Origin of the sequence: Streptomyces sp. I05A-00742 (genome assembly GCF_013055795.1) — a bacterium.
Taxonomy (GTDB): Bacteria; Actinomycetota; Actinomycetes; order Streptomycetales; family Streptomycetaceae; genus Streptomyces.
Window position 1 is genome coordinate 1 of the sequence record NZ_JABETO010000002.1, and the last position, 56540, is coordinate 56540.

Annotated in this window: 53 protein-coding genes and 2 pseudogenes (1 of these 55 running past the window's edge); 35 read left to right on the top strand and 20 right to left on the bottom strand. The window is 73.3% G+C overall.

Annotated features, from left to right (window positions below; all coding sequences use genetic code 11):
• Nucleotides 1-557, top strand: a pseudogene (locus HN013_RS02025) (hypothetical protein); the annotation flags it as partial.
• Between the two features lie 60 nt (nt 558-617).
• Here the strand turns inward: HN013_RS02025 and HN013_RS02030 are convergent.
• Nucleotides 618-794 carry a hypothetical protein gene (locus tag HN013_RS02030; RefSeq protein ID WP_171162279.1) on the bottom strand — a complete coding sequence of 59 codons (177 nt, stop codon included), beginning with the start codon at nt 792-794 and terminating at the stop codon, nt 618-620.
• 196 nt (nt 795-990) lie between these two features.
• On the opposite strand from HN013_RS02030, the gene HN013_RS02035 reads away from it, so the two are divergent.
• From HN013_RS02035 to HN013_RS02045, 3 genes are read left to right on the top strand one after another with little or no spacing between them, the layout of a single operon-like run.
• Nucleotides 991-1476, top strand: a complete 486-nt coding sequence (locus HN013_RS02035; RefSeq protein ID WP_171162281.1) for a DUF5753 domain-containing protein — start codon at nt 991-993, stop codon at nt 1474-1476.
• Nucleotides 1473-1682 carry a DUF397 domain-containing protein gene (locus HN013_RS02040; RefSeq protein WP_171162283.1) on the top strand — a complete coding sequence of 70 codons (210 nt, stop codon included), beginning with the start codon at nt 1473-1475 and terminating at the stop codon, nt 1680-1682. The genes HN013_RS02035 and HN013_RS02040 overlap by 4 nt, the downstream gene beginning before the upstream one ends.
• Nucleotides 1683-1727: 45 nt before the next feature.
• Nucleotides 1728-1937 carry a DUF397 domain-containing protein gene (locus HN013_RS02045; RefSeq protein ID WP_171162284.1) on the top strand — a complete coding sequence of 70 codons (210 nt, stop codon included), beginning with the start codon at nt 1728-1730 and terminating at the stop codon, nt 1935-1937.
• 12 nt (nt 1938-1949) lie between these two features.
• Here the strand turns inward: HN013_RS02045 and HN013_RS02050 are convergent, their stop codons facing one another.
• On the bottom strand, nt 1950-2900 hold the full coding sequence (locus HN013_RS02050) for a helix-turn-helix domain-containing protein (protein WP_171162286.1): 951 nt from the start codon (nt 2898-2900) through the stop codon (nt 1950-1952).
• A gap of 70 nt (nt 2901-2970) precedes the next feature.
• Here HN013_RS02050 and HN013_RS02055 point away from each other — a divergent pair, with 70 nt between their 5' ends.
• The 3 genes from HN013_RS02055 to HN013_RS02065 all read left to right on the top strand — a co-directional run bounded on the left by HN013_RS02055 (nt 2971) and on the right by HN013_RS02065 (nt 5784).
• A complete protein-coding gene (locus HN013_RS02055; RefSeq protein ID WP_249374668.1) occupies nt 2971-3303 on the top strand; it encodes a cupin domain-containing protein in 333 nt (110 codons plus the stop codon).
• 91 nt (nt 3304-3394) lie between these two features.
• A complete protein-coding gene (locus HN013_RS02060) occupies nt 3395-4399 on the top strand; it encodes a metallophosphoesterase family protein (RefSeq protein WP_171162290.1) in 1005 nt (334 codons plus the stop codon).
• Between the two features lie 179 nt (nt 4400-4578).
• Complete coding sequence (locus HN013_RS02065) at nt 4579-5784, top strand: glycosyltransferase (protein ID WP_312018484.1); 1206 nt, start codon at nt 4579-4581, stop codon at nt 5782-5784.
• A 15-nt stretch (nt 5785-5799) separates the two neighbouring features.
• On the opposite strand, the pseudogene HN013_RS02070 reads toward HN013_RS02065, so the two are convergent.
• Nucleotides 5800-6754: pseudogene (locus HN013_RS02070) on the bottom strand (NADP-dependent oxidoreductase).
• 312 nt (nt 6755-7066) lie between these two features.
• On the opposite strand from HN013_RS02070, the gene HN013_RS34065 reads away from it, so the two are divergent.
• Entirely contained in the window at nt 7067-7315 is a 249-nt protein-coding gene (locus tag HN013_RS34065) for a helix-turn-helix domain-containing protein (RefSeq protein WP_398978012.1), read from the top strand.
• Between the two features lie 33 nt (nt 7316-7348).
• Here HN013_RS34065 and HN013_RS02080 read toward each other — a convergent pair whose 3' ends face one another.
• Entirely contained in the window at nt 7349-8329 is a 981-nt protein-coding gene (locus HN013_RS02080; protein WP_398978209.1) for an RNA polymerase sigma-70 factor, read from the bottom strand.
• A 198-nt stretch (nt 8330-8527) separates the two neighbouring features.
• Here HN013_RS02080 and HN013_RS02085 point away from each other — a divergent pair, with 198 nt between their 5' ends.
• The gene (locus HN013_RS02085; protein ID WP_171162295.1) at nt 8528-9013 is read left to right on the top strand and encodes a carboxymuconolactone decarboxylase family protein; all 486 of its coding nucleotides are present in this window, start codon (nt 8528-8530) and stop codon (nt 9011-9013) included.
• Nucleotides 9014-9088: 75 nt separating this feature from the next.
• On the opposite strand, the gene HN013_RS02090 is transcribed toward HN013_RS02085, so the two are convergent.
• Nucleotides 9089-9808 carry an SDR family NAD(P)-dependent oxidoreductase gene (locus HN013_RS02090; protein ID WP_171162297.1) on the bottom strand — a complete coding sequence of 240 codons (720 nt, stop codon included), beginning with the start codon at nt 9806-9808 and terminating at the stop codon, nt 9089-9091.
• A 69-nt stretch (nt 9809-9877) separates the two neighbouring features.
• Between HN013_RS02090 and HN013_RS02095 the strand changes: the two genes are divergently transcribed.
• The 3 genes from HN013_RS02095 (at nt 9878) to HN013_RS02105 (ending at nt 13131) form a co-directional block, all read left to right on the top strand.
• Complete coding sequence (locus tag HN013_RS02095; RefSeq protein WP_171162299.1) at nt 9878-10423, top strand: MarR family winged helix-turn-helix transcriptional regulator; 546 nt, start codon at nt 9878-9880, stop codon at nt 10421-10423.
• A 172-nt stretch (nt 10424-10595) separates the two neighbouring features.
• Nucleotides 10596-12062, top strand: a complete 1467-nt coding sequence (gene rox / locus HN013_RS02100; RefSeq protein ID WP_171162301.1) for a rifampin monooxygenase — start codon at nt 10596-10598, stop codon at nt 12060-12062.
• A gap of 166 nt (nt 12063-12228) precedes the next feature.
• Nucleotides 12229-13131: a VCBS repeat-containing protein gene (locus HN013_RS02105; protein WP_312018469.1), complete on the top strand. Its 903-nt coding sequence runs from the start codon at nt 12229-12231 to the stop codon at nt 13129-13131.
• 141 nt (nt 13132-13272) lie between these two features.
• Here HN013_RS02105 and HN013_RS02110 read toward each other — a convergent pair whose 3' ends face one another.
• The gene (locus HN013_RS02110) at nt 13273-15276 is read right to left on the bottom strand and encodes a translation factor GTPase family protein (RefSeq protein WP_171162304.1); all 2004 of its coding nucleotides are present in this window, start codon (nt 15274-15276) and stop codon (nt 13273-13275) included.
• A gap of 466 nt (nt 15277-15742) precedes the next feature.
• Between HN013_RS02110 and HN013_RS02115 the strand changes: the two genes are divergently transcribed.
• Nucleotides 15743-16546 (top strand): hypothetical protein, encoded by an 804-nt coding sequence (locus HN013_RS02115; protein ID WP_171162306.1) that lies wholly within the window; start codon nt 15743-15745, stop codon nt 16544-16546.
• Nucleotides 16547-16618: 72 nt separating this feature from the next.
• Here the strand turns inward: HN013_RS02115 and HN013_RS02120 are convergent, their stop codons facing one another.
• Nucleotides 16619-17419, bottom strand: a complete 801-nt coding sequence (locus tag HN013_RS02120) for a GntR family transcriptional regulator (protein ID WP_171162308.1) — start codon at nt 17417-17419, stop codon at nt 16619-16621.
• Nucleotides 17420-17614: 195 nt separating this feature from the next.
• On the opposite strand from HN013_RS02120, the gene HN013_RS02125 reads away from it, so the two are divergent.
• Both HN013_RS02125 and HN013_RS02130 read left to right on the top strand, forming a co-directional pair.
• Entirely contained in the window at nt 17615-18400 is a 786-nt protein-coding gene (locus tag HN013_RS02125; RefSeq protein WP_249374669.1) for an iron-sulfur protein, read from the top strand.
• Nucleotides 18401-18599: 199 nt separating this feature from the next.
• A complete protein-coding gene (locus HN013_RS02130) occupies nt 18600-19661 on the top strand; it encodes a DUF2637 domain-containing protein (protein WP_171162310.1) in 1062 nt (353 codons plus the stop codon).
• Nucleotides 19662-19778: 117 nt separating this feature from the next.
• On the opposite strand, the gene HN013_RS02135 is transcribed toward HN013_RS02130, so the two are convergent.
• Together HN013_RS02135 and HN013_RS02140 are read right to left on the bottom strand one after the other, a co-directional pair.
• Nucleotides 19779-20252, bottom strand: a complete 474-nt coding sequence (locus HN013_RS02135) for an ATP-binding protein (protein ID WP_312018470.1) — start codon at nt 20250-20252, stop codon at nt 19779-19781.
• 359 nt (nt 20253-20611) lie between these two features.
• Nucleotides 20612-21634: a protein phosphatase 2C domain-containing protein gene (locus HN013_RS02140; protein WP_312018471.1), complete on the bottom strand. Its 1023-nt coding sequence runs from the start codon at nt 21632-21634 to the stop codon at nt 20612-20614.
• 1848 nt (nt 21635-23482) lie between these two features.
• Here HN013_RS02140 and HN013_RS02145 point away from each other — a divergent pair.
• Nucleotides 23483-24247, top strand: coding sequence for a helix-turn-helix transcriptional regulator (locus tag HN013_RS02145; protein WP_171162314.1), 765 nt, complete (start codon nt 23483-23485; stop codon nt 24245-24247).
• Nucleotides 24248-24317: 70 nt separating this feature from the next.
• On the opposite strand, the gene HN013_RS02150 is transcribed toward HN013_RS02145, so the two are convergent.
• From HN013_RS02150 to HN013_RS02165, 4 genes are all read right to left on the bottom strand, one after another.
• A complete protein-coding gene (locus HN013_RS02150; RefSeq protein ID WP_398978024.1) occupies nt 24318-24836 on the bottom strand; it encodes a methylated-DNA--[protein]-cysteine S-methyltransferase in 519 nt (172 codons plus the stop codon).
• A 12-nt stretch (nt 24837-24848) separates the two neighbouring features.
• Nucleotides 24849-26384, bottom strand: a complete 1536-nt coding sequence (locus HN013_RS02155) for an AlkA N-terminal domain-containing protein (RefSeq protein ID WP_171162316.1) — start codon at nt 26382-26384, stop codon at nt 24849-24851.
• Nucleotides 26385-26620: 236 nt separating this feature from the next.
• A complete protein-coding gene (rsgA, locus tag HN013_RS02160; RefSeq protein WP_171162318.1) occupies nt 26621-27724 on the bottom strand; it encodes a ribosome small subunit-dependent GTPase A in 1104 nt (367 codons plus the stop codon).
• Nucleotides 27725-27932: 208 nt separating this feature from the next.
• On the bottom strand, nt 27933-29054 hold the full coding sequence (locus HN013_RS02165) for a YihY/virulence factor BrkB family protein (protein ID WP_171162320.1): 1122 nt from the start codon (nt 29052-29054) through the stop codon (nt 27933-27935).
• A gap of 188 nt (nt 29055-29242) precedes the next feature.
• Here HN013_RS02165 and HN013_RS02170 point away from each other — a divergent pair, with 188 nt between their 5' ends.
• From HN013_RS02170 to HN013_RS02225, 13 genes are all read left to right on the top strand, one after another.
• Complete coding sequence (locus tag HN013_RS02170) at nt 29243-29839, top strand: GNAT family N-acetyltransferase (RefSeq protein WP_171162322.1); 597 nt, start codon at nt 29243-29245, stop codon at nt 29837-29839.
• Nucleotides 29840-29944: 105 nt separating this feature from the next.
• Nucleotides 29945-30028: a putative leader peptide gene (locus HN013_RS34070; protein WP_351506350.1), complete on the top strand. Its 84-nt coding sequence runs from the start codon at nt 29945-29947 to the stop codon at nt 30026-30028.
• Nucleotides 30029-30253: 225 nt separating this feature from the next.
• Nucleotides 30254-31960, top strand: a complete 1707-nt coding sequence (locus HN013_RS02175) for a nitrite/sulfite reductase (protein WP_171162324.1) — start codon at nt 30254-30256, stop codon at nt 31958-31960.
• On the top strand, nt 31957-32133 hold the full coding sequence (locus tag HN013_RS02180; RefSeq protein ID WP_171162326.1) for a hypothetical protein: 177 nt from the start codon (nt 31957-31959) through the stop codon (nt 32131-32133). Before HN013_RS02175 ends, HN013_RS02180 begins: the two co-directional genes overlap by 4 nt.
• Nucleotides 32117-32803, top strand: coding sequence for a phosphoadenylyl-sulfate reductase (locus HN013_RS02185; protein WP_171162328.1), 687 nt, complete (start codon nt 32117-32119; stop codon nt 32801-32803). Before HN013_RS02180 ends, HN013_RS02185 begins: the two co-directional genes overlap by 17 nt.
• A 26-nt stretch (nt 32804-32829) precedes the next feature.
• Nucleotides 32830-33363, top strand: a complete 534-nt coding sequence (gene cysC / locus HN013_RS02190) for an adenylyl-sulfate kinase (RefSeq protein ID WP_171162330.1) — start codon at nt 32830-32832, stop codon at nt 33361-33363.
• Nucleotides 33360-34283, top strand: coding sequence for a sulfate adenylyltransferase subunit CysD (cysD, locus tag HN013_RS02195; protein ID WP_171162332.1), 924 nt, complete (start codon nt 33360-33362; stop codon nt 34281-34283). Before cysC ends, cysD begins: the two co-directional genes overlap by 4 nt.
• Before the next feature lie 2 nt (nt 34284-34285).
• Nucleotides 34286-35623, top strand: a complete 1338-nt coding sequence (locus HN013_RS02200; protein WP_171162334.1) for a sulfate adenylyltransferase subunit 1 — start codon at nt 34286-34288, stop codon at nt 35621-35623.
• Between the two features lie 2 nt (nt 35624-35625).
• Nucleotides 35626-35811 carry a hypothetical protein gene (locus tag HN013_RS02205; RefSeq protein WP_171162335.1) on the top strand — a complete coding sequence of 62 codons (186 nt, stop codon included), beginning with the start codon at nt 35626-35628 and terminating at the stop codon, nt 35809-35811.
• A gap of 109 nt (nt 35812-35920) precedes the next feature.
• Nucleotides 35921-37018 carry an aliphatic sulfonate ABC transporter substrate-binding protein gene (locus HN013_RS02210; protein ID WP_171162337.1) on the top strand — a complete coding sequence of 366 codons (1098 nt, stop codon included), beginning with the start codon at nt 35921-35923 and terminating at the stop codon, nt 37016-37018.
• Nucleotides 37019-37063: 45 nt separating this feature from the next.
• On the top strand, nt 37064-37867 hold the full coding sequence (locus HN013_RS02215) for an ABC transporter ATP-binding protein (RefSeq protein ID WP_171162339.1): 804 nt from the start codon (nt 37064-37066) through the stop codon (nt 37865-37867).
• Nucleotides 37854-38729: an ABC transporter permease gene (locus HN013_RS02220; protein ID WP_171162341.1), complete on the top strand. Its 876-nt coding sequence runs from the start codon at nt 37854-37856 to the stop codon at nt 38727-38729. The genes HN013_RS02215 and HN013_RS02220 overlap by 14 nt, the downstream gene beginning before the upstream one ends.
• 10 nt (nt 38730-38739) lie before the next feature.
• Nucleotides 38740-39480 (top strand): sirohydrochlorin chelatase, encoded by a 741-nt coding sequence (locus HN013_RS02225; protein WP_171162343.1) that lies wholly within the window; start codon nt 38740-38742, stop codon nt 39478-39480.
• Between the two features lie 72 nt (nt 39481-39552).
• Here the strand turns inward: HN013_RS02225 and HN013_RS02230 are convergent, their stop codons facing one another.
• Nucleotides 39553-40200, bottom strand: a complete 648-nt coding sequence (locus tag HN013_RS02230; RefSeq protein WP_171162344.1) for a LysE family translocator — start codon at nt 40198-40200, stop codon at nt 39553-39555.
• A gap of 443 nt (nt 40201-40643) precedes the next feature.
• Between HN013_RS02230 and HN013_RS02235 the strand changes: the two genes are divergently transcribed.
• Complete coding sequence (locus HN013_RS02235) at nt 40644-41465, top strand: phosphotransferase enzyme family protein (RefSeq protein WP_249374687.1); 822 nt, start codon at nt 40644-40646, stop codon at nt 41463-41465.
• Nucleotides 41466-41620: 155 nt separating this feature from the next.
• Here the strand turns inward: HN013_RS02235 and HN013_RS02240 are convergent, their stop codons facing one another.
• Together HN013_RS02240 and HN013_RS02245 are read right to left on the bottom strand one after the other, a co-directional pair.
• Nucleotides 41621-42310, bottom strand: coding sequence for a 3'-5' exonuclease (locus tag HN013_RS02240; protein ID WP_171162346.1), 690 nt, complete (start codon nt 42308-42310; stop codon nt 41621-41623).
• A 105-nt stretch (nt 42311-42415) separates the two neighbouring features.
• On the bottom strand, nt 42416-43654 hold the full coding sequence (locus HN013_RS02245) for an SAV2148 family HEPN domain-containing protein (RefSeq protein WP_171162348.1): 1239 nt from the start codon (nt 43652-43654) through the stop codon (nt 42416-42418).
• A 371-nt stretch (nt 43655-44025) separates the two neighbouring features.
• Between HN013_RS02245 and glgX the strand changes: the two genes are divergently transcribed.
• The gene (glgX, locus tag HN013_RS02250) at nt 44026-46152 is read left to right on the top strand and encodes a glycogen debranching protein GlgX (RefSeq protein WP_171162350.1); all 2127 of its coding nucleotides are present in this window, start codon (nt 44026-44028) and stop codon (nt 46150-46152) included.
• Between the two features lie 40 nt (nt 46153-46192).
• Nucleotides 46193-48568, top strand: a complete 2376-nt coding sequence (gene treY / locus HN013_RS02255; RefSeq protein ID WP_171162352.1) for a malto-oligosyltrehalose synthase — start codon at nt 46193-46195, stop codon at nt 48566-48568.
• A 78-nt stretch (nt 48569-48646) separates the two neighbouring features.
• On the opposite strand, the gene HN013_RS02260 is transcribed toward treY, so the two are convergent.
• Nucleotides 48647-49537: a LysR family transcriptional regulator gene (locus HN013_RS02260; RefSeq protein WP_312018472.1), complete on the bottom strand. Its 891-nt coding sequence runs from the start codon at nt 49535-49537 to the stop codon at nt 48647-48649.
• A gap of 105 nt (nt 49538-49642) precedes the next feature.
• Here HN013_RS02260 and lpdA point away from each other — a divergent pair, with 105 nt between their 5' ends.
• Nucleotides 49643-51055, top strand: coding sequence for a dihydrolipoyl dehydrogenase (gene lpdA / locus HN013_RS02265; protein WP_171162354.1), 1413 nt, complete (start codon nt 49643-49645; stop codon nt 51053-51055).
• A gap of 424 nt (nt 51056-51479) precedes the next feature.
• A complete protein-coding gene (gene treZ / locus HN013_RS02270; protein ID WP_171162356.1) occupies nt 51480-53222 on the top strand; it encodes a malto-oligosyltrehalose trehalohydrolase in 1743 nt (580 codons plus the stop codon).
• Between the two features lie 4 nt (nt 53223-53226).
• On the opposite strand, the gene HN013_RS02275 is transcribed toward treZ, so the two are convergent.
• Nucleotides 53227-54141, bottom strand: coding sequence for a LysR family transcriptional regulator (locus HN013_RS02275; protein WP_171162358.1), 915 nt, complete (start codon nt 54139-54141; stop codon nt 53227-53229).
• Nucleotides 54142-54270: 129 nt separating this feature from the next.
• Between HN013_RS02275 and HN013_RS02280 the strand changes: the two genes are divergently transcribed.
• Nucleotides 54271-55326: a YncE family protein gene (locus tag HN013_RS02280; RefSeq protein ID WP_171162360.1), complete on the top strand. Its 1056-nt coding sequence runs from the start codon at nt 54271-54273 to the stop codon at nt 55324-55326.
• 253 nt (nt 55327-55579) lie between these two features.
• On the opposite strand, the gene msrB is transcribed toward HN013_RS02280, so the two are convergent.
• On the bottom strand, nt 55580-55987 hold the full coding sequence (gene msrB, locus HN013_RS02285) for a peptide-methionine (R)-S-oxide reductase MsrB (RefSeq protein WP_171162361.1): 408 nt from the start codon (nt 55985-55987) through the stop codon (nt 55580-55582).
• Nucleotides 55988-56009: 22 nt separating this feature from the next.
• A protein-coding gene (gene murC / locus HN013_RS02290) for a UDP-N-acetylmuramate--L-alanine ligase (RefSeq protein ID WP_171162363.1) crosses the window boundary here: on the bottom strand, nt 56010-56540 show its 3' portion. 867 nt of this gene lie beyond the right edge of the window; only the last 531 of its 1398 coding nucleotides appear in the window; its start codon lies beyond the right edge, outside the window — the gene reads right to left on this strand; its stop codon occupies nt 56010-56012.

Consider the following 56540-nt stretch of genomic DNA (forward strand, 5'->3'; position numbering starts at 1 on the left):
ATAGGGAACCAACGGGGCTCCTGTGCCGGTTGGTTGAGACTTCGAACACCTCACTCAACGGCACGGGAGCCTCGTGCGTTGCGGGCGCCGCAACCCTCACCCGATCAGTGGCCACGCTGAAAAAGCTCAGTGATTCGTCGTGGTCAGGAGCCAGGGCGAGCACTCTGCTCACCCTGGCTCGGCTGCAACGCCGAACCGACGACTACGCCGGCGCGCTGCAAACACTTCAGGAGGCCCAGCGCAGTCTGCCCCCTGACAAGCAGGACTTCGGCCAAGGAATATGGCGGCACTACGTCAAGGAGTGCTTCCTCCTCGTCCCGATCGCACCCGACGGCTCAACAGCGCACCGACTGCTCGCCGCGAGCGAGCAGGACATGCACGGAATTCCTCGGCTCTGGATGGACGGAATCCCCGACGCCGCAATCGCCGCTGCCGAACATCTCGGCGACCAGCCGGCACTCCACCGCTACCTCACTCAGCAGCAGACCGCGGCCCACGAACGCGACCAGGAAGTCGAGCAGTCCCGTCAGTCCACGTCAGGCCCTGCACTCTCGTGAACCCCGGTATCGACCGCCTGCACCTGCCCGACGCCGCGGGAGAACCTGGCCACCGGCCTCTCATGACGTGTGCCGCAGTTCCCGGTGCCGTATCAGCGCGTCCCGGAACAGCGCTCGCGCCCTCTCGTCCATCACCCGCCCCGCCTCGGTCATGGCGTCGTGCAACCGGAGGCAGACCGGACACCGGTCGTCCTGGCACGTCACACACCGCCCGGCCGCCACCATTGCTTCCGTCATTGCGTTCGAACCTCCACGTGTCCCACCCCTCACGGACGGGCATCAACCGTGCGGTCCAGACTTGCCGACCGGGCACCCCTGGCGACAGGGTTGGCGGCATCACAACTGGGCTGTGATGAGGGGACGTTGATCCATGGCGAAGCCGCCCAAGTGTTCGATGTGTTCGAGCTCCACCAGCTCGTACCTCGTCACGGGCATGCTGCAAACCGAGCAGTACGCCCACGCACTCTTCCGCGCGGCCCATCCACGTGACGAACTTGCCGCGACAGCCGAGAAGGTAGCCGCGCGACTGCGCCGAATCGACGTCCTGGAGCGCACCCCTCCTCCCCTCCTGTGGGTGATCCTGGACGAGTCATGCCTCCGGCGCACGGTCGGCGGCTCCACCACCATGCGTGAGCAAATGGCTCACCTGATCGCCGCGGCCGAGTCTCCCCATGTCACCCTGCAGGTCCTTCCGTTCAGCACGGGGGCACCCCCGACAGGCGAGAGCTTCACCCTGTTGAGGTTCGACGAAACACCTGATGCCCTCTACACCGAAGCCCAAGGGATGGGGCGCGTCGTGGATTCGCCCTCGAAGGTGGCGAGAGCGTGCGAGCTTTACGATCGTTTGCGCGCCGACGCCCTTTCTCCGGAAGAGTCGTTGACCGAACTGCGCAAGGCGATGGAGGAATACTCGCAATGAGCAACACCCTGAACTTCACCGAAACAGAGTGGGTCAAGTCGAGCTACAGCAGCGGTGAAGGCGGCATGTGCCTTGAATGGGCACCACAGATCGCTAATTCCGGGGTTGTCCCTATACGCGACACCAAATTGCCCGGGAGCCCGGAGCTGACGTTCCCCGCGGGCGTCTGGCGCTCGTTCGTCACCGGGCTCAAGCACGCGGGCTGAGATCCCGGAGACCACACTGCGCAAGGCGATCGAGGAGTTGCCCGGATGAGTAGCCAACCCGGTCTCACCCGCACGCAATGGGTCAAGTCCAGTTTCAGCAGCGGTCAAGGAGGCCAGTGCCTTGAGTGGGCCCCCTCCATAGCGGCAACCGGCATCGTGCCCATACGCGACAGCAAGCACCCCCAAGGGCCGGCGCTGACCTTCCCCTCCGACGCCTGGCACTCGTTCGTCACCGGGCTCAAGCACGCGGGCTGAACCAGCAGGCTGTCATCGCGGCGCGGCCCGGAATGCCCGGCGGTAGGCGCCCGGTGTGGTGCCCAGGGTGTTGAGGAAGCGTCTGCGGAGGTTGGTGGCCGAGGAGAGGCCGACGCGGCGGGCGACGGTGTCCAGGGGGAGGTCGGAGGACTCCAGTAGGTCCCGGGCGGTGGCGATGCGCTGGGCGAGCAGCCACTGGCCGGGGCTGGTGCCGAGCTGGTCGACGAAGCGTCGGGCGAGGGTGCGCGTCGAGACGCCCGCGTGGGCGGCCATGCTCTCGGTGGTCACGGGTTCGCCGAGTCTCCTGGTGACCCACTCCAGCAGCGGCGCGAGCGTGCAGTCGACCTGTGCGGGGTGGGGCGGTGCCGCGTACTGCAACTGTCCGCCCTCGCGGTGGGGCGGCATGACCATGGTCCGGGCGACATGTGCGGCGTACCGGGCGCCCTGGTCGTTGCGGACGAGGTGGATGCACAGGTCGATGCCGGCCCCGGCGCCGGCGCTCGTGGCCACGTCGCCGTGGTCCACGTACAGCACGTCCGGGTCGACCCGGACGTGCGGGAAGTGTGCGGCGAGCTCGTCCACCAGCGACCAGTGGGTGGTCGCCTCCCGCCCGTCGAGCAGACCGGCGTGCGCCAGTGCGAAGGCGCCGGAGCAGATGCTGATCACCCGCGCCCCGCGGGAGTGCGCGCGGCGCAGTGCCCGGAGGACCGCGGGTGAGGGTGGCTCCTCGGCGGGCAGCCAGCCCGGGACGACCACGGTGTCCGCACGGTCGAGTGCGTCCAGCCCGTCGGTCACGAGCATGTCGTACCCGGCGCGGGTCGGGACCGGGCCCGGGTGCTCCGTGCACACGCCGAAGGCGTACCGCGTCGGAAGTTCCGGCCGCTCGATCCCGAACACCTCGGCCGCGCAGGCGAGCTCGAAGGTCGATTGCCGCGGGCGGACGAGTGCCGTTACTCGATGCATGGCAGAAAAGTACCTCATGATGTCTTTCCTGACACTCGGCGGGGCGGCGGCCGGCAGCCAGGCTGGTCCCATGACGACAGAACAGAGCATTGCTGCGTATGTGTGGTCCAGCGTCCAGGACGCCCCCGTCCACGAACTCTTTCCCGGCATCCGGCTGCGCCCGCTGTGGAAGGGGGACAACGGCGCGGCGGCCTATGTGCTGGAGATGGACGCGAACTCGCGCTGGGAGGGAATCGACGTCCACGACCCGGGCCCCGAGGAGGTTTTCGTGGTCTCCGGCACCTTCAACGACGGCGACCGGGACTACCCGGCCGGCTCCTTCATCCACGCCCCCGCGGGCTCCTCGCACGTTCCGCAGACGACCACGGGTTGCACGCTGTTCCTCTTCTACCCGGAGGGTTAGACCACCCGGCACCCGGGGGGAATCGCGTCGATGACGGGGGTGCGCAGAAGAATGATCCGCCAACTGCCCCGCAGTTACGAGGATCGGCCGCATGCGGCGCACCGTCGTCATCGGCGACATCCATGGTTGCTTCGACGAACTCCTCGAACTGCTGGAAAAAGTCGACCTCGGTCCGGACGACCTGCTGGTCAGCGTCGGCGATCTGGTCGATCGCGGCCCGGCGCCCGGCGAAGTGGTCCGTCTCTTCCGTGAGCGCCCGAACTCGGTGGTGGTCATGGGCAACCACGAACGGAAGCATGTGCGCGGGATCTTCTCCTACGCGCAGGAGATCACCCGCTTGCAGCTCGGCAGCCGCTACGACGAAACGGTCGACTGGATGCGGACGCTGCCGTACTCCTTCGAGAACGAGCACGTCCGCGTGGTCCACGCCGCGATGCTCCCCGGAATCCCGCCGGCCGGCCAGAAAGAGGAAATCCTCTGTGGCTCGACCGGCGGCGAACGAGAGCTCGGCGCGCTGTTTCCGGAGGGCCACTGGCACGACCACTACACCGATACCAAGCCAGTCGTGTTCGGCCACCATGTCACCGGCCGGGAGCCGTTGATCCGCGACGGCAGAATCTTCGGTCTCGACACCGGCGCCTGCCACGGCGGGAATCTGACCGCTCTGTGCGTCCCGGAATTCACCGTCCACTCGGTCCGGGCGCACGCGGACCACTGGTCGATCGCCAAGCGCACATGGCAATTGCCCGTCCTGAAAACCAGGCCCTGGCCCGACTCCACGTGGCCGGAACTGCCCCGGACGGTCGAGCGGTTCTCCTCGGCACCGGATTCAGCCACGCACAGCTGGCTCCGGGCGCTCGAAGCATGGGCCGCGGATCTGCTGTCCTCGCTCCCCGACCTGGTCACGGCGGCGCATCGCGTCGCCGCCGGTCTCGGCACGGACGAGCTGCGGGAGCATCCCGCCGCGAAGTTCCTCTTCCAGGCCCGCGACGGCCGGCTCGATCGGGCCGGCCTGACCAGGCAGTGCTCGACGCCCCGCAGAACCCTCGATCTGGCGGCGGCGCTGGGGCTCGTACTGCCCGAACTGCCCGGCTGAGACGGCTTCCTCACGGAACGGCGGCGAAAGAAAGGTGAAAGAAAAAGGAAAGGAGGTCACCCGCTCCTTTCCACTCTCAACGTATAGCGCACCGGGGGGCTTGCGGCAAGACCCCGTTCATGCCGCAGAATCACCGGCCGAAGCCGGAATGCGAGCAAATGGGGAGTCGCGAAGTGCGCGTGTTGTTGTCGACGTATGGGTCGCGCGGGGATGTCGAACCGCTGGCGGGGCTCGCGGTGCGGTTGCGGGAACTCGGCGCGGAGGTGCGGGTGTGTGCGCCGCCGGACGAGGAGTTCGCGGAGCTGCTGGCCGGTGTCGGCGTGCGGATGGTGCCGGTCGGGGTGTCGGCGCGCGAGCTGACGGTGGCGGCGCCGCCGCCGTCGTCCCTGCCCGAGCGGGCGGCCCAGTTGATCGCCGCCCAGCTCGATGTGGTCATGGGGGCGGCCGAGGGATGCGACGTGCTGGTGGCGACCGGCATGTTGCCGGCCGCGGCCGGTGCGCTGTCGGTGGCCGAGAAGCTGGGCGTCCACGCCGTGTCCGTGACGTTCCAGCAGCTCACCCTGCCGTCGCCGCACCACCCGCCGCTGGCGTATCCGGGCCGACCGTTCCCGCCGGACGTGACCGACAACCGGGTGCTGTGGGACCTGGATGCCCGGAGCATCAACGCGCTGTTCGGCGAGGCGCTCAACACCAACCGGGCAGCCGTCGGCCTGCCCCCGGTGGACGACGTCCGCCACTACGTCATCGGCGACCGGCCGTGGCTGGCGACGGACCCGGTCCTGGACCCGTGGCGGGAGCCGGCGGACCTCGACGTCGTCCAGACCGGCGCGTGGACCCTGCCGGACGAACGCCCGCTCCCGGCCGACCTGGTGGCGTTCCTGGACGCCGGCACACCACCGGTGTACGTGGGCTTCGGCAGCATGCCCATGCACACGGCGACGGACGTCGCCCAGGTGGCCGTCGAGGCGGTCCGGGCACAGGGCCGCCGCGTGCTCGTCAGGCGCGGCTGGGCCGATCTGGCCCTGGTCGACGACCGGGACGACTGCTTCGCCGTCGGCGAGGTCAACCACCAGGCGCTGTTCGGCCGGGTGGCCGCCGTCGTGCACCACGGCGGCGCGGGCACCACGGCCACCGCCGCCCGGGCCGGTGTGCCCCAAGTGGTGGTGCCCCAGGCGACGGACCAGCCGTACTGGGCCGGCCGGGTGGCCGACCTGGGCATCGGCGCGGCACACGACGGCCCGGCTCCGACGTCCGAGTCCCTGTCGGCCGCGCTCAGGACGGCCCTGGCCCCCGAGACGCGCGCACGGGCGACCGCCGTGGCCGGCACGATCCGCACGGACGGAGCGACGGTGGCCGCGAGGCTGCTGCTCGACGCGATCAGCTGAGGAGGGAGGCAGGCGTCAGGGGCGCCCGGGGGCGGAGTCGACAGTCAGGACGATCTTCCCCGTGGTGCGGCCCTTCTCTCCCAACGCATGCGCCTGAGCGGCCTGTTCGAGAGGGAAGACCGTGTCGACGATCACCCGCAGGCGGCCGTCCTCAATCAGGGCGCTGATCTCGCGGAGCCCCTGCCGGTCGGGTTCGACGAGCATGAACACCGCTCGCACCCCGAGTTCCTCGGCCCGGCGGACGGGGAAGGTGTCGTCGAACGGCAGGATCGAGACGAGCGTGCCGCCCCGGCGCAGGGTGCGCAGGGAGCGTGCCCAGGTGGGGCCGCCGATGCCGTCGAGGACGGCATCGACGTCGCGGACGGTGTCGCCGACGTCCTGGGTGCGGTAGTCGACGACCTCGTCGGCCCCGAGCGTGCGCAACAGGTCGTGCTTGGCGGCGCCGGCGGTGGCGATGACGTACGCGCCGCGGGCTTGGCGATCTGCACGGCCAGGTGACCGACGCCTCCGGCCGCGGCGTGGATCAGGACGCGGTCCCCGGGCCGGACGTGGGCGGTGTCGACCAGGGGCCTGCCACGCGGTGAGCGAGGCCAGTGGCAGGGCACCGGCCCGGATGTGGTCGAGGCCGCGGGGGCGCGGAGCGAAGTGGCGGGCCGGTGCGGTGACGTACCGGCGTACGTGCCCGCCGAGTGCGGGAAACGCGCATCCCGAACACGTCGTCGCCGGGCCGGAAGACCGTCACGCCCGCGCCGACGGCTTCGACGACTCCGGCCACGTCGAAGCCGAGGGTGAAGGGCGGTACGGCTCCGGAGGCGAACACGCCGCGCTCGCGGGTCTTCCGGTCGGCGGGGTTCACACCCGCCGCACGCGCCCGGACCAGGATCTCGCCGCGGCCCGGCTCCGGCCGCGTCGTCTCGACGACCTTCAGGACGTCGGGGCCTCCGGCCCTCTCCTGGGACACGGCGCGCATGTACACCACCGCGCGCGTCGACCCCGACGTGCTGTACGTCACGTCGACGACGGTGACGTCCTCACCTCCGCCGGAGTCGCCGCGGGGATCGACCTGTGTCTGCACATCGTCCGCCTCGATCACAGCAGTCACATCGCCAACGAGGTCGCCCGCTCTTGCCTCGTACCGCCCTGGCGCGACGGAGGCCAGGCGCAGTACATCCGGCGCCCCGTCCCCGGTCCGTCCACCGGCAGCACCGCGGCCACCCGGGCGTGGGCCGCGCAGCGCCTGGCCGACCCCCTCACCCTGGCCGGCCTCGCCGCCCACGCCCACATGAGCGTACGCACGTTCAGCCGCCGCTTCCGCGACGAAGCCGGCAGCACCCCAGGACAGTGGCTGACCCGGCAACGCGTCGACCTCGCAGGGCACTTCCTGGAGACCACCGACTGGCCCGTCGACCTGGTCGCCCGCCGGGCCGGGCTCGGCACCGGCGCCTCCCTGCGCCAGCACCTCCACAGCGCCATCGGCGTCAGCCCTCAGGCGTACCGCCGTACGTTCCGTCCCCGGCGGACGGCTGTCTGACCGGGGCTTGGCACCAGGGCTCGGCACCGGGGCTCAGCGGCGCAGGGCGGTCTCCCGCTGCATGTGCGACAGCTTCTCGGGGTTGCGCACGGCGTAGAACCCGGTGATGAGGCCGTCGTCGAGGCGCATCGCCACGACGGTGTCGACCTCGCCGTCGATCCGGAGAACCAGTGCCGGGTGGCCGTTGACCTCCACCGGACGCAGCGACGACGCGTCCATCCTGCCCAGCCCGGCGGCCAGCAGGCGGCCCACCTTGTCGGCCCCCACGACGGGCCGCAGGACGGCCTGCTTGATGCCGCCGCCGTCGCCCATGAAGACGACGTCCGGCGCGAGGATGTCGAGCAGACCCTGCAGGTCGCCCGTTCCGGCCGCCCGGTGGAACGCGTCGAGCGCGTCCCGGGTCACGGCCGGGGACACGACGCCGCGGGGGCGGCGCGCCGCGACGTGGGACCGTGCCCGGTGCGCGATCTGGCGGACCGCGGCCGGGCTCTTGTCGACGGCTTCGGCGATCTCGTCGTACCCGAGGTCGAACACCTCGCGCAGGACGAACACCGCGCGCTCGGTCGGCGCGAGCGTCTCCAGCACGAGCATCATCGCCATCGAGACGCTGTCGGCCAGCTCGACGTCCTCGGCCACGTCCGGGGCGGTCAGCAGCGGCTCGGGCAGCCAGGGACCGACGTAGGACTCCTTGCGGCGGCCGAGCGTACGCAGCCGGGTCAGCGCCTGGCGGGTGGTGATGCGGACCAGGTACGCGCGCCGGTTCCGTACCGTGCCGAGGTCGACGCCCGCCCACCGCAGCCAGGTCTCCTGCAGGACGTCCTCCGCGTCGGCGGCCGAGCCGAGCATCTCGTAGGCGACGGTGAACAGCAGGTTGCGATGGGCGACGAACACCTCGGTGGCGGGATCCGTGCGCCCGCTGCCGGCCGCCCGCCCGGCCGTGTCCTCCGTACGCCCGCTGCACTCGCTCTTCACCAGCTGCTCCTGCCTGTTCGTTCTCAACGGTGCCACGCGCACAAGACGCCGGCCGACGCCGCCCTGTGACACCCGTGAGCGGTGGCACACGTCACATCGCCGACCTGTCACAGGGAGCCGGTCGCCGGCATCTCGTGTTCGTCCAGTGCAACACCACAAGCACTGGGACACCACAAGCACTACGACACCACGAGCGCTGCACACCACAAGCAGTACGACACCACGAGTGAGGACGACATCATGGACGCCCGATTCAACCTGTTCGACAACGAGCTCGCCGCCAAGTTCGGCAAGCGGTTCGCCAACGCGAGCATGGTGATCCACCACTCGTCGCTGCCGATGACCACGCAGGAGCTGGTGTCGCTGCGCATCAGCCAGATCAACGGCTGCGGCTGGTGCATCGACCTGCACACCAAGGAGGCCGCGGCCGCCGGTGAGACCGCGGTCCGGCTCAACCTGGTCGCCGCCTGGCGCGAGTCCACCGTCTTCACCGAGGCCGAGCAGGCGGCGCTGGCCCTCGCCGAGGAGGGCACCCGGCTCGCCGACGCCCACCAGGGCGTGTCCGACGAGACCTGGGCCCGCGCGCGCGAGCACTACGACGACGACCAGATCGCCGCGCTGGTCTCCCTGGTCGCCCTCGTCAACGCGGCCAACCGGCTCGCCGTGATCGTGCACCAGCGGGGAGGCTCCTACGAGCCCGGCATGTTCGCCGCCGCACTCAACTGACCGGCGGACGGCCCCGGCCCGGCCCGGACCCCTTCGATCCGGGCCGGGCGGCCGGTCCCCTTCACCCGTCCCTCTCTAACGCGTGGTGAAGGCACCGCCGTTGACGTGCAGCGTCTGCCCGGTGATGTGCCGGGCCCCCGGAGAGGCAAGGAAGTACACCGTCTCGGCGATGTCCTCCACCGTGCCGGGACGCTTGTTGTGCGTCTCCTCGACGAGCGCGGTGTGGCGCTCGTCGGTCAGTGCCCCGTCGCGGAAGAAGTTGGTGCCGGCGATGTAGCCCGCGGAGATGACGTTGCTGGTGATGCCGTGGGGGCCGAGGTCGGCGGACAGGGAGGCGTTCCATGCGGCCAGGGCGGCCTTGGCGGCACCGTAGCTGCCGCCTCGGCGCTCGGCCCCGATCGAGCCGATGCTGATGACGGAGCTGCCGGAGGTGAGCCTGTCCCGGACCGAGGCCGTGGTCAGGACCGCACTCAGCAGGTTCTGGGCCAGGTTGGCCTGCCACTGGGCCAGGACCGCCTCCAGCGCCGGCCCGTCGTCCGGTGCGGCCGGAGGCAGCCCGCCTGCCGCGTTGACCAGGACGTCCAGTTCACCGAACAGGGCTGCGAGCTCGGCGACCTGCCCGGGGTCGGTCGCATCGCAGACCACACCGTTCACACCCAGCTCCTTGGCGGCCGGTTCAACGGTGTCGGCATGGCGTCCGGTGATGAAGACCTCCGCCTGTCCGGCGGCGAACCTCGCGGCGACGGCGCGGCCGATGCCGCTGGTGCCTCCGGTGACGAGCACGGTACGGGTCATGGATCGATCCTCCTCCTCGCTGCTACGTTTAGACCTAAACATATCCGACTCCGGTAAGGGAAGGCACCGTTGACCGACAGCACCGCCGCGCCGGGGGACCCCGTACCCTCCTATCCCCCGGCGGAGATCGCCGCGGCCTGGCGGCGGGAACGCCCCGGCACCCCGACCGAGTCGATCGAGATCGTCACGCCCATCTGGTGGCTGGCGAAGCTGTTCGCCGACGACCGCGGCCGGGTGCTGCGCGAAGCGGGGATCGACGCGGCCACCCTCGACCTGCTGTCCGTCATCCGCCGCTCCGGGCCGCCCTACGCGCTCAGCACCCGCGAGATCGCCCGGCGGACGCTGGTGACCGCAGGAGCGATCTCGCAGCGCGTCGCCAGGGCCGAGCGGGACGGCCTCGTCCGGCGAGCGCCGGGGGGCACCGCCCGCCGGACGGTGCTGGTGTCACTGACGGCCGACGGCCACGCGCTCATCGAGCGATCCGTCGACGCCGTCCTCGGCCGCGAGGCCGGGCTCGTCAGCGATCTGTCGGCGGACGAACGGGACTTGCTCATCACGTTGCTGGAGAAGCTGATGGCCGATGTCCGACGGCGCACGGGCCACGCCGGGAGCTGAGCCGGTCCTTGGTGGGCGACAACGGCGGAGAAACAGACAAAAGCGAAGGCAAGGAGGTGTAAATCACTCCTTGCCACTCTCAACTTATAGCGCAACGGGGGCCTTGCGGCAAGGCCCCGGTCATGCCGCAGAATCACCGGGCAATGCCAGGACCTGCGGAAATGAGTTTTTGATGATCGACGTGATCGTGGCCGGCGGCGGACCGACCGGACTGATGCTGGCCGCCGAGCTGCGACTGGCCGGAGTGCATGTGGTCGTGCTGGAGAAGCTGACCGAGCCGACCCGGCAGTCCCGTGGGCAGGGCCTGCACGCGCGCAGCGTCGAGATGATGGATCAGCGCGGGATGCTGGACCGGTTCCTCGCGGTCAGTGAGAAGTTCCAGGTCGGCGGGCTCTTCGGCGGCATCGCCAAGCCGTGGCCGGAGCGGCTGGACACGGCGCACGCGTACGGCCTCGCCACCCCGCAGCCGGTCACCGAGCGGCTGCTCAACGAGCGCGCCCTCGAACTCGGCACCGACATCCGGCGCGGCTGCGAGGTGGTCGGGCTGAGCCAGGACGAGGAGGGGGTGACCGTCGAGCTGGCCAGTGGGGGCACCCCCGCCGATGGAGGCGTAGCCAGCGGGGGAAGCACGCATCTGCGGGCGCGCTACCTCGTCGGCTGCGACGGCGGCCGCAGCACGGTGCGCAAGCTGCTCGGCGTCGGATTCCCGGGCGAGCCCGCCAAGGTCGAGACGCTGCTGGGTGAGATGGAGGTGACCGCGGACGCGGCGACGATTGCCGCCGCCGTCGCGGAAGTCAACAAGACGCAGCTGCGGTTCGGCCTCATCCCCCAGGGGGACGGGGTGTACCGCGTCATCGTGCCCGCCGACGGCGTGGCCGAGGACCGTGCGACCGCGCCGGCCCTGGACGAGTTCAAGCAGCAGCTGCGGGCGTTCGCGGGCACCGACTTCGGCGTGCACTCGCCGCGCTGGCTCTCCCGGTTCGGCGACGCCACCCGGCAGGCCGAGCGCTACCGGGTCGGCCGGGTGCTGCTGGCCGGCGACGCGGCGCACATCCACCCGCCGACCGGCGGGCAGGGGCTCAACCTGGGCGTGCAGGACGCGTTCAACCTCGGCTGGAAGCTGGCCGCCGCGGTCAACGGCTGGGCACCGGAGGGGCTGCTGGAGAGCTACCACGCCGAACGGCACCCGGTGGGCGCCCGTGTGCTGGAGAACACCCGTGCGCAGATGACGCTGATGGGAACCGACGCGGGTCCGACCGCGCTGCGGGAGCTGTTCTCGAAGCTGATGGACTTCGAGGAGGTGAACCGGTACGTGACCGGGCTGATCACCGCGGTCGGGGTCCGTTACGACTTCGGCGAGGGTCACGACCTGCTCGGCCGGCGGATGCGGGACCTGAAGCTGAAGCAGGGCCGTCTGTACGAGCTGATGCATGGCGGCCGCGGGCTGCTGCTCGACCAGACCGGCCGGCTCTCGGTGGCGGGCTGGGCGGACCGGGTCGACCACGTCGTCGACGTCAGCGAGGAACTGGACGTGCCCGCGGTGCTGCTGAGGCCGGACGGTCACGTGGCGTGGGCAGGCGAGGACCAGCAGGAGCTGCTCGACCGGCTGCCGACGTGGTTCGGCGCCGCCACCGGCTGAGCGCGCGGGGTGACTCGAGCACAGCTCCCACAACACCTCCGAAGGCTGTGAACGCGGTTGACACATCTCTCGACTGTGAAATGATGGAGCCATGCGAACGGGCGTGGCGCACCGTCAGGTGGTCGCGCCTGTCCGCCCTGTTCACTCAGCCGATTCGGAGATTGACGTGACTCGACTTCCCAGCGCCGGGCGGGCACTGCCCCGCATCGCCACCGCGGCCCTCGCCGCCGCGCTCGTCGCCACGGCCGCGGGCGCGGCGGTGGCCGCCGACGGTCCGGGGGCATCGGCGAGTTCGGCCCGCCAGCGGATGGCGCAGGTGTCCCCCGGGGACGCGTCGCATTTCCCCGTCGAGGCGATCGACGGGGCGGGCCAGGACTTCACGTACATGTGGGGCGTCAACGGCAAGCTGGAGTCCCGGCAGGAGGGGCTGGGGGATCTGAAGCAGCTCCGGGCGGCGACGCAGATCGACACCGACTCGGACCATGTGTACGACAGTGACGCGTACTTCCTCACCACCGACCACAAGGTGATCCTGTCGAAGCCGCTGGACTCGGTGCACCGTCAGGTCGCGTCCGGCTGGGGGGAGTACGACACCTTCTTCTCCCCGGGCGACCTGGGCGGCGCGAAGCAGCCGGACCTCCTGGTCCGGGACAGGCAGGGTGTGCTGTGGATGTACCTGGCCAAGGCGGACGGCTCGCTGACCGGCAAGAAGAAGGTGGGTCCGGGCTGGGGGCAGTACACGCAGATCACCGGCAAGGGCGATCTGACGGGTGACGGCAGGACGGACATCGTGGCCCGGGACAAGGACGGCGTGCTCTGGCTGTACAAGGGCACGGGCGACTGGGCCAAGCCGTTCCAGGGCCGGACGAAGATCGGCGGCGGCTGGAACCAGTTCAACCTGCTGCTCGGGGCCGGCGACACCGACCTGGACGGGCGCTCGGACCTGCTGGCCCGGGACAAGTCCGGAGCGCTGTGGCGGTACAAGGGCACGGGCAGGGCGACCGCGCCCTTCGCGGCCAAGGAGAAGATAGGCAACTCCGGCTGGAACCAGTACCGGATCGTCTACTGATCCGGGGGTCCGGGTCCGGTCGTATTCGGGTCCAGGTCCGGGTCCGGTCGTATTCGGGCCCGGGTCCGGTCGGGTCCAGGTCCGAGGATCCAGGGGTGAAGGGCGCCGGCGCCGGCGTCGTGCAGGAGGGGAACGCCGGCGTCACCCCCGTCCCAGGTGCCGCAGGTATGCGGCGCGGTTGAGCGGGTTGCCGTCCGTCCGGTCCCTGACCGGGGGCGTTCCGGGGCAGGGCAGGTCGTTGGTGGGGGCCGACCACCAGAGCGCCTCGCCGCGGGAGAGCGCCGGGAGGCGCCGCTCCACGGCGGCGACGCGGCGGACGGGGACGGTCCCTTTGACCACCCAGGTCCCGGAGCCGGGCTCGGTGTCCCGGATCCGGGCGCCGTGCTCGGCCAGGAGCCCCGTCGCCGCGCTCAGCACATCGGCGGGGACCTCCAGTTCGTAGGCGTGGCACGGCTCGTGGACCTGGGTGCCCGCCTCGGACAGGGCGCGCATCAGTACGAGGGGGGTCAGGGAGCGGAAGTCGGTTCCGGTGCTCACGGGGCTGGCGTAGCCGGAGTGGGTCAGGGTGACGACGCAGTCGGTGACCGGCCAGCCGTACAGGCCCTGTTGGAGGGTGTGGCGGGTGGTCTCCTCGATGGCGCGGTCGAAGCCGAGCGGGATGGCGCCGAGTTCCGTCTCCCGTCGGTAGACGATGACGGACCCGGGCGCGCCCGGGGACACCCGGAGTCCGATGGTCGCCCAGAAGGCGGGCGTCCGGTGACGGTCGATGCCCTCGTACGCCCTGCCGGTCCCGGTGGGCCGCTCGCGGAAGACCGTGCGGCTCTCCTCGAAGACGGCGTCGACGCCGAACTCCTCGCTCAGCGTGGCGGCGATGATCTCCTTCTGGACCTCGCCGTAGAGGAGCACGGAGGTGCCGGCGCCGTCCGGCAGGGGGCGGGTGCCGATCAGCGGGTCCTGGTCGGCGAGCGCCGCCAGTGCCGCGTAGAGGCGGGGGGTGTCGTCCGGGTTCCGGGGCCGGACGACCGTCTCCAGGCCCGGCGGGGCGAACTGCGGCCCCGCTCCCCCGTCGCCTTGCACGGATCCGAGCCGGTCGCCGACGCGGACGCCGGGCAGGCCGCGGAGGCGGGCGATGCCGCCGGGGACGAGCCGGTGCGCGGCCGCGGGCGGGGCGCCGACGACCTCCAGGGCGGTGACGCGGCCGGTGAGTTCACCGGTGGTGCCGTCCGCTGTGCGGCGGTGCAGGGTGATGCGGTCGCGGCGCGCCAGGGAGCCGGAGAAGAGCCGCAGGTACGCGGTCTTCTCGCCGTTCGCGCCGCGCTCGACCGCGAACACGGTGCCGGCGGGCGCCCCGGCGTCGTCCCCGCGGGCGGGCGGCAGCCAGCGCGCGATGCCGTCGGTCAGCGCGTCCACGCCCTGTCCCGAGTGCGCGGAGCCGAAGTAGACGGGGTGGAGCAGGCCGCGCGCCGTGCGGTCGGCGAGACCGGCGCGCAGCCGTCCGGCGTCCGGGATCCGGTCCTCGACGAGGTCGGCGAGGAGCGCGTCGTCGTCCTCCGCCAGCGTCTCGGCGACGCGTTCGCGGAAGGCCGGGTCGTCGAAGGAGCAGGGCAGCGTCCGGGCGTCCCGGGTGCCGATGGCGTGGACGGTGTTCATGGGAACGACACGCGGGGTGAGCCGTGCCCGGATTCCGGCCAGGGTCTCCGCCTCGCGGGCGCCGGTCCGGTCGGTCTTGTTGACGAAGATCAGCGTGGGCAGGCCGAGCCGTCGCAGGCTCTTCAGCAGGATCCGCGTCTGCGCCTGTACGCCCTCGACGGCGGACAGGACGAGCACCGCCCCGTCGAGCACGCCGAGCGCGCGCTCCACCTCGGCGATGAAGTCGCTGTGCCCGGGGGTGTCGATGAGGTTGACGTGCAGGCCGTCCACGGTGAAGGAGGCGACGGCGGAGCGCACGGTGATGCCGCGCCGGCGTTCGATGTCACCGGTGTCGGTGCGGGTGGTGCCGGCGTCGACGCTGCCGAGCCGGTCGATGACGCCGGCGTCGAACAGCAGGCGCTCGGTGAGGCTGGTCTTACCGGCGTCGACGTGCGCCAGGATGCCGATGTTCAGGGTGCCCCGGGTGTCCGGGGTGCTGGAGGGGTGCGAGTGCATACGGGAAGAAGTCCTCGGGAACAGTCGTCCGGTCAGGGCGCTGGGGGATTCCGAGGGCTTGGCGCATGTTCCCGTTGTCTCCTCTGTTCGGTGACGCTGTCCGTCCGGTGACGCGACTCCGTCCGGTGACACGGATGCGGTTCGGTCCGGTGACGCGATGTGCCGTATCGCCGTATGCGGCGGGCGCGAGCCATGGTGCCAGGGGCAGGCATGACACGCGAGGGGTTTTGCTTCCGCCCCGCCCGGCTGTCGATCTTCGCTAATCTGCCGGAACACGCTGGTGACCACGGGCGCGGACCGATTCGCGAGCCCCGTGGACCGGCCCCGCGCTCGCACGAACTCCGTCTCCGGCTTTGTGAATTGGTTCACACCGGACCCTTGGCCGGGCCCGGGTCTTCGTGCTGAGATCGGAGCAGGCTTCCAGCTCGACGGCGCGCTTGGGGAGGGCACTGTGGCGGAGACCGCCATGCGGAATTCTGGCTTGTCGGAACCATGGGGACCACAGGGGCCGAGTCCGCAGGACGGACCGCTGGAGCGCGCGGTGTGGCGGCTGCGCTCACGCGCCTGCTGGGAGGACGCGGCCGAGCTGATCGCCCCGCGCGCGGTGTCCGACCCGGGTGCGGCCCGGTGGCGTACGGCCGTGCTGGTCGAGCGCTGCATGTTCACCGCGGAGGGCTGGAGCGCGGCCGAGGACGCCCTGCGGGCCGCGGAGGCACTGGCCACGGACGACGAGGAGCGTGGCGCGGCGGCCTGTGAACGGGGTCATCTCGCTTACGCGTCCACTCTTTTGGGGGTACGCGACCGGGCGGACGAAGCACGATCGGCGTTGGGGCGCGCGGCGGCCCTGCTCGCGCCCCACTCCCCCAGCCGCCCCCTGCTGGACTTCCGCCGCGGCCTCATCGCCCAGCACCTCTCCGACAACCCGTCCGACGCCACGGCCGCCTTCCAGCGCGCCCATGCCGGCGCGACCACGCACGGACACCGGCTGCTGCTCTCCTTCACCTGGCGGCACATGGCGGCGATGGCCGAGCACGACGGCCGGACCGCCGACGCCCGCCACGGCTACGGCGAGTCGCTGCGCATCCGCGAGGAGCTGGGCTACCTGGTGGGCATCGCACCGGCGCTCGTCTCGCTGGCGGACGTACTGCCGGATCCGGCGGAGGCGGGGCGGCTGCGCGAGGAGGCGGGGCGGCTGGTGCGGCTGCTGGGCGGAGTCCCGTCCTGGCTGGCCGACCGGTTGCCCCCGAAGCCCCGGACGGCCGGTGAATGACGGGTCGGACGACGGTACGGGCGACGGATCGGGCCGGCCCGCCCGGGGGCGGCGGTCCGGCCCGCACGGGATTCAGCAGACCGCGCCCGTGAAGTGCCCCCGCACCAGCGTCTCGACAGTCCGCAGGTCCCGTGCGGCGAGCGCCTCCAGCAGCGCGAAGTGCTCGGCGGCGTCGGCGACGAGGTCCTCGGCGCACCGTGCCGGAACGCCGGTGCCGGGCCACTGCGCGCGGCGGTGCAGTTCGTCGGCGACGGCGACGAGCTGGCGGTTGCCGCCGAGGCCGAGCAGGGCTCGGTGGAAGGCGCGGTCGGCCTCGGCGTAGGCGGCGCGGTCGCCGCCCCGGGCGACGGAGGACGCGGTCTCGGCCAGCGGCAGCAGCTCCTGCCAGCGCACGGCGGGGACGGTACGGGCCAGCCGGAGCAGGGTGGGCACCTCCAGCAGGCCGCGGACCTCGGCGAGTTCGGCGAGGTCGTGGGCGGACCGGCTGGTGACCCGGAAACCCCGGTTGGGGACGGCCTCGACGGCGCCCTCCACGACCAGCTGCTGCATGGCCTCGCGGACCGGGGTCGCCGAGACCCCGAACCGCTCGGCGAGGGCGGGACCCGAGTAGACCTCACCGGGTATGAGGTCGCCGCTGACCAGGGCCTTGCGCAGGGCGTCGAGCACCTGGCCGCGGACGGAGTAGCGCGTGGGCATCCGGCGGGCGACACCGCCGGACGATGAACCGGGCCCGTACCCGTGACCGCACTCACCGTGGGTGTGCTCGCCGTGGACGTGCTCGCCGCGCGCCGAGGCGCCGTCCGGTAGCGGTGCGCGGGCGGGCGCGCCGGTGCGCGGGCGCGGCACCGCCGGGTGGGGTCTGCCCTGCTCCATTGGGGTCCTCCTATGTCTCCATTCGAACCATAGGCGGCGGATCCGACAGTTCAAACCCCGGTCGTCAGGGGTAAGGGAAGCCTTACCTATAGGAGGTCACGCTACGGTGGTCCCGAAATGTCCGCTGCCCCTGCCGGTCCGCTCTCGCGCTCCTCATCATGCACACGCGCCCCACTGCTCGCCCCCTTTCCCGTTTTGGGCGCGTACACCAGGCTCACCGAGGTACATCCCGCGCTGAGGGTCGTATGCGCGCCCCCGCGCGCCGGGAAGGGCTGGATCACCGCGGCGCAGCTCGCCGCCGGCGGTTCCGCCGTCGACGCCTTCACCGCCCGGGACCGGGAGCAGGCCCTGCTCGGGTACGGGCGTCCCCTGCGCCCGGACGTCGCCGCCGGCCTCGGCCTCTACCGCTACGCGTGGTCGGTCTCCCTGCTGCTGACGCTCCCCTGGTTCCTGCACCGGCGCGTCCCGCTGCTCCCCTTCCCCGCGGTGTCCGTGCACCGGGCGCGCGGCACCGTGTCCCTCGCGCCCACCGGTTTCGCCTGTCTGCCGGGCGACCCGGTGGCCGTCCGCCCGGACGCCGTACCGGTGGCGGACGAGGCCGCCCTGCGGAAGGTGGTGCGCGAGGGGGTCGCGGGACAAGTGGGGCCGGTACTGGAGGGGTTCCGGGGGCGGACGCGGCGTGGTACGCGGGCCCTGTGGGGCCTGATGACGGACGCGGCGACCGAGAGCCTGTGGCGCCTGGCGCGGCTGCTGGGCGAGGAGGCGCGGGCCGGACGGGAGTTGCGGCTTCTGCTGCCGGGCGACACGGCTCCGTTCGCCGGCGGCGCGGCCTTCCGTGAACTGACCGTGCCCGGCGGCGGATCCGTGCTCACCCGGGACCGCGCGAGCTGCTGTCTCGTCTACACCGCGCGCCCCACATCCTGCCTCACATGCCCCCGGACCCACGATGCCGATCGCATCACCCGACTGAGCACAACATGATTCTATTCAATCCACTCGAACGGGTGGATTGAATAGAACCCAATTCCCTTGGCGCCCACCAGCGTTCGAAGCAACACACACCTATCCGTATGTCCTTGGGGTCCATTGGCGGCGAGTTGCCCGGAAACCGCTTGGCGCCCCGGCCGGTTCCGCCAGGATGGCGCGCGAAAGGCCGGTACTGCGATGCAAGGGACGCAAGATGAGAGTGACCGACATACCGCTGAATTGGGTATTGCCCAGTGCCGTGGCGCTCGTAGGAGCCGTGGTGGCGGTGACGGTGTTCTCCCGGGGCCGGCACGGCGGCCCGGAGGACGCGACGGGCACGGATTCCTGGGAACGCACCGAGGAACGCAGAAGGCGCAAGGAAGCCCTGTACGGCAGCGCCTCCTACGTCCTCCTCTTCTGCTGTGCGGCCGTGGCCGCCGCCCTCTCCTTCCACGGACTGGTCGGCTTCGGACGGCAGAACCTGGGCCTGACGGACGGCTGGGAGTACCTGGTGCCGTTCGGGCTCGACGGCGCCGCCATGTTCTGCTCGGTCCTGGCCGTGCGCGAGGCCAGCCACGGCGACGCGGCGCTCGGCTCCCGGATGCTGGTGTGGACCTTCGCGGGCGCGGCGGCCTGGTTCAACTGGGTGCACGCGCCCCGCGGGCTGGACCACGCGGGAGCGCCGCAGTTCTTCGCCGGCATGTCGCTGTCGGCCGCGGTCCTGTTCGACCGCGCGCTCAAGCAGACCCGCCGGGCCGCCCTGCGCGAGCAGGGTCTGGTGCCCCGCCCGCTGCCGCAGATCCGGATGGTGCGCTGGCTGCGGGCACCGCGCGAGACCTTCGGCGCCTGGTCGCTGATGCTCCTGGAGGGCGTGCGGACGCTGGACGAGGCCGTGGACGAGGTCCGCGAGGACAAGCGGCAGCGCCAGCAGCACCGGTTGCGCCGCCGGGAGGCGGGCAAGCTGGAGCGCGCCCGGCTCAAGGCGTACAACCGGCAGCACCGCGTGCTGTGGGGACGTGCCCGCGGCGGACGGCAGGTGGAGGTGACGGCGGTGCCGGCGGCTCCCCAGCCGGCCCAGATCGGCTCGCAGTCCGGAGCGGAACCTTCCATAACCGACCAGGAGCAACTCCCCCTGCGCAACCGTCCGCTCCAGGCCGTGAACAGGGCGGGCCACGCCGAGCCCATCGACCTCACCGCCGAGGACGACACGCAGCCCATCCGGCGGCTCGACTCCCTGGAGGAGAAACTGGCCCGTATCGAGCGGCAGTTCGGCTGATCCGGCCGCTCCGGGCCGATGCGACGGCTCGGGGCGGTCCGGACGGCCCGGCGCTCCGCGGCGTCCGGTCTCACCCACGACCGCGACCACGACGGGGCGTAGGTCCACCGCCGTCCGTCAGTGGTCCTCCGCGTCCAGTTCGAACCACACCGCCTTTCCCGCGCCGTGGACGTGCACTCCCCAGCGGTCCGCGAGGCAGTGGACCAACAGCAGACCCCGCCCGGAAGTCGCCGCCGGCTCCACGTCGTACGCGTCCCCGTCACCGAACGGGTCCGCGTCGGAGGACCGTGCCGCGGGCACCCGGAGCACCGGACGCCGGGGAAGGGTGTCCCGCACCTCGACGCGCAGCCGCCCCTTGGCGAACGCGACCGGGCCGCCGCTGAGCGTGGCGTTCACCACCGCGCCACCGTCGGTGTGCACCAGGGCGTTGGTCACGAGCTCGCTCGTCAGCAGCTCCGCGGTCTCCGCCCGCCCGGGCGCTCCCCAGTGGACCAGGAACCGGCGCAGTCCGGCCCGCGCCGCCGCGACCACGGCGACGTCCCCGCGCCCCAGTCGTCTTTCCCAGCGCGGCTCCCCCTCCCGGTCGTTCACCCCGTCCCGAGCCGTGCCGTCCGCGGACCCTTCCCGACCGTCGCGGTTCCCCGCGCCCACCCACTGTGCAGTCCGCCGTTTCATTTCCGTCCGCCCCGACCCCTCCCCGGCGCCCCGGCATCGAACAGGCTCACGGCAAATGCATGCCCCGCCTGCACGGGAACGACTCCTGTTGACTCATCAACATGGTGATACGGCGGAAATGCGGGAACCTCTTGTGCCCAGCGCGAATGGCTGTACAACGCCCTTCGGGGCGGCGGTCGTCGACGCGGTTATGCGCGGGGATCCGATCCTCCGCCCACCTTTCGCTGATCTTTCGCTGAGCGGATCTCCGCGCCAATCCCTCCCGGGATCACCGGCTATGCCTCCCAGATCGCACACGCCGTACGGTCGTCCGCGTACCCCTTGACGCGCAGTTGGGCGTCGGACAGGAATTCGGCCAGCCCCGGCGGACGCGCCCGCGTTCCCCACCGTTCGGCGAGGGCGTCAGCCAACGCGGGTTCGCCGCGCAGCGGTTCGCCGAGCCCCGCGCTGCACAGCAGGAGGGCGTCGCCGGGCCGGGCGACCGCGGCGCGGAACCGGAAGGGTTCGCTCGGCACCTCCTCGGGATCGATCACGGGGGTGGTACCGGGCGTGGGGATCCCGAGGTCCACGGTGATGCGGTCGTCGCACAGTGCGTCCCCGCCGGACGCGATGGCTCCCGAAGGCCTTGCGGAGCCGCCCTCTTCGGCCCCGGACGGGCGCCGCTCGGGGTCGAGGTCCTGCCACGTCCCCTCCCGCAGCCGGAAGAGGCCACCGCCGCCCACGCCGAAGAAGACGCGGGTGCGGCACCGGGAGTCGACCGGCAGCAGCAGGCAGCGCAGGGCGGCGGTGTACTCGGCCGGGCGCAGGCCGAGTTCGGTGGCGCGGGCGCGCAGCCGTCCGTACGAGCGGTCGGTGAGCCGGTGCAGGCCCGACCGCAGCTCGCCCCGCCGGCCGGCCCGGATGTCCTCGCCCAGCCGGGCGTGGCTGCGTCCGACCGCGCTGCCCAGCCAGGCGCAGATGTCCCGCGCCGCGCGGTGGGCGCCCTCGGCCGCGCGGGCCCCGCTCGCGACGGCGACGAGCAGCACGGCTTCCTCGCCGCTGCCGAACCGGGCGGTGAGCAGCGCGTCGCGCCGGGGTTCGCCGCGGTAGCGGGCGGAGTCGCCGCGGAGGGACACGGCCCGCAGGGTCATGGCGCCGTACCGGGCGCCGTCGAGGACGGTGTCGGGCACCAGGTCCTCCAGCCCGCCGGGGTCCGCGGGCGGCCAGGCGGTCGGTTCCGCCTCGTAGGTCGGCGGCCCCTGCCCGACGAACTCGGGCGCCCGGGCACGGACGCCGTCCCGGCTCCGGGGCCGCGGCACCTGAGCTACGACGGCCGCCTCCAGGGAGGCCGCCGACTCGCATGCCTCCGGGGGGTCGGACGCTTCGACGGTCTCCGGGACGACGGGGGCTGTGGAGACGGTCGGGACGAGGGATGCTTCGGGGGCGGTTGGGACGACGGAAGCCTCCGAGACCGCCGGGAGCTCGGAGACCTCCGACAGTCCGGAGACCTCGGGCGGTCCGGAGACCTCGGGCAGCCGGGAGGCTTCAGGTAGCCGGGAGGCTTCGGGCAGCCGGGAAGTTTCAGGCAGCCGGGAAGCTTCGGGCAGCCCGGAACCCTCGGACGGTCCGGCGCCCTCGGGCAGCCCAGAGACTTCGGGCGATCCGGAGACTTCGGGCAGTCCGAAGCCGTCGGACGGTCCGGAGGCCCTGGGCCGACGGGAGTTCTCGGATCGTCCGGAGGCCTGGGGTCGTCCGGAGGCCTCGGATCGTCCGGAAACCTGGGGACGATCGGAGGCCAGGGACCGACGGGAGCCCTCCGGCCGTCCGGACACGTCCGGCAGTGCGTCGGGCGCCCCGGGCGGTGCGGAGGGCTCGACGGGACGGGAAGGTCCCGGCACCCTCCCGAAGGTGTCGGGCCGCCGGGGGACGTCGCGCGGGCCGGTGCCGTCCCGCGCGCCCGGTACGTCCACCGCGCCCCTCGCGCTCCGGGTGCCCGGCGCGTCGAGCGGGTCGGGGCGCCGAGGGGGTTCGGGCTCCGGGACGCGGGGCGTCGCCCCGGACCGGCCCGGGCGGCCGGTGGCCGGCCCCGGCCTGCCGGTGGACTTCGTCTTCCGGCCGGTCCGAGGCGGGTCGGCCCGTGGGGAGTCCGTCCGCGCCTGGTCGGCCCGTCGCGGGTCCGTCCGGGGCGGGTCCGTCCGGGGTGAGTCGCCCTGCGATGGATTCGTCCATAGCGCGTCCGGCCGTGGCGGGTCGCCCTGCGACGGATCCGTCCATGGCACATCCCGCCGTGGCGAACCCGCTCGTGGCGAATCCGTCCATGGCACATCCCGCCGTGGCGAACCTGATTGTGGCGAATCCGGCCGGGATGCGTCCGTCCGCGGCCGGTCGGCCTGCGGCGGGTCCGTCCACGGCGGGTCGGCCCGTAGCAGTTCGTTCCACGGCGGATCGAGCCTTCGCGGATCGGTACGCGGCGGGTCGGTACGCGGTGGATCCGTACGCGGTGGATCCATACGTAGCGGATCGGTACGCGGCGGATCCGCGGCTTCCGGCGGGGCCGGGCCGTCCGTCTCCCGCCGGTCGGGGCCGGCGGTGTCCGGTGCCGGGGGCGTGGCCCGCGCCCCCGGTGGGAAGGGTTTGCGGCCCGGCGCCATGGGCCCGGGACGGGAGCCGCGCGGTGGCGGCCCGGCCGGTGGCACCCCGAGTTCCCACCGGGACGCGGCGGATGGAGGTGGGGGTGGCGACGGAGGAGGCGGGGTGCCCCGGAGGGGGCCGGCCAGGTCGGGCAGCGGGGGCAGCCGGGAGGGGTCCGGGAGCGCCCCGGTACGGGAGACCGACCAGGCGGCGCGGGCGGGCAGGCCGCTCGGCGGGGGCGCGCCGCGGGTGGACCTGCCCGGCGGCCGGGCAGGGCTCGGGGGCGGCGGGTCGCCGCCGACGACGGCCGCGGCGGAAGCGAACCGGTCGTCGAGACTGTCGTCCCCGGCGGCGGAGCCCGGACCGTCCGTGGGCCGGCCGTACAACTCCGCCCACCAGGCGTCCTCTTGTCCCTGATCCCCCAGCTGACTCATGCCCTTATTGTCCACACTGCGGGGCATACGGGAAGAGTGCACGGCGGACCCCTCGCGGGATGATGGCCGGAGTCGCAACACGGTCGTGGGGAGGGGTGTCACGTGCCCGGTGCCATAGGTCCGGCAGCCGTCGGGGACCTGGAACGGGAAAGACCCGCAGAACAGCGCAGGCAGGAGCGGGCGGAGGGCCCGCCGCGCGCCGACGGCGCGGCGGTGGAGGCGGTGACCGGCGCGGACGCGGTGGCACGCCGTCTGACGGGCCTGCGGCTGCGGGCCGTCGAAGAAGTGTGCGCACTGGTGCGGAACCGTACCTGGGTTGACACGGGTGCCGAATGGGCCGTGCGGCACCGGACCGTCGTGGACCGCGCCGTGTGGCCGCTCCCCGCCCGGCACGCGGCGACGCACCTGTTCCGGGTCGCCGACCGGGTGCCGGCCGAACTCTTCCTCGCCGACGGCCGGGAGGGGCTGCTCGTCCTCGCCTCCGGGAGCGCGGGGCCCGCCGCGCTCGTCGTGGGCGCGGGGGAACTGCTGGATTCGCTGACCGCCCTGTTCGAGTCCCTGTGGCGCGAGGCCCGGCCGCTGTGGCCCGCCGGGGATGCCCCCTTACCGCCCGCCATCGACGCTCCGGACGCCACGGACCTGGCCGTGCTGTCGCTGCTGCTGTCGGGGCTGACCGACGCGAGCGTCGCCAAGCAGCTCGGGCTGGGACTGCGGACCGTGCAGCGGCGGGTGAAGCGGCTGATGGAGCTGGCCGGGGTGACGACACGGCTGCAACTGGGCTGGAAGGCGGCGGAACGTGGCTGGACGACGGGAGGGCAGGGGCCGCAGGGGGCGGGGTGGCCGCCTGTGGCGCACGGTTCACGGTGACGTGACGCGGGAGGGGACGGCCCGCGTCAATGCGATGTCCGTCCCCGTGGCCGCGTCCCGCGCGGTGGCCTCAGACCCCGGGCAGGCTGTCCGCGCCCGGTCCGCCCTCCAGGGCGAGGAGCAGCCGCTTGCGGTCGAGGCCGCCCGCGTAGCCGGTGAGCGAGCCGTCAGCGCCGATGACGCGGTGACAGGGGCGCAGGACCAGCAGGGGATTGGCGCCGATCGCCCCGCCGACCGCGCGGACCGCCGCGCGGGGGGCGCCGATACGGGCGGCCAGTTCGCCGTAGCTGGTGGTGGCGCCGTAGGGGACGGCGTCGAGCGCGTCCCACACCCGGCGGCGGAACTCCGTTCCCGCGACGGCGTACTCCAGCCGGAACTCCCGGGATTCGCCCGTGAAGTAGGCCGCGAGCTGGCGGCCGGCCTCCGCGAACGCGTCGGGTTCGCGCTGCCAGTCCGGATGGACGGCGACGCCGTTGCGCTGGCCCGGTACGGACAGCGAGGCGAGCGCGGTGCCGCCCGGGGCGGTCGCGGAGGGCCGGCCGGTGAGCAGCAGCGTGCCGAGGGGGCTGTCGATCTCGGTGTACATCATCAGGTGCCGTCCTTACTCGCCCGCTGCGGCGGGTGCGTGGTTCCACAGGTGGTGCAGTGCGTAGGAGCGCCAGGGCCGCCAGTCGGCGGCGGCCTCGGGGCCGGTGCCGAGCGCGGCGAGGCCGTGCCGGGCCCCGGCGTCGCCGGGGAGGAAGACGTCGGGGTCGCCCAGGGCCCGCATCCGGATGTAGCCGGCGGTCCAGGGGCCGACGCCGCGCAGGTCGAGCAGCCGTCGTTCGGTGTCGTCGCGGTCGACGCCCGAGTCGAGCCGGACCGTGCCGTCGGCGAGGGCGGCCGCGACCGTGCGCAGGGCGTCCTTGCGGGCCTCCGGCATGCCGATGCCGTCGGATCCGGCCGCGCCGTCCGAGCCGTCGAGCCGGGCCCCGGCGAGGACGGCGGGCTCCGGGAAGACGTGGGTGAGCGCGCCGTCGGGGGTCGGCAGCGGCGTCCCGTACGCGGCCACGAGCCGCGCCGCGAGGTGCGCGGCCGCCGCCACGGACACCTGCTGGCCGAGCACGGCCCGAACGGCGAGTTCGTCCGCGTCCGCCGCCCCGGGCGACCGGAGGCCGGGCCGGGCGGCGACCAGCGGCCGCAGCAGGGGGTCGGCGCCGAGCCGTTCGGCGACGGCGTCCGGGTCCGCGTCCAGGTCGAAGAGGCGGCGCATCCGCTGGACGGCGTTCGACAGGTCGCGCAGGTCGGTGAGGTGCAGCCGGCAGGCGAGCCAGGTGCCCCGGCCGCCCGTGCGGCCGGTCCCCGCGGGCGGCTCCTGGACCTCCACGACGCCGGTGCCGTAGGGCAGCCGGAGGGTCCGCCGGTAGACCCGGGCGCCCACGGCACCCGTCATCTCCTCGATCCCGGTGATCACCCGGCGCTCCAGGAAGTCGAAGACCTCCCGTGCCGCGTAGGGCCCGCGGTGCGCCAGCCGCAGCGGGATGCCCGTCGGCGCGGCCCCGCGGGGCCGCTTCCCCGCGCCCGTCCCGGCCTGGGCCCGGAGCGCGGATGGGGTCTGGGCGTAGATCTCCCGGATCGTGTCGTTGAACTGCCGCACACTCGCGAAGCCCGCCGCGAACGCGGTCTCCGTGACCGGCAGGTCCGTCGTCTGCAACAGCACCCGCGCGGTGTGCGCACGCTGCGCCCTGGCGAGCGCCACGGGCCCCGCGCCCAGTTCCTCCGTCAGCTGCCGGTGCACCTGGCGCTCGCTGTACCCGAGACGCGCCGCGAGCCCCGCCACGCCCTCCCGGTCCACCACGCCGTCCCCGATCAGCCGCATCGCACGGCCCACCAGGTCGGCCCGGACATTCCACTCCGCCGACCCCGGCGCCGCGTCCGGACGACATCTGCGGCAGGCCCGGAACCCGGCCCCCTGGGCCGCGGCCGCGGACGGGTAGAAACGGACATTGACGCGCTTGGGGGTCACCGCGGGGCAGCTGGGGCGGCAGTAGATCCCGGTCGTGGAGACGGCAAAGAAGAACTCACCGTCGAACCGGGCGTCGCGGCTGCTCACGGCCTGGTATCGGAGGTCGTCGGGGTGGTGTGCGGTGGTTGTCACGTGTTCCAGTCTGCGACACGTGGGGAAGGTGGTCTGGCGGAAATCGGACGCGGGCTTGCGGGGCGCTCCCGGGAGCGGAACGGCCGGACGGGCGCCGACGCCGGCCCCGCGGGGCGGGGCACGGGCTGCCGGGACGGTGCCGTGAGGGCCCTCGGACGGCCCCGGAAGAACCGGCCCCGGGAAGGGCCGCCCCAGGGGAAAGCCGCCCCCTGGGGGCAGGCCCGCCCCCACTCCGCCTAGCGCAAGCGCCCCCGCTTGCGTTCCGCCATGTGCGCCCCCTCCGCCGCCCGGAGTTTCCACTCGCGGCGCATCTCCGCCCGCATGCGGGCGTCCGTGCGGGCGGCGATGCGCTGGTTCTCGCGGAGGAGCTTGCGGTAGCTGTCGAGGCGGCGGGGGCTGAGGGTGCCCTCGTGGAGGGCGTGGGTGACGGCGCAGCCGGGCTCGGTGTTGTGGGCGCAGTCCTGGAAGCGGCAGTTCTCGGCGAGCGCCTCGATCTCGGAGAAGGTCCGGGAGACGCCGCTCTCGGCGTCCCAGAGGCCGACGCCGCGCAGGCCCGGTGTGTCGATGAGGACGCCGCCGCCGGGGAGGGGCAGCAGGTTGCGCGTGGTGGTGGTGTGGCGGCCCTTGCCGTCCCGGTCGCGGATGGCCCGCACGTCCTGGACGTCGGCACCGACGAGGGCGTTGGCGAGGGTGGACTTGCCGGCGCCGGACGGCCCGAGGAGGACGGACGTGCCTCCGGCGAGCACGGCGGAGAGGACGTCGGTGCCCTCGCCGGTGGCCGCGCTGACCGCGAACACCTGGACGCCCGGCGCGGCCGCCTCGGTGTCGGCGAGGAGGTGGCCGAGGGCCGCCGCGCTCGGTACGAGGTCCGCCTTGGTGAGGACCACGACGGGCTCGGCGCCGGACTCCCAGGCGAGCGCCAGGAAGCGTTCGACCCGGCCCAGGTCGAGGTCGGCGGAGAGCGGGACGGCGATGAGGGCCCGGTCCACGTTGGCGGCCAGGATCTGGCCCTCGGACCGCTGGGAGGAGGTGGACCGCACGAAGGCCGTGCGGCGCGGGAGGAGGCCCCGGACGTAGCCGGTCGTCAGGTCGACGGCCGCCCAGTCGCCGGTGCACATGATGTGCAGCGGGTCGCCGGTGGTGACGAGCGAGGTGTCGGCCTGGACGGTGCGGACACCGTCTCCACCGTCGGCGGTGACGACGAGGTCGCAGCGCCCCCGGTCGACGCGGACGATCCGGCCGGGGACGGAGCCCCCGGCGGCGTACGGGGTGAAGGCGTCAGCGAATTCCTCGTCCCACCCGTAGGGGGCGAGGGGGTGATACGCGAACAGCTCGGACAACGCGGTGTTCCTTCGGAAGGAGGGAGGTGAGAGTGGTCGATCGCCGGGTACGGGCCGTCGTGGCCGCCGTGGTGACAGTCATCCCGGGCTCACCTCCTGATTCCGCGTGCGGCCGAGCGCCGCTGTTCGGAGCGACTCTAAGGGCGTCGGAGCCGCGCATGCGAGCGATTTTTTCGCCGCCGGGCGGAGCCCGTCCCACCCCTCCCCGCTACTGCCTCCGGTGCTTCGCGTGCTTCGGCTGGTGCTCCCCCTTGCTCCCCTTCTTCTCCGCCTTGACGTTCTGGAGCCGTGCCCGCACGTTCTCCGGCGGCAGGAACTGCGCCCACCGCTCCGGGAACTCCGAGGGCGGCAGCCGGTCCCGCCCCGCCGCCCCGTCGTCGACGTACTCCTCGGGGTCGTCCTCGTACTCGTGGATCATCGCCAGCGCCGCCCGCTCGGCCGCCGCCTCCGCCGCGGCCGCCGCGCGCCGGCGGTCCGCCTCGGCCCGGGCCGCGGCGGTGGTGACCGAGGGCCAGACCCGGTCTATGGCCGCGTTGACCGCCGCGCCCACGAGCACCGCGAAGGCCGACACCCCGGTCCACAGCAGCACCGCGATGGGCGCGGCGAGCGAGCCGTAGATCGTCAGGCCTTCCACCGTGTGGGTGAGGTAGATCCGCAGCAGGAAGCTGCCGACCACCCACATCGTCAGGGCCACCAGCGCACCGGGAATGTCCTCCTGCCACGGTGAACGCACGGGCACCGACACGTGGTAGAGCGTGGTCAGGAAGGCCACGGAGAGCAGGATGACGACGGGCCAGTAGAGCACCCGTACGACGTCCGCGCTCCAGGGGACGATGTTCACGACCGTCTCCGGCCCGATCACCATCAAGGGCAGCACCACCGCCCCGATGAGCAGGGCGACGAGGTAGAGCAGGAAGGCCAGCAGCCTGGTGCGGACGATGCCGCGCCTGCCCTCCAGGCCGTACATGATGGTGATGGTGTCGACGAAGACGTTGACCGCCCGGGACCCCGACCACAGGGCGATGGCAAAGCCGACCGAGACGATCTCGGGGCGCCGGGCACCGCTCTGCACGTCCCGCAGCAGCGGGACGGTGATCTGGTTGACGCCCCGGTCGGACAGCACCGCCGAGGACGCGTTGACGATGTTGTTCTGGAGGCTCTCGATGGTGTGGGTGCCGGTCCAGTCGTCCAGGTACCCGAGCAGGCTCATAAAGCCGAGGAGGAGGGGCGGCAACGAGAGCAGGGTGAAGAACGCCGCCTCGGCCGCGAGCCCCGTGACGCGGTACTCCATGCAGGAATTGATCGTGTCCTTGAGGAGCAGCCACGCCATCCTGCGTTTCGAAACATTTCGGTACAGGGCCCGAGCTCGGTGGAGCCGGCCCTTCCGCTGCCCCGGTGGTTCATTTGTTGCTGCCTGCACGCCCTAACCGTATCCGTCCCCGGCCGGTCCGCTCATCCGCCGGACAGGCCCGCCCGGGGCTCTGGAGGGGCTCGCGGGAGCCATGGTTGGGTGAGGCCATGGACAACAGAACGATCTCCGTGACCACCTGGTCGCTGCATATGACCTCTCCGGACGACCTGGTCCCCGCCGCGGATCCCGGCCCGGGACCGGATGTCCGGTTCATCCGGTCGGAGCTTCCCTCACCCGAGTTCAGCCGGTTCTTCTACACGGCCGTGGGCGGCGACTGCTCCTGGACCGACCGGCTGGTCTGGTCGTACGCGCAGTGGCAGGAGTACCTGGACCGGCCGGGAGTGGAGACATGGGTGGCGTACGAGCGGGGGACCCCGGCCGGTTACGTGGAGCTGGTCCCCGGGGCGGACGGCTCGGTGGAGATCGCCTACTTCGGACTTCTCCCCCGCTCCCGGGGGCGGGGCATAGGCGGGCACCTGCTGACCCACGCGGTGCGGCGGGCCTGGGACCTGGCCGAACGGTGGCCCGAGCTGCCGCCCACCAAGCGGGTCTGGCTGCACACCTGCACCAAGGACGGGGAGCACGCCATGGCCAACTACGCGGGGCGCGGCTTCACCGTCTTCGAGACGAAGACGGAGGACGAGCCGGACGTCCCCACACCCGGCCCCTGGCCCGGCGCCCATGGAGCCGTCGCCTCCGCCTGACACCGCGATACGCGCCGTGACACCCCGTTCCACTCCTTGGAACGGGATGTCTCACATTGTGGCGAACAGTGGACTGGCCGGAGACCCCCGTGCCACGCTTCCCTCATGTCACGAGCTGGAGTTGCCTTGGTGAGTCGGCGTCATGTCGACCTCGGCCGCGTGTCCAGCGCCATCTGTCCAGCGGGCTGACAGTCTCAGCACCACCGCTTCCCACCGTCGTCCCCAAAGGCGCGGACCGGCGGGCCCCACACTTCCTGAATCCCCCCGACGCGGGCCGTTCGCTGTACCCTCCCCACCCTGTCACTCGGCATACCCGCAGGTCACCGGCGCGAGCACGCCGGTGGAGCCGGGATGCGCGCTGCCCGGGTACGCAGCGGCCGCACAACGCTCGGGCCTCCAGAAGGACAGATCGCCATGGCTGCCACCGCGCATCCCCCCGCAGCCGCCGAACCGGCGGCGCCCCGCCGCAGGAACGGCCGCCACCGCGGCGAGGGCCAGTGGGCCGTCGGCCACTTCACCCCGCTCAACGGCAACGAGCAGGTGAAGAAGGACGACGACGGTCTCAATGTGCGGACACGCATTGAGACGATCTACGCGAAGGCCGGCTTCGCCTCCATCGACCCCGCCGACCTGCGGGGCCGGATGCGCTGGTGGGGGCTGTACACCCAGCGCCGGCCCGGCATCGACGGCGGGAAGACCGCTGTCCTGGCGCCGGAGGAGCTGGACGACGAGTTCTTCATGCTGCGGGTGCGCATCGACGGCGGCCGGCTGACCACCGATCAGCTGCGCGTCATCGGGGAGGTCTCCCAGGAGTTCGCCCGCGGCACCGCGGACATCACGGACCGCCAGAACATCCAGTACCACTGGATCCGTATCGAGGACGTCCCCGAGATCTGGCGGCGGCTGGAGGCCGTGGGCCTGTCCACCACCGAGGCGTGCGGTGACACGCCCCGGGTCATCCTGGGCTCGCCCGTCGCCGGCATCGCCGAGGACGAGATCGTCGACGGCACCCCGGCCATCGAGGAGATCCACCGCCGCTTCATCGGCAACAAGGACTTCTCCAACCTGCCCCGCAAGTTCAAGTCGGCGGTCTCCGGCTCCCCGCTGCTGGATGTCGTCCACGAGATCAACGACGTGGCGTTCGTCGGCGTCCGCCACCCCGAGCACGGGCCGGGCTTCGACCTGTGGGTCGGCGGCGGCCTGTCCACCAACCCGCGGATCGGCGTCCGCCTCGGCGCCTGGGTGCCGCTGGAGGACGTACCGGACGTCTTCGGCGGGGTCATCGGCATCTTCCGCGACTACGGCTACCGGCGGCTGCGCAACCGCGCCCGGCTGAAGTACCTCCTCGCCGACTGGGGGCCGGAACGGTTCCGCGAGGTGCTGGAGAAGGAGTACCTGGGCCGCGCCCTGCTCGACGGACCCGCCCCCGAGCAGCCGGTGGAGCGCTGGCGCGACCACATCGGCGTCCACCGCCAGCGCGACGGCCGGTACTACGTGGGGTTCGCGCCGCGCGTGGGCCGGGTGGACGGCAGCACCCTGACGAAGATCGCGGAGCTGGCCGAGGCCCATGGCTCGGGCCGGCTGCGCACCACCGCCGAGCAGAAGATGATCGTGCTCGACGTGCCGGAGGACCGGGTCGCGTCACTGACCGCGGGGTTGGAGGCGCTGGACCTCCGGGTGGACCCGTCCCCCTTCCGGCGCGGCACGATGGCCTGCACCGGCATCGAGTTCTGCAAGCTGGCGATCGTCGAGACCAAGGCGCGCGGCGCGTCCCTCATCGACGAACTGGAGCGCCGGCTCCCGGACTTCGACGAACCCCTCACCGTCAACCTCAACGGCTGCCCCAACGCCTGCGCCCGCATCCAGGTGGCGGACATCGGTCTCAAGGGGCAGCTCGTCCTCGACGGGCGGGGCCGCCAGGTCGAGGGGTACCAGGTGCACCTCGGCGGGGCGCTCGGTCTGGAGGCGGGCTTCGGCCGCAAGGTGCGCGGCCTCAAGGTGACCGCGGACGAACTCCCCGACTACATCGAGCGGGTGCTCCGGCGGTACCTCGCCGGGCGCGCGGACGGGGAGCGCTTCGCGGCCTGGGCGGCCCGGGCGGGCGAGGAGGAGCTGTCGTGAGCGAGCGCGCCGCCCCCTTCCACTGCCCGTACTGCGGCGACGAGGACCTGCGCCCGCACGAGGGGGGCCACGGCGCCTGGGAGTGCGCCGCCTGCAACCGCGCGTTCCGCCTGACCTTCCTCGGACTGCTGTCCCGGGGCATCGCCGGAGGACCGGATGACGACCGACCTTGAACAGCTCGCCCTGCGGGCGGGCCGGGAGCTGGAGGACGCCCCCGCGCCGGAGATCCTGCGCTGGGCCGCCGACACCTTCGGCGACCGCTTCTGTGTCACCTCGTCCATGGAGGACGCCGTCGTCGCCCACCTCGCCTCCCGGGCCCGGCCCGGCGTGGACGTCGTCTTCCTGGACACCGGCTACCACTTCCCGGAGACGATCGGCACCCGGGACGCCGTCGGGGCGGTCATGGACGTCCGGCTGATCACGCTCACCCCGCGGCAGTCCGTCGCCGAGCAGGACGCCGCGTACGGCCCCGCGCTGCACGACCGCGACCCCGACCTGTGCTGCGCCCTGCGCAAGGTCCGTCCGCTGGAGGAAGGGCTCTCCCCGTACGACGCGTGGGCGACCGGGCTGCGCCGCGACGAGTCCCCGACCCGGGCCGGCACGCCCGTCGTCGGCTGGGACGCCCGGCGCGGCAAGGTCAAGATCGCGCCGATCGCCCGCTGGACGCGGGACGACGTGGACGCCTACGTCGCCGAGCACGGCGTGCTCACCAACCCGCTGCTGACGGACGGGTACGCGTCCGTCGGCTGCGCGCCCTGCACGCGCCGGGTGCGGGAGGGCGAGGACGCCCGGGCGGGCCGCTGGGCCGGCCGGGCCAAGACCGAGTGCGGACTGCACGGATGACCGGGCCGAACCCCAGGGGGAACCGGATGACGGGTGCCACGGTGTGGCTCACCGGCCTGCCGAGCGCGGGCAAGACGACGATCGCCCGCGCGCTGGCCGGACGGCTGCGCGCCGAGGGCCGCCCGGTGGAGGTGCTGGACGGGGACGAGATCCGCGAATTCCTCTCCGCCGGGCTGGGCTTCTCCCGCGCGGACCGGGACACCAACGTGCGGCGCGTCGGCTTCGTCGCCCAGCTGCTCGCCGCCCACGGCGTGACGGTGCTCGTGCCCGTCATCGCGCCCTACGCGGACTCCCGCGAGGCGGTGCGCAAACGCCACCAGGCGCTGGACACCGGCTATCTGGAGGTCCATGTGGCGACGCCGGTCGAGGTGTGCTCGGCCCGTGACGTCAAGGGCCTGTACGCCCGGCAGGCGGCGGGCGAGATATCCGGGCTGACCGGCGTGGACGACCCCTACGAGGCGCCGGAGGATCCCGACCTGCGCGTCGAGGCCCACGGGCGGCCGGTGGAGGAGTCGGCGGACGCGGTCCACGCGCTGCTGGCGGAAAGGGGAGTGCTGTGATCCACACAGGCGCTCACGACAGCCCGTACGCCCTGTCGCACCTCGACGCGCTGGAGTCGGAGGCGGTGCACGTCTTCCGTGAGGTGGCGGGCGAGTTCGAGCGCCCGGTGCTGCTGTTCTCCGGCGGCAAGGACTCCGTCGTCATGCTGCACACGGCGCTGAAGGCGTTCGCCCCGGCGCCGCTGCCGTTCGCGCTCCTGCACGTGGACACCGGGCACAACTTCCCGGAGGTGCTGGCCTACCGCGACCGCGTCGTCGCCCGGCACGGGCTGCGGCTGCACGTCGCGTCCGTCCAGGACTTCCTCGACGACGGGCGGCTGCGCGAGCGCCCGGACGGCACCCGCAACCCGTTGCAGACGGTGCCGCTGCTGGACGCGATCGAGTCGCACCGCTTCGACGCGGTCTTCGGCGGCGGCCGGCGGGACGAGGAGAAGGCCCGGGCGAAGGAGCGGGTGTTCTCGCTGCGCGACGAGTTCGGCGGCTGGGACCCGCGCCGCCAGCGGCCGGAGCTGTGGCAGCTGTACAACGGCCGCCACTCCCCCGGCGAGCACGTGCGCGTCTTCCCGCTGTCCAACTGGACCGAGCTGGACGTCTGGCAGTACATCGAGCGGGAGGCGATCGACCTCCCCTCCATCTACTACGCCCACGAGCGCGAGGTGTTCGCACGGTCCGGCATGTGGCTGACCCCCGGCGCGTGGGGCGGCCCCCGGGACGGGGAGCGGCTGGAGAGACGCGTGGTGCGCTACCGCACGGTCGGTGACATGTCCTGCACCGGTGCCGTCGAGTCGGACGCCGCCACGGTGGACCGCGTCATCGAGGAGATCGCCGCCTCCCGGCTCACCGAGCGGGGCGCGACGCGGGCCGACGACAGGCTGTCGGAGGCCGCGATGGAGGACCGCAAGCGCGAGGGGTACTTCTGATCATGAGCATCGCCACGGAACCCGCCGCCGCGACCTCGCTGCTGCGCTTCGCCACCGCCGGTTCGGTCGACGACGGCAAGTCCACCCTGGTCGGGCGGCTGCTGCACGACTCCAAGTCGGTCCTGGCCGACCAGCTGGAGGCGGTCGAGCACGCCTCGCGCGACCGCGGGCACGACGCGCCCGACCTGGCCCTGCTGACCGACGGGCTGCGGGCCGAGCGCGAGCAGGGCATCACCATCGACGTCGCCTACCGCTACTTCGCCACCGCCCGCCGCCGGTTCGTCCTCGCGGACACCCCCGGTCACGTCCAGTACACCCGCAACATGGTCACCGGCGCGTCCACCGCCGAGCTGGCCCTGGTACTGGTGGACGCCCGCCACGGCGTCGTCGGACAGACCCGCCGGCACGCGGCCGTGGCCGCCCTGCTGCGCGTCCCCCATGTGGTGCTCGCGGTGAACAAGATGGACCTGGTGGACTGGTCCGAGGCCGTCTTCGCCCGGATCGCCGAGGAGTTCACGGCGTACGCGGGCTCGCTCGGCGTCCCCGAGGTGACCGCGATCCCGGTCTCGGCGCTCGCGGGCGACAATGTGGTGACGCCCTCCGCGCACATGGACTGGTACGGCGGCCCGACCGTGCTGGAGCACCTGGAGACCGTCCCCGTGGTCACCGACCCCACCGGCGACCCGGCCCGGTTCCCCGTCCAGTACGTGATCCGGCCGCGGACGGCGGATCACCCCGACTACCGCGGCTACGCCGGGCAGATCGCCTCCGGCGTGCTGCGCGTCGGCGAGCGGGTGACCGTCCTGCCCTCCGGCCGGACGAGCACGGTCGCCGCGATCGACGCGCTCGGCGCACCGGTCGACGTGGCGTGGGCGCCGCAGTCGGTGACCGTACGGCTCGCGGACGACCTGGACGTCGCGCGCGGCGACCTGATCGCCCCGGCGTCCGGCGCTCCGGCGCCGGTACGGGACGTCGAGGCGACCGTCTGCCACGTGGCCGACCGGCCGCTGCGGGTGGGCGACCGCGTGCTGCTGAAGCACACGACGCGGACGGTGAAGGCCGTGGTCAAGGCGCTGCCGTCGCGGCTCGACCCGGCGGACCTGGCGCAGCGCCCGTCCCCCGGCGAGCTGGCCGCCAACGACATCGGGCGCGTGGTGCTGCGCACGGCGGAGCCGCTCGCGCTGGACGACTACGCCGTCTCCCGCCGCACCGGGGCGTTCCTGCTGATCGACCCGGCCGACGGGACGACGCTGACCGCCGGGATGGCGGGGCCGGCGTTCGCGGCGGCCGGCGCGGGCGGCGGGGACTCCCGAAGCAGCGACGAGGGCTGGGAGTTCTAGACATGACGAGGACGGGGGGCGGCGGTACGGCGGGTGCCGGACCGGCCGGTACAGCGCGGGCCAGGACGTCCGGTGCCGGCCGTCCGGTGTTCAGGAACGTCTTCGCGACCTTCGGCAAGGAGGGCGGCCGCGTCGGCAGCGGGGACCTCGGCAGCGGGCAGGGCGGCGTCGGGCGATGTGCGGGCTGACCGGCGCCCCGCACGCCTCCCGCGCCCCGCGCACGGCATGTCTCCCCCGTGCGACTCCCCCGTCGGCGCCCCGCCGCCCCGCCGTCCCCCGCCGAGAGGAACCCCCCACATGTCCGCCACCGCCCGCCGCGCGCTCGCGGCCCTGGCCGCCGTCCCCTTGCTGGCCCTGACCTCCTGCGGCTACGGCTCCGAGAAGGACTCCGACAAGCCGGCCGGCCGGGCCGCCGCCGACGCGCCCGCGCTGTCGGCCGGCTCCGTCACCATCGGCTACTTCCCCAACATCACCCACGCCACCCCCCTGGTCGGCGAGCAGGAGGGCATCCTCCAGAAGGAACTGGGCGGCACCCGGCTGAAGTCGACCACGTTCAACGCGGGCCCGTCCGAGATCGAGGCGCTGAACGCCGGCTCGATCGACATCGGCTGGATCGGCCCGTCCCCGGCCGTCAACGGCTACGTCAAGTCCAAGGGCAAGAGCCTGCGGATCATCTCGGGTTCGGCCTCCGGCGGCGTCAAGCTCGTCGTCGACCCGAAGAAGATCCGCTCGCTCGACGACGTCAAGGGCAAGCGGATCGCCACCCCGCAGAAGGGCAACACCCAGGACGTCGCGTTCCTCAACTGGGTCGCGGGCAAGGGCTGGAAGGTCGACCCGCAGAGCGGCAAGGGCGACGTGTCCGTCGTGCGGACGGACAACAAGGTCACCCCCGACGCCTTCAAGTCCGGCTCCGTGGACGGCGCGTGGGTTCCGGAGCCGACGGCGTCCAAGCTGGTGTCCGAGGGCGGCAAGGTGCTGCTGGACGAGTCGTCGCTCTGGCCGGGCGGCAAGTTCGTCATCACCAACGTCATCGTGTCGCAGAAGTTCCTCGACCGGCACCCGGACGTCGTCGAGGCCGTGCTGCGCGGCTCGGTGCGTACCAACGCCTGGATCGCCGCGAACCCGGACAAGGCGAAGGCGTCCGCCAACGCGGCGCTGAAGAAGCTCTCCGGCAAGGCGCTGCCGGACGGGATCCTCGACCCGGCGTGGAAGTCCATCCGGATCACCGACGACCCGCTGGCCTCCACCCTGCGGGCCGAGGCCGACCACGCGGTCGCCGCCCGGCTGCTGGACGAGCCGGACCTGTCCGGCATCTACGACCTGACCCCGCTCAACAAGGTGCTCAAGGCCGAGGGCAGGCCGCCGGTCGACGCGGCACGGCTCGGCAGGCAGTAGGCGGCACGACACGTCCCCGCACCACCGAACCACCAGGAGGTCCGGATGGCCCCGACCACGACCACGGACAGGACCGGCCCCGTCACCGTCACGGACGACGCGCCGCCGGCCGTCCGGATCGACCGCGTCCACAAGAGCTTCGGCCGCGCCGGCGACGGCCGGCCGGTCCTGGAGGACATCACCCTCGACGTCCGCCCCGGGGAGTTCGTCTGCCTCCTGGGGGCCTCCGGCTGCGGGAAGTCCACGCTGCTCAACCTGGTCGCCGGGCTGGACCGGCCGACGGCGGGCACCATCGACGTGCCCGGCGGCCGGCCGGCGCTGATGTTCCAGGAGCACGCCCTCTTTCCCTGGCTGACGGCGGGCCGCAACATCGAGCTCGCCCTGCGGCTGCGCGGTGTGCCCCGGGCCGCCCGGCGGACGGAGGCCGAGCGGCTGCTCGAACTCGTCCGGCTGGGCGGCGCGTACGGCAAGCGGGTGCACGAGCTGTCGGGCGGCATGCGGCAGCGTGTCGCCCTCGCCCGCGCCCTCGCCCAGGACAGCCGGCTGCTGCTGATGGACGAGCCGTTCGCCGCGCTCGACGCCATCACCCGGGACGTGCTGCACCACGAACTGACGCGCATCTGGTCGGAGAACGGGCTGTCGGTGCTGTTCGTCACGCACAACGTCCGCGAGGCGGTGCGCCTGGGCCAGCGCGTGGTGCTGCTGTCCTCCCGGCCCGGCCGGGTGGCTCGCGAGTGGACGGTCGGCATCCCGCAGCCGCGCCGCATCGAGGACGCGGACGTCGCGGACCTGTCCGTGGAGATAACCGAGGAACTGCGTGGGGAGATCCGCCGCCATGGCAAGCACTGAGACCGCCGCGTCCGACCTCGCGGGGCTCGAGGCCGGGCTCGACGCCCTGGACGCCGTCCGGGTCGAACGCCCGCCGCTGCGGCGGGTGCTGCTGCACAAGGTGCTGCCGCCGGTGACGGCCGTGGTCCTGGTCCTCGCCGTCTGGAAGCTCTTGGTCGTCGCCGGGGTCACCGACGACTACAAGCTCCCCGACCCGTCCGCCGTCTGGCACAGCCTGCGCGAACTGTGGCTGAACGGGACGCTGTTCGACATCATCTGGACCAGCGTCTCGCGCGGTCTGCTCGGCTTCCTGGCCGCGCTCGCCCTCGGGACGCCGCTGGGCCTGCTGGTGGCCCGGGTGCCGGTCGTCCGGGCGGCGCTGGGTCCCCTCCTCTCCGGCCTCCAGTCGCTGCCGTCCGTCGCCTGGGTGCCGGCGGCCGTCATCTGGCTGGGCATCACCGACGCGGCGATGTACGCGGTGATCCTGCTGGGCGCGGTCCCGTCGATCGCCAACGGGCTGGTGTCCGGCATCGACCAGGTGCCCCCGCTGTACCTGCGGGCCGGCCGCACCCTGGGCGCCACCGGCGCCCGCGGCGCCCGGCACGTGCTGCTGCCCGCGGCGCTGCCGGGTTACATCGCGGGCCTCAAGCAGGGCTGGGCGTTCTCCTGGCGCTCGCTGATGGCGGCCGAACTCATCGCGTCCTCACCGGACCTGGGGCTGGGGCTGGGGCAGTACCTGGAGAACGCCCGGACCGACTCCGACATGCCGGGGGTGCTGCTCGGGATCCTGCTGATCCTCTTCGTCGGCATCGCGATCGACCTGGCCGTCTTCAGCCCCCTCGAACGCCGCGTGCTGCGGACGCGCGGGCTGACGGCCAAGTGACGGGGGTCCCGTGGCACTGATCCTCGTCGCCCACGGCAGCCGCGACCCGCGGCACGCGGCGACCGTGGCCGCGCTGCGCGCCCGGGTCGCGGCCCGCAGCCCCGGCCTGCGGGTCGAGGCCGGGTTCCTGGATTTCCGTTCCCCCGACGTGCCGACGGTGCTGGCCGGGCTGGCGGCGGACGGGGTACGGGAGGCGGTGGCCGTACCGCTGCTGCTGACGCACGCCTTCCACGCCGGTACGGACATCCCGGAGGTGCTGGAGGCCGCCACGCCCAGCGATATGACGGTGCGTCAGGCTCCGGTGCTGGGCCCCTCCCCCCTGCTGGTCGCGGCGCTCGAACGGCGGTTGCGCGAGGCCGGGGTCCCCTCCGGCGCCCGGCGCTCCACGGGCGTCGTCCTGGCCGCGGCGGGCTCCTCCGACCCGGGGGCGGCCGCCGTGGTCGCGGGCATCGCGCGCGCCTGGCAGGCCACCGGCTGGCGCGCCGTGCGCCCCGCGTACGCCTCGGCCGCCGCGCCCCGCACCGAGGACGCGGTGCGCGCGCTCCGGGCCGAGGGGTGCGAGCGGGTCGCGGTGGCCCGTTACGTCCTGGCGCCCGGCCGGCTCCCGGACCGGATGACCGCGGGGGCCCGGGAGGCGGGGGCCGACGTGGTGACGGAGCCGCTGGGGGCGGCGCCGGAGGTGGTGTCGTTGCTGGTGCGGCGCTACCGGGAAGGGGTGGCGGCCGCGGGGGAGGCGGCGGCCGCGGCGTAGCGGAACTCCGGCCTCCGTCCTACGGCCCGGGCCCCGGCTCCCCGGGCCGGGGCCTCGTGGGTCACTTGCCCGTCAGACCGACTCGGCGGCCGTGCCGATGCCCAGGGCCAGCAGGACGCCGCCCGTGGTGCGCTCCATGGTGCGGTGGACACGGGGCCGGCGCAGCCAGGTCATGAAACGGGTGGCACCGAGGGTCACGAGCAGCAGCCAGGCGCCCGCGACCACCGCGTCGATCGCGCCGAAGAGCAGGGTCATCGCGAGGGGGGACGCGCCGTCCGGCAGGAACTGCGGTGCGACGGCGACGAAGAAGACGCCGACCTTCGGGTTGAGCAGGCAGCTCAGCACGCCCTGCCGGAAGGCCGCGCCCGCGCCGAGCGCCCCGGACGCGCCCTCGGCCTCCGGAGCCGGTTCCGGCTCCCGCGACAGGGCCACGGCCCGGCGCTGGGCCCAGAGCGCCTGGGCGCCCAGGAACACCAGGTAGGCGGCGCCGGCCAGTTTGACGACCGTGAACGCCGTGTCCCACTGCTGGAGCGCGGCGGCCAGCCCGAACGCGGCGGCCACGCCCCAGCCGAGCGAACCGACCGCCGCACCGAGGGCGGTGGCGGCACCCGCCCGACGGCCGCCGCGCAGGCAGTTGCGGAGGACGAGTACCAGGTCGGGCCCCGGGGTGACCGTCACCAGGAGGGAGAAGAGGGCGAAGCCGAGTATCGCGGTCGTCATACGGCGCTCCAGTTCACACGTCGGTGATCGGAGCCTAATGCGGTCCCTCGGAGCCCGGAAATGTATTAATGGCGGCCCGGGTGGCCGCCGTGCCCCGTGGGGGTGAGGCACGGCGGCCGAGGGGACCGTACCAGGCGGTCGGTACCCCGTGCTTCCGGTTGCCGGGACTCCGGAGGTTCCCCTGACCGGTTCCGTCCGGGGCGCCGCCGGGAGGGCGGCCGCCCCGCGCTCGGCGATCCGTGCGGCGGGACGGGCGTTCGACGGCTGGTGCGCGGAACGGACGGTTGCCGGTGACGGCCTCTCCGGTGGCAGACGGCAGAATGCGCGGGGAGCCCCTTGTCGAGACGGAGGGGCAGGACGAGAGCGAAGGTACGGACGTGGCTGACGTGACGGAGCCGGCATTCACGGAGCAGCGGGCGCGCGCCCTCCTGGCGCGGGCGGGGATGACGGAGCCCGCGGCCCGGGAGGCGACGCTGCTCGCGCTCGGCGAGAACGCGGTCTTCGCCACCGGCGGGCTGGTGGCCAAGGTGGGCCGGCACCCGTCCCTGGCCGACCGCGCGCACCGCGAACTCCGCGTGGCGACCTGGCTGGCGGAGAGCGGCGTACCGGCCGTCCGCCCGGCCGAGGCGGAGGTCGTGCCGGCCGACGGGCACCCCGTGACCCTCTGGCACCGGCTCCCGGAACCGTCCCGTCCCGCGGCCCCCGAGGACCTCGCCGGTCTGCTCCGGCTCGTCCACGCCCTGCCCGCACCCGACTTCGGCCTGCCGAAGCGGGAGCTGCTGGACGGGGTCGAACGCTGGCTGCGGCTGGCCGGTGACGCGATCGACCCCTCGGACGCCGAGTACCTGCGCGAGCGGCGCGACGGCTTCGCCGCGGCCGCCGCCGCGCTCGTCCCGCACCTTCCGCCGGGCCCGGTACACGGCGACGCCCTCACCCGCAACGTCCACGTCGGCCCCGACGGCCCGGTCCTCGTCGACCTCGAAACCTTCGCCTCGGACCTGCGCGAGCACGACCTGGTCGTGATGGCCCTCGCCCGGGACCGCTACGGCCTCGACTCCGGTGCCTACGAGGCGTTCGTCCGCACCTACGGCTGGGACGTCCGCGAGTGGGCCGGCTGCGCGGTGCTGCGCGGGGCGCGGGAGACGGCGAGCTGCGCCTGGGTCGCCCAGCACGCGCCGGGGAATCCCGCTGCCCTGGCGGAGTTCCGGCGCCGGGTGGCGTCCCTGCGCGACGGTGACCCGGCGGTGCGGTGGCGGGCGTTTTGAGCGCGCCCCGATGCCTCCCTTTCACCGTTTCTTGCAGGGGCTGCGCCCCCGCACCCCCTTGAGCGCGCCTGCGGCGCGCGTCCTCAACCGCGCGAAGCGCGGTTTCAGGGGGTCCGGGGTCCTCCCCGGGAAATGGTGAAAGGGCGGGTCTGGGGCTACCGCAGCGGCCACCTCCCATCCACCACCGCCCCCACATCCCCCCGCCGCCGCAGCCACGCCTGATATCCGGCGGCCCACTCCCCGTACCAGCGAACCTGATCCCGGTGCAGCTCCCCCAGATCGGCCTCCGCTATCCGGGCATGGCGCCCGGCTATCGCCCGGGCGACCCGCACAGCGGCAAGAGCATCGGCACCCGCCTCATGAGCGGCGTCGAGCGGAACGCCGTACTCCTGGCAGACCGCGCCCAGAGTGCGGCGGCCCTTCCGGTAGCGGTCGACGGCGCGGTCGATGGTGAGGGGGTCGATGACGGGCCCGGGGCCGTCCGCCGGGAGCGGCGGCAGGTCGTGGCGGCGCAACTCGGCGGCCAGGAGGCTGAGGTCGAAGGCGGCGTTGTAGGCGACGACGGGAGTGCCCACGGACCAGTGGGCGGTCAGGATCCGGGCTATCTCGGCGACCACTTCACGGGCGGGCCGGCCCTCCGCCGCCGCCCGTTCGTCGGTGATGCCGTGGATGGCCGAGGCCTCGGCCGGGATGGGGACGCCCGGGTCGGCCAGCCAGTTGCGCCGGCTGACGGGCTCGCCGTCCTTGGTCTCGACGACGGCCGCCGTGACGATCCGCGCCTCGGCCGGATCCGTGCCCGTGGTCTCCAGGTCGAATCCGATCAGCAGCTCCCCGTGCCAGCCCATGACAAGTCCCCCTTCGCGGTGCTCTCCCCGTTGGACCACCAGACTCGCACGGGGCACTGACAACGGGGTGACGCGATGTCATACGGGCCATCGGCACCACAGGTTTCAGGAAACCTGCCGCGAGTCCCCCCAGACCCCTTCGAACTCCTCGCGGTAGGTGTCGAACAGCCCGTGCTCGTCCGGCGCCTGGACCCGGACCCGCTCCCGCGAGGCGCCGCGCAGGACGAGCACCGGAGCCTCCATGCCGCGGGCCTTGCGCAGGTAGGGCTGGACGACGGCGAGCCCGTCGGGGCCGTCGCCGTTGACGAGGTAGGCGGTGAAGCGCGGTGTCTCGTCGAAGACGCGGATCTCGAACGCGGCGGGGTCGGACAGCCGGTCCCGCACCCGCCGCATGTGCATGATGTTCATCTCCACGGACCGGCTCATCTCGCCCTTCTTCAGGCCGAGCTCGCGCTCGCGGCGGCGGACCGCGCTGCTCGCCGGGTTGAGGAAGAGCAGCCGCGCCCGGCAGCCGGTCTCGGCGAGCCGGACCAGCCGCCGTCCCGAGTAGTTCTGGACGAGGAGGTTGAGCCCGATGCCCACCGCGTCGAGGCGGCGGGCGCTGCCGAAGAGGTCCTCCACGGGCAGCTGCCGCTGGAGGCGCACCCGGTCGGGGTGGACGCCGACGACGTCCGCGTAGCGGTCGCCGACCAGGTCCTCGACCGCGTCGACGGGCAGCCGGTCGACGGAGTGCCCGTCGGGCCCGGTGCCGAGGATGTCGAGGAGCCGGGCGGACGCCCGCTCGGCCTGGTCGAGGACGGCCCGCGAGAGCGCCCGGTTGCGGGAGACGACGTTCCGGGTGACCTCCAGCTCGTCGAGGGCGAGTTCGAGCTCGCGCCGGTCGTCGAGGTAGGGCTCGAAGCAGGGCCAGTGCTGGACGAGGAGTTCGCGCAGCTGGGGCAGGGTGAGGAAGCTGAGGACGTTGTCGTCGGCCGGGTCCAGGAGGTAGCCCTTGCGGCGGCTGACCTCGCGGACGGCGACGGCCCGCTGCACCCACTCCTGTCCGGCGGGGCCGGCCGCGGCGACGACCCACTCGTCCTCGCCGTGCACCGGCTGGTACACCGGCCGCAGCACGGCGGCGACCACGGCGCGCAGCCGCTGCTCCACCAGATTCAGCCAGATGTAGGCCCGGCCGGCCCGGCGGGCGCGGGTGCGCACCTCGCTCCACGCCGCGGTGTCCCAGTCCAGTTCCGCCCCGATCTCACCGGGGCGGACCAGCGAGACCGCGCCGAGGGGTGTGCCACCGGGCGCTTCCTCCCCCGCGTCCCCGTCCGCAGGGGGCAGCTCCAGCCCGCCCGAGCTCACCAGCCCACCGCCTTCCGCCCCCGTTCAATGATCAAGGCAGACTACTGCGCCCGCGGGAGGCGGCGCACACGCGCCGGTCACGCGCCCGCCGAACTCGCCCGGGGCGCGTGGTGGTTGTCGACGGCGGTTGCGGACGGAGTGAGCTGATTCATAGCGATATCCGGTGCCGAGCAGGGAGAACGGGGGAAAGAGAGGGGAAAAACATGCGGGTGTCGGGCGGCGTCGGGGGAAGAGCCGGGGAAATCTGCCTGTCACCCGGGTGGACGTGCCCCGCGGAGAGGTGGGGGCGTCGCTTTTGGGGAAGATCTGTACCTCGACGGTCCAGGGCAACGGTGCCCGGGAGAGCCCGGAGAAGCGAAAGAGTCGAGCCTATGCAGGTCTGGCCGGGACAGGCGTATCCCCTCGGTGCCACCTATGACGGTGCGGGCACCAATTTCGCGGTCTTCTCCGAGGCGGCGGAGCGGATCGAGTTGTGCCTGCTGCACGACGACGGTTCGGAGACGGCCGTCGAGCTGCGGGAGAGCGACGCGTTCGTCCGCCATGCGTATCTGCCGGGGGTGATGCCGGGGCAGCGGTACGGCTTCCGGGCCCACGGCCCGTACGCGCCGGAGCGGGGGCAGCGGTGCAACTCCGCCAAGCTGCTGCTGGACCCGTACGCACGAGCGGTGAGCGGCGCGGTGAACTGGTGCGAGGCGGTCTACGGCTATCACTTCGCCGACCGGGACGCGCGCAATGACCTGGACTCCGCTCCGCACATGATGACGTCCGTCGTCGTCAATCCGTACTTCGACTGGGGGGACGACCGGCCGCCGCGCACCGAGTACCACCGCACGGTCATCTACGAGGCGCACGTCAAGGGTCTGACGATGCTCCACCCGGAGCTGCCGGAGGAGATCCGGGGCAGCTACGCGGCGCTGGCGCACCCGGCGATCGTCGACCATCTGAAGGGGCTGGGGGTCACGGCGATCGAACTGATGCCGGTGCACCAGTTCGTCAACGACCACCGCCTGGTCGACCTCGGCCTGAACAATTACTGGGGCTACAACACCATCGGTTTCTTCGCGCCGCACAACGCCTACGCGTCGTGGGGGGACCGCGGGCAGCAGGTGCTGGAGTTCAAGTCGGCGGTCCGGGCCCTGCACGCGGCGGGCATCGAGGTCATCCTGGACGTCGTCTACAACCACACGGCCGAGGGGAATCACCTGGGCCCGACGCTCTCCTTCCGGGGGCTGGACAACGCCTCGTACTACCGGCTGGCGGACGACCCGCGCTTCTACACGGACACCACCGGCACCGGGAACTCCCTGCTGATGCGCAGTCCCCATGTGCTCCAGCTCATCATGGACTCGCTGCGGTACTGGGTCACCGAGATGCGGGTGGACGGGTTCCGGTTCGACCTCGCGGCGACGCTCGCCCGGCAGTTCCACGAGGTGGACCGGCTGTCGTCCTTCTTCGACCTGGTGCAGCAGGACCCGGTCGTCAGCCAGGTGAAGCTGATCGCGGAGCCGTGGGACGTCGGGGAGGGCGGGTACCAGGTCGGCAACTTCCCTCCGCTGTGGACCGAGTGGAACGGTAAGTTCCGTGACACCTGCCGGGATCTGTGGCGCGGCGAGCCGGCCACCCTGGCCGATTTCGGCTCCCGGCTGACCGGCTCCTCCGACCTCTACCAGGACGACGGCCGGCGCCCGCTCGCCTCCGTCAACTTCGTGACCTGTCACGACGGCTTCACCCTGCACGACCTGGTCTCCTACAACGAGAAGCACAACGAGGCCAACGGCGAGGACAACCGGGACGGCGAGAGCCACAACCGGTCGTGGAACTGCGGGGCCGAGGGCGAGACCGAGGATCCGGCGGTCCTCGCGCTGCGCGAGCGCCAGATGCGGAACTTCATCGCCACCCTGCTGCTCTCCCAGGGCGTCCCCATGATCAGCCACGGCGACGAGTTCGCCCGCACCCAGCGCGGCAACAACAACGCCTACTGTCAGGACAGCGAGCTCTCCTGGGTGCGCTGGCCCGGGCCCGACGGCGAGGCGGCGGCCCGCGCGCGGCGCATGCTGGCCTTCACCCGGGCGATGGTCTGGCTCCGCCGCGACCACCCGGTCTTCCGCCGCCGCCGCTTCTTCCACGGCCGCCCGGAGCAGGGCACGCACGACGAACTCTCCGACATCGCCTGGTTCACCCCGGAGGGGGAGGAGATGCGGGACACCGACTGGCAGGCGGCGTACGCCAAGTCCCTGACGGTCTTCCTCAACGGCGGAGCCATCTCCGAACCCGGCCCGCGCGGCGAGCGGGTGGCCGACGATTCGTTCCTGCTGCTGTTCAACGCCCACCACGGCCCGCTCGACTTCGTGATCCCCCCGGACCACGGCCGGCTCTGGCAGGTCGTGGTGGACACGGCGCTCCCGGACGGCGTGACGGACGACGGACCGAAGCTCGGGGCGGGCGACCGGCTCACCCTGACCGACCGCAGCCTCGCCGTGCTGCAACGCCCCCTCTAGTGCTGCGGCATGACCGCCCCGGCTGGGTACGCATGTTCCCATGAAGCACGACAGCCGGGTCCCGCCGACGGCGACCTACCGTCTCCAGCTCCAGCCCGCCCTCCCCTTCGCCGCGGCCGAGCGCGCCGTGCCCGCCCTCGCCTCCCTCGGCGTCTCCCACCTTCACCTCTCCCCCGTCCTGGAGGCCGTCCCGGGCTCCGCCCACGGGTACGACGTGACGGACCACACCACCGTCCGGGCCGAGCTCGGCGGCGAGGAGGGCCTGCGCGCGCTCTCCCGCACCGCCCGCGCCCACGGACTCGGCCTGATCCTCGACATCGTGCCCAACCACATGGCCGTCCCCGCGCCCGAACACCTCAACGGGCCGCTGTGGGAAGTGCTCCGCGACGGTCCGGCCTCCCGCTACGCCCGCTGGTTCGACATCGACTGGGCGGAGCACGGCGGAAAAGTCCTGCTGCCACTGCTGGGCGGCCGCCTCGGTGACGAACTCGACCGCTTCACCGTCGACGACGGCACCCTGCGCTACCACGACCACGTCCTCCCGCTGCGCCCCGGCACCGAACGGCTGCCGCTGCCCGAGCTGCTGGACGCCCAGTGGTACCGGCCCGCCTGGTGGCGGCTGGCCCGCACCGAGCTGAACCACCGCCGGTTCTTCACCGTCTCCGAACTGATCGCGGTCCGCGTCGAGGACCCGGAGGTCTTCGCCGCCACCCACGCCAAGGTGCTCCAGCTCCTGCGCGAGGGAGTGGCCGACGGGCTGCGCGTCGACCACCCGGACGGGCTCGCGGACCCCGCCGGCTATCTGCGGCGGCTGCACGAGGCCACCGACGGGCGCTGGACGGTCGTCGAGAAGATCCTCGCCCCCGGCGAGACGCTGCCCGCCGACTGGCCCGTCGCCGGCACCACCGGTTACGACACCCTGCGCCACCTCGACGGCCTGTTCACCGACCCGGCCGGCGCGGCCGAACTCACCGCCGCCTACCGGGCGTTCGCCGCGCCACCGCCCGACCGCGGCGGCGACTGGCAGGCGACGGCCCGCCGGGCCGCCCGGCGCATGGTCTCCCACGAGCTGGTGACGGAGGTCGAACGCCTCGTGCGGGTGGCCGGCCGGATCTGCGACGCCTCCCTGCGGCTGCGCGACCACGCCCCCTGGGCGCTGCGCACCGCCCTGTGCGAGATCCTCGTCCGGCTGCCCGTCTACCGTCCGTACGCCCGCCCCGGCGAGCCCGTGACGCCGACGGACGCCGCGCTGCTGGACGAGGCCGCGCGGGAGGCCCGGACGGCCTTCGCCGTGCCGGAGGAGGCCGCGGCGGTCGACGCCGTACGGGACGCGGCCCTCGGCCGCCTCGGGGACGGTCCTGACCACCGGGACTTCTGCGCCCGCTTCGCCCAGACCGCCGCCGCCCTGCACGCCAAGTCGGTCGAGGACACCGCGTTCTACCGCTACGCGCCCCTGCTGTCGGCGACGGAGGTCGGCGGCTCCCCCGGCCGGCCCGCCGTCGACCCGGCGGAGTTCCACGCCTTCTGCGCCCGGGTCCAGCGCGACCGGCCCGCCACGGGCACCGTCCTCTCCACCCACGACACCAAGCGCAGCGCCGACGCCCGGGCGCGGATCGCGGTGCTCAGCGAGTACCCGGACGTCTGGCCGGACCTCCTGGCCCGGGTGACGGAGCAGGCGCCCCCGCCCGAGCCGCACGTGGCCTGGACGGCCTGGCAGAGCGCCTTCGGCCTGGGCGAACCCGACGCCCTGCGGCTCGTCCCCGCGGTCCTCAAGGGCGTCCGCGAGGCGGCGCTGCGCACGACGTGGACCGAGCCCGACACGGCCTACGAGCAGGCGGTGGAGCACTTCGTCGTCGCCGGGCCGTGCGGGCCCGCCCACCGGGAACTGACGTCCTTCGAGGAGACAGCCGGGCCGTCCATCCGTGCCAACACCCTGGGCGCCGCCCTGCTCCACCTGACCGTGCCGGGCGTGCCCGACGTCTACATGGGCACCGAGCGCGTCGTCCGCTCCCTCGTCGACCCCGACAACCGGCGCCCGCCGGACTTCCCCGGCGAGGAGCCCACGGGCCTCGACGCCGAAAAACTGCACCTCACCCGCACCGCCCTGCGCCTCCGCCGCGCCCACCCCCCGTGGTTCGGCCCCGGCGCCGCCTACACCCCCCTGACCGCGACCGGCCCCGCCGCGGACCACTGCGTGGCCTTCGCCCGCTCCGGCGAGGCGGTCACCGTGGTCACCCGCCTGGCCCGCGCCCTGGACGCCGCGGGCGGCTGGCGTGACACGGCCCTGACCCTCCCGGGGGGCACGGACGGGGGCGGCCGGTGGCGCGAGTTGCTGACGGGACGGGTGTGTGACGGGCAGGTGCTGGTGGGGCGGTTGCTGCACCGGTATCCGGTGGCGTTGCTGACCCGGGAGTGAACGGGGGTGAAGCGGAGGTCACCGGCCTGTCCGGCGAACGTCCTGCTCCACCGGACTCTCCTGCGACAGACCGGTCGGTCATCCGGTCTGTGGCGCGAACGTCCCCTCCCGGCACATCTCCACGAACCGCACGGCCGCGCCCGTCAGTTCGACGCGCGAGAACGCCGTGTGCTCCCGCCGCCACGCGGGATCCACGGGGACGGTGACCGCTCCGACCGTCGCCCGGGCCACGTCCGCCGAGCAGGCGAGAATGCCGACGCCGGCCACCGCCATCCGCACGGCGGTCGACGCGTGCTGGACCTCCATGGCGGTCAACGGCCGGAATCCGTGCGGGTCGCAGACCCAGTCGAGCCACCGGCGGCCGTCGATCACCGGTTCCAGGACGCAGCGCACCCAGCCGTGGCCGGCCAGTTCGGGGAGGGTGACGGGAGTGGTGCGGCCGGCCAGGGGGTCGTCGTGGGGGACGACGAGGAGGATCTCCTCCTCGCCCAGGGAGACCACCGGCCCCTGCCAGCCCTCGGGCCGGGGGCCGACCGCGATGTCGGCCACCCCGCGGTCCATGTGGTCGCGCAGCTCGTCCGTGGTCAGGTACTCGTGCAGATGGAGCCGGACGCCGGGGAACTCCCGCCGCCAGCGGGCCAGGACCGGCGGCAGGGCGCCGATCGCGAGGGCGTGCAGCGTCGCGACGTGCAGCTCGCCGCCCTCGGCCCCGGCGGCGGCCTTGGCCGCCCGGCGGGCGAGCCCGGCGCTGCGCACGGCGAGTTCGGCGTGCGGCAGGAAGGCCCGGCCCATGGGCGTGAGGTTCACCCCGCGCGGCAGCCGTTCCAGGAGGGAACCGCCGACCTCGCGTTCGAGCGCCTTGATCTGGTGCGACAGCGCGGACTGTGTGACGTTGAGCGCATCGGCGGCACGGGTGAAGGACCCCTCCTCGGCCACCGCCACCAGGTACTCCATCTGCCGCAGGCTCACGGCTCCCCCTCCCGGCGGCCGGCGGGGCCGCCATGAACGATCCTCATCGGACCGATCGAAACATTGCGTTGGACTCATATTCGCTGCTGGGCGGAGGGTTGAACCATGCATGAGACAGACGTCATCGTCATCGGCGGCGGCACCGGCGGCTACAGCACCGCGCTGCGCGCCGCGCACCTGGGCCTCGACGTGGTACTCGCGGAGCGCGACCTGGTGGGCGGCACCTGCCTGCACCGGGGCTGTATACCGAGCAAGGCCATGCTGCACGCGGCGGAGCTGGTGGACGGGATCGCGGAGGCGCGCGAGCGCTGGGGTGTGCGGGCGACACTGGAGTCCGTCGACTGGTCCGCGCTGACCGCCACCCGCGACGACATCGTCGGCCGCAACCACCGCGGGGTGGAGGGCCACCTGTCGCAGGCGGGCATCCGCGTGGTGCGCGGGTCCGTCTCGCTCACCTCCGCGCGCACCGTCCGGGTGGACTCCGGCGAGGAGGCGGGTACGGAGTGGCGGGCGCGACGCGGTGTCGTGCTGGCCACCGGCTCGCGGCCGCGCACCCTGCCCGGCCTGGAGCCGGACGGCAACCACGTCGTCACCAGCGACGACGCCCTGTTCGCGCCCGGCCTGCCCGCCTCCGTCCTGGTCCTGGGCGGCGGCGCCATCGGCGTCGAGTACGCCTCGCTGCACCGGTCCATGGGCGCCCGCGTCACGCTGGTGGAGGCCGCCGACCGGCTGCTGCCGCTGGAGGACGCCGATGTGAGCCGCCACCTCACCCGCGGCCTCAAGAAGCGCGGCATCGACGTACAGACCGGCGCCCGCCTTGAGGACGCGCGCCCCTTCGAGGGCGGCGTCCGCGCGACCGTCCGCACCGCCCGGGGCGAGATCCGCGAACTGACCGTCCACCGGCTGCTGATGGCCGTCGGCCGGGTTCCGGTCACCGACGGGCTGGGGCTGGACGCGGCCGGGCTGGCGACCGACGCCCGCGGCTTCGTCGCCCCGGCCGACTGGGCACGCCTGGAGACCCCCGTACCCGGCATCCACGTCGTGGGCGACCTCCTCCCTCCCCCCTCCCTCGGCCTCGCCCACGCCTCCTTCGCCGAGGGCCTCGTCGTCGCCGAGACCCTCGCCGGGCACTCCCCCCGCCCCGTCGACTACACCGCCGTACCCCGCGTCACCTACTCCAGCCCCCAGACCGCCTCCGTAGGCCTCTCCCAGGAACAGGCCCTCGCCGCCGGCCACGACGTGACCGTCAACTCCATGCCCCTCACCGGCATCGCCAAGGGCATGGTCCACGGCCAGGGCGGCACCGTGAAGGTGGTCGCCGAGAAGGGCGGCCGGATTCTTGGCGTGCATCTCGTCGGCCCGCACGTCTCGGAGATGATCGCGGAGAGTCAGCTGATCGTGGGCTGGGACGCGGAGGCGGGGGATGTGGCGCAGCACGTCCATCCTCATCCGACGCTGTCGGAGGCGGTGGGGGAGGTCATGCTCTCGCTTGCGGGGCGGGGGCTGCATCAGGTCTGAGGGGGGCGCCTGCGGCGGGCGGTTGCCCCGGTCCCGCCCTTTCACCGTTTCTGCAGGGGCTGCGCCCCCGCACCCCCAGAAGCGCGCTGCGCGCGCTGTCCTCAAACGCCGGACGGGCTGAAGTGTGCGCCCGGGCGCGACAACCAGCCCGTCCGGCGATTGAGGACAAGCGGCGAAGCCGCGGGCATTTCAGCCCGTCCGGCGTTTGAGGACGCGCGCCGCAGGCGCGCTCACCGGGGGCGCGGGGCCCTCCCCCGCAAGAAACGGTGAAAGGGCGGGACCGGGGCATAACACCCCCGTGACGGGGCAACCCGCCCCAACGGACCGAGGAGCCGCCGGTGCTGTNGAAACGGTGAAAGGGCGGGACCGGGGCATAACACCCCCGTGACGGGGCAACCCGCCCCAACGGACCGAGGAGCCGCCGGTGCTGTACGAGGTATGGGCCCCGCACGCCACACGGGTCACACTCCACGCGGAGAACCGCACGCACCCCATGGAGGCCGACCCCACCCGCCCCGGCTGGTGGCGATGCACGGCCCCGGGCCCCCACGGCACCCGCTACGGCTTCGCCCTGGACGACGGCCCGACGCTCCCCGACCCCCGCGCACGCCGCCTCCCGGACGGCCCCGACGGCCCGGCGGCCATCGTGGACGCGAACCGATTCACGTGGCGGCACCCCTGGCAGGGCCGCCCCCTCCCCGGCGCGGTCCTCTACGAACTGCACACCGGCACCTTCACCCACGAGGGCACCTTCGACGCGGCATCCCGCCGCCTGCCGCACCTGGCGGCGCTGGGGATCACGCACATCGAGCTGATGCCGGTGTGCCCGTTCCCGGGCACGCACGGCTGGGGCTACGACGGGGTCGCCCCGTGGGCCGTCCACGAGCCGTACGGCGGCCCGGACGGGCTGCGGCGCTTCGTGGACGCGGCGCACGGGCACGGACTCGGGGTGGTCCTGGACGTGGTGCACAACCACCTCGGACCGTCGGGCAACCATCTCCCCGCGTTCGGCCCGTACTTCACCGACCGCCACCACACGCCGTGGGGAACGGCGGTGAACCTCGACGGGCCGGGCTCCGCGGAGGTCCGGGCGTACTTCATCGGCAGCGCCCTGGCCTGGCTGGCGGACTACCGGCTCGACGGACTGCGGCTGGACGCCGTGCACGCGCTGGTGGACGACGGTCCGCGGCACTTCCTCGCCGAGCTGTCCGCCGCCGTGGACGACCTGGCCGGACGCCTGGGCAGGCCGCTGTTCCTCGTCGGGGAGTCCGACCGCAACGACCCCGCCACGGTCACCCCGCGGGAGGCCGGCGGCCTCGGCCTGCACGCCCAGTGGAACGACGACTTCCATCACGCCCTGCACACCGCCCTGACCGGCGAGTCGCAGGGCTACTACGCGGACTTCGCGGCCGACCCGGGGCACGCCCTCACCAAGACGCTGCGCGGCGGCTTCTTCCACGACGGCACCCGCTCCTCGTTCCGCGGCCGGCCGCACGGGCGGCCCCTGGACCCGGGCGCCACCCCCGCCCACCGGCTGCTCGGCTACGCGCAGACGCACGACCAGGTCGGCAACCGGGCGCTCGGGGACCGGCTCGCCGCCGGGCTCTCCCCCGGCCTGCTCGCCTGCGCCGCCGCGCTGGTGCTGTGCGCGCCGTTCACGCCGATGCTCTTCATGGGCGAGGAGTGGGGGGCCAGGACGCCGTGGCAGTACTTCACGGACCACCGGGACCCGGAGCTCGCCGAGGCCGTACGGCGCGGCAGGCGGCGGGAGTTCGCCGCGCACGGCTGGGCCGCGGAGGAGATCCCCGACCCCCAGGACCCGGCCACCCGGCTGCGCTCCTGCCTCGACTGGGACGAGCCGGGCCGCACCCCGCACGCCGAACTGCTCGGCTGGTACCGGCAGTTGATCGCCCTGCGGCACGCGGAACCGGCGCTCACCGACCCGGACTGGACCGGCACGGACCCGGCGGTGGACGCGGACCGCTGTGTCACCTTCCGGCGCGGCCCCCTGCTCGTCGTCGTCAACCTCGGCCGCGTCCCCGCCGAACGCCCGGTGCCCGCGGGCACGGAGGTCCTGGCCGCCTGGCGACCGGTGCCGGCCCCCGGCCGGAGCGGACGCCTCCGGCTGTCGCCGGAGTCGGCGGCCGTGCTGCGGACGGGCGGCTGACGCGTCACGGCGCCGCACTCCCCCGGGAGCCCGCCGGGTCCAGGACCGCGGCCGCCACGTGGTCACGGAACCAGCGGTGCCCCGGGTCGTGCGCGTTGCGCGGGTGCCAGGCCATGCCGAGGTCGAGGGGTTCCAGGTCGAGGGGGACGGGGAAAGTGCGCAGCCCCAGCGCGGAGACGGCGTCGGGGAGCCAGTCGGCCAGGGTGAGCGCGACGAGGTCGGTCTCCCGGGCGAGCATCATCGCGCCCGTGTGGCTGGGGACGACGACCGCCGTCCGACGCCGCAGCCCCAGTTCGGCGAGCGCGCTGTCGATGGGCCCGACGCGCTTGCCGAGCCGGGAGATGCCGATGTGGTCGGCCGCGGCGAACCGGCGGGGGGTGATCCGTCCGCGGAAGAGGGGATGACCGCTGCGGGCGATCCCGACCAGCGGAATCCGGGTGAGCGGCCGGGTCCGGATCTCCGGGTCCAGGTGCCCGAGGACGCCCAGTTCGACGTCCACCCGGCCCTGCCGGAGCGCCGGGCCGCCCTCCTCCGCCTCCGGCAGGAAGACCACGTCCACGTGCGGGGCCTCCGCGTGGATCCGTTCGGTCAGGGTCCCGGCCAGCCCCGCCAGGAGCAGGTCCGCGGCCTGCACGGTGAACGTGCGCCGGAGACGCGCCGGATCGAACCCGGCCCCGGGCCGCAGGACGTCGTCGCAGCCGCGCAGCAACGCGCCCACCTCCTCCCGGAGTTCCGCGGCGCGCGGCGTCGGGACCATCCCCTGGCCCGCGCGGACCAGCAGCGGGTCGCCGACGGCGCGGCGGAGCCGGGCCAGTGAGCGGCTGACCGCCGCGGGGGAGGTACCGAGCCGCTCCGCGGCACGGGTCACGCTGTTCTCCTGGAGCAGGGCGTCCAGGATCCGCAGCAGATTGAGATCCATGGACGCTCCTGACCTGCACCTTTACGTCTGACGCAATAACTCCGTGCTCATCTTTGCATTGTTCCGGAATCCACGCGTACGGAGAGTGGAGGTGTCCACGAAAACGCCTCACCCTTCACGGAGTTCTCTGTGCAGCAATCCCCCCGCGCCGGCCGGGACGGCGATGTCCTGGCCGTCGTCAGTCAGAGCGGGCCCACGATCTCGTTCTTCGACGCCGCCTCCGACCGGCTGCTCGACACCCTGGACGTCCTCGCCGAACCGCACGAGTTGTGCTTCGACCCCGTACAGCGGCTGCTGTGGTGCACATCCGCCTACCACTCGGGCTACTACCACGCGAACAGCGGCCGGCGCACCGAGCTGACCGTCATCGACCCCGGCACCCGCCGCGTCGTCGAGGTCGTCGACCTCGCCCCGGAACACGGCCCGCACGGGCTGGCGCTGGACACGGCGCGAGGCCGCCTCTACGTCAGCGTGGAGGGCTCGGCGGACCGGCCCGGCGGCGTCGTGGTGATCGACACGGCGACCCGGCGGCCCGTGGGCAGGATCGACACGGACGCGCCCGGCCCCCACTGGTTCGCCATCGACCCGGCCGGCACGACGGGGTACGCCACCAACAAGGAGGCGCCGTTCGTGTCGGTCGTCGACCTCGACAAGGGGGTCCTCACCGGGAAGGCCGAAGTACCGGGCAGCGAGGGACTCGCCGTCTCCGACGACGGCACGCACGCCTTCGTCGCCTCGCCCTACGCCGGTTCCTTCTCCGCCCCCGCCGGGAAGCGGCCGGCCACCGGAATCCGGGTCGTCGACGCCCGGACGGCGTCCGTCGTCGGCCTGCTGCCGACGGAGGGCCTCGTCATGCCGGTGCACCTCACGTCGACGGGAAAGCTGCTCGCGGGCGAACTGCGCGCCGGACCCGACCCGGACTCCGCGCTCGGCCGCCAGGCCCCGGGGCGCCTCACGGTGTTCTCCGCCGCCACCCGCGAACGGCTGGGCGAGGTCGAGGTGGGGCGCTTCCCGCTGACGATCACCTCGTCGCCCGACGGGCGGCTCGCCTACGTGTCCTGCGTCGTCTCGTCCACCGTCGACATCGTCGACCTGGAGACGCTGCGGACCGTGGCCCGGCTGGACGTCCCCAAGCGGGGCGAGCCCGGCGCCCACGGGCTGGCCTACATCCCGCGCCCGGCCTGACCGCGCGGGCCGTTCGGACCGCCAGGGCCGAACGGCCCTCCGGTACGGGCCCATTCGGCCGTCGCCGCCGCCCCACCGGGCACGGCATGCTGAAAAACGACCGATCGGGGGTTCGTCCCCGGCCACGGAAGGGGCCGCCCGGCCATCCCTCACCCGCCCGGCCGGGCGGCCCCGACCGGGGTCGCCCCGCTCGCTCACCGCCCGTCCGGCCGTCGGCGTCCCCCGTCGCCCGGCGGCCGGGCGCCGCAGCACGTCAGCCCGCTTCGGGCTCCAGCCGCAGGGCGATGCTGTTGATGCAGTACCGCTGGTCCGTCGGCGTCGGGTAGCCCTCGCCCGCGAAGACGTGCCCGAGATGCGACCCGCAGCGGGCGCAGCGCACCTCGGTGCGGACCATGCCGTGCGAGTCGTCCTCCAGGAGCTCGACGGCGTCGGAGTCCTTCGGGTCGTAGAAGCTCGGCCAGCCGCAGTGGCTCTCGAACTTCTCGGTGGACCGGAAGAGTTCGGCGCCGCAGGCGCGGCAGGAATAGACGCCCGCTGTTTTGGTGTCCGTGTACTCGCCGCGGAACGCCGGTTCCGTGCCGGCCCGGCGGAGCACCTGGTACTCCGCAGGCGACAGCTCCGCGCGCCACTGCTCGTCCGTCTTCTCGACCTCGTAGGCCATGGGCCGCACGTCCTCTCGCGGGTCAGCTCTCCAGGCGGGCCAGGATCCGGGGACCGAGGTCCGTGACGTCTCCCGCGCCCATGGTGAGAACGAGGTCGCCGGGGCGGACCATTCCCGCGAGGACGTCGGGGACGGCGGCCATGTCGTGCTCGGCGCGCACGTCGGCGCCCGCCTCCCGCGCCGCGTCGATGATCATCGCGCTGGTGACGCCGGGGATCGGGTCCTCGCGGGCCGGGTAGATGTCCAGCACCACCGAGGCGTCGGCCAGCGCGAGCGCCCGGCCCATCTCGGTGCCCAGCTCCTGGGTGCGGCTGAAGAGGTGGGGCTGGAAGACCACCAGGACCCGGGAGTCCGCCGCGGCGCCGCGCATGGCCTCCAGGTCGGCGGTCATCTCGGTGGGGTGGTGCGCGTACGAGTCGATGACCTGCGCGCCGGCGGCCTCGCCCTTGAGCTGGAGGCGGCGCCCCACCCCGGTGTACTTGCCGAGGGCGGCGGCCAGGTCGTCGGCCGGTACACCGAGCGCGACGCCCGCGGCGAGGGCGGCCACCGCGTT

Bases quoted from the DNA above. Each gene is read 5' to 3' on its own strand.
- HN013_RS02030 (WP_171162279.1), bottom strand. From the start codon at position 794: ATGACGGAAGCAATGGTGGCGGCCGGGCGGTGTGTGACGTGCCAGGAC.
- HN013_RS02035 (WP_171162281.1), top strand. From the start codon at position 991: ATGCTGCAAACCGAGCAGTACGCCCACGCACTCTTCCGCGCGGCCCAT.
- HN013_RS02040 (WP_171162283.1), top strand. From the start codon at position 1,473: ATGAGCAACACCCTGAACTTCACCGAAACAGAGTGGGTCAAGTCGAGC.
- HN013_RS02045 (WP_171162284.1), top strand. From the start codon at position 1,728: ATGAGTAGCCAACCCGGTCTCACCCGCACGCAATGGGTCAAGTCCAGT.
- HN013_RS02050 (WP_171162286.1), bottom strand. From the start codon at position 2,900: ATGCATCGAGTAACGGCACTCGTCCGCCCGCGGCAATCGACCTTCGAG.
- HN013_RS02055 (WP_249374668.1), top strand. From the start codon at position 2,971: ATGACGACAGAACAGAGCATTGCTGCGTATGTGTGGTCCAGCGTCCAG.
- HN013_RS02060 (WP_171162290.1), top strand. From the start codon at position 3,395: ATGCGGCGCACCGTCGTCATCGGCGACATCCATGGTTGCTTCGACGAA.
- HN013_RS34065 (WP_398978012.1), top strand. From the start codon at position 7,067: ATGAGCGTACGCACGTTCAGCCGCCGCTTCCGCGACGAAGCCGGCAGC.
- HN013_RS02085 (WP_171162295.1), top strand. From the start codon at position 8,528: ATGGACGCCCGATTCAACCTGTTCGACAACGAGCTCGCCGCCAAGTTC.
- HN013_RS02090 (WP_171162297.1), bottom strand. From the start codon at position 9,808: ATGACCCGTACCGTGCTCGTCACCGGAGGCACCAGCGGCATCGGCCGC.
- rox (WP_171162301.1), top strand. From the start codon at position 10,596: ATGATCGACGTGATCGTGGCCGGCGGCGGACCGACCGGACTGATGCTG.
- HN013_RS02110 (WP_171162304.1), bottom strand. From the start codon at position 15,276: ATGCACTCGCACCCCTCCAGCACCCCGGACACCCGGGGCACCCTGAAC.
- HN013_RS02115 (WP_171162306.1), top strand. From the start codon at position 15,743: ATGCGGAATTCTGGCTTGTCGGAACCATGGGGACCACAGGGGCCGAGT.
- HN013_RS02120 (WP_171162308.1), bottom strand. From the start codon at position 17,419: ATGGAGCAGGGCAGACCCCACCCGGCGGTGCCGCGCCCGCGCACCGGC.
- HN013_RS02130 (WP_171162310.1), top strand. From the start codon at position 18,600: ATGAGAGTGACCGACATACCGCTGAATTGGGTATTGCCCAGTGCCGTG.
- HN013_RS02150 (WP_398978024.1), bottom strand. From the start codon at position 24,836: ATGATGTACACCGAGATCGACAGCCCCCTCGGCACGCTGCTGCTCACC.
- HN013_RS02165 (WP_171162320.1), bottom strand. From the start codon at position 29,054: ATGGCGTGGCTGCTCCTCAAGGACACGATCAATTCCTGCATGGAGTAC.
- HN013_RS02170 (WP_171162322.1), top strand. From the start codon at position 29,243: ATGGACAACAGAACGATCTCCGTGACCACCTGGTCGCTGCATATGACC.
- HN013_RS34070 (WP_351506350.1), top strand. From the start codon at position 29,945: ATGTCACGAGCTGGAGTTGCCTTGGTGAGTCGGCGTCATGTCGACCTC.
- HN013_RS02175 (WP_171162324.1), top strand. From the start codon at position 30,254: ATGGCTGCCACCGCGCATCCCCCCGCAGCCGCCGAACCGGCGGCGCCC.
- HN013_RS02185 (WP_171162328.1), top strand. From the start codon at position 32,117: ATGACGACCGACCTTGAACAGCTCGCCCTGCGGGCGGGCCGGGAGCTG.
- cysC (WP_171162330.1), top strand. From the start codon at position 32,830: ATGACGGGTGCCACGGTGTGGCTCACCGGCCTGCCGAGCGCGGGCAAG.
- HN013_RS02200 (WP_171162334.1), top strand. From the start codon at position 34,286: ATGAGCATCGCCACGGAACCCGCCGCCGCGACCTCGCTGCTGCGCTTC.
- HN013_RS02205 (WP_171162335.1), top strand. From the start codon at position 35,626: ATGACGAGGACGGGGGGCGGCGGTACGGCGGGTGCCGGACCGGCCGGT.
- HN013_RS02210 (WP_171162337.1), top strand. From the start codon at position 35,921: ATGTCCGCCACCGCCCGCCGCGCGCTCGCGGCCCTGGCCGCCGTCCCC.
- HN013_RS02215 (WP_171162339.1), top strand. From the start codon at position 37,064: ATGGCCCCGACCACGACCACGGACAGGACCGGCCCCGTCACCGTCACG.
- HN013_RS02220 (WP_171162341.1), top strand. From the start codon at position 37,854: ATGGCAAGCACTGAGACCGCCGCGTCCGACCTCGCGGGGCTCGAGGCC.
- HN013_RS02230 (WP_171162344.1), bottom strand. From the start codon at position 40,200: ATGACGACCGCGATACTCGGCTTCGCCCTCTTCTCCCTCCTGGTGACG.
- HN013_RS02235 (WP_249374687.1), top strand. From the start codon at position 40,644: ATGACGGAGCCCGCGGCCCGGGAGGCGACGCTGCTCGCGCTCGGCGAG.
- HN013_RS02240 (WP_171162346.1), bottom strand. From the start codon at position 42,310: ATGGGCTGGCACGGGGAGCTGCTGATCGGATTCGACCTGGAGACCACG.
- glgX (WP_171162350.1), top strand. From the start codon at position 44,026: ATGCAGGTCTGGCCGGGACAGGCGTATCCCCTCGGTGCCACCTATGAC.
- treY (WP_171162352.1), top strand. From the start codon at position 46,193: ATGAAGCACGACAGCCGGGTCCCGCCGACGGCGACCTACCGTCTCCAG.
- lpdA (WP_171162354.1), top strand. From the start codon at position 49,643: ATGCATGAGACAGACGTCATCGTCATCGGCGGCGGCACCGGCGGCTAC.
- HN013_RS02275 (WP_171162358.1), bottom strand. From the start codon at position 54,141: ATGGATCTCAATCTGCTGCGGATCCTGGACGCCCTGCTCCAGGAGAAC.
- msrB (WP_171162361.1), bottom strand. From the start codon at position 55,987: ATGGCCTACGAGGTCGAGAAGACGGACGAGCAGTGGCGCGCGGAGCTG.